The 55,093-nt window shown below is 68.8% G+C and carries 56 protein-coding genes and 1 pseudogene (1 of these 57 cut by a window edge); 32 read left to right on the plus strand and 25 right to left on the minus strand.

Annotation, left to right across the window (positions count from 1 at the left end):
- Both MCHUDSM44219_RS20750 and rraA read left to right on the plus strand, forming a co-directional pair.
- On the plus strand, positions 1-304 hold a 304-nt coding region (locus MCHUDSM44219_RS20750), incomplete at its 5' end, for an MMPL family transporter (RefSeq protein WP_048420147.1).
- Between the two features lie 19 nt (positions 305-323).
- Complete coding sequence (gene rraA / locus MCHUDSM44219_RS20755) at positions 324-809, plus strand: ribonuclease E activity regulator RraA (protein WP_048420148.1); 486 nt, start codon at positions 324-326, stop codon at positions 807-809.
- 29 nt (positions 810-838) lie between these two features.
- Here the strand turns inward: rraA and MCHUDSM44219_RS20760 are convergent, their stop codons facing one another.
- The gene (locus tag MCHUDSM44219_RS20760) at positions 839-2,314 is read right to left on the minus strand and encodes a flavin-containing monooxygenase (RefSeq protein ID WP_048420149.1); all 1,476 of its coding nucleotides are present in this window, start codon (positions 2,312-2,314) and stop codon (positions 839-841) included.
- A 76-nt stretch (positions 2,315-2,390) separates the two neighbouring features.
- Here MCHUDSM44219_RS20760 and MCHUDSM44219_RS20765 point away from each other — a divergent pair, with 76 nt between their 5' ends.
- Positions 2,391-3,047, plus strand: coding sequence for a TetR/AcrR family transcriptional regulator (locus tag MCHUDSM44219_RS20765; RefSeq protein WP_048420150.1), 657 nt, complete (start codon positions 2,391-2,393; stop codon positions 3,045-3,047).
- Positions 3,048-3,056: 9 nt separating this feature from the next.
- Positions 3,057-4,271, plus strand: a complete 1,215-nt coding sequence (gene dinB, locus MCHUDSM44219_RS20770; RefSeq protein WP_048420151.1) for a DNA polymerase IV — start codon at positions 3,057-3,059, stop codon at positions 4,269-4,271.
- Position 4,272: 1 nt separating this feature from the next.
- Here dinB and MCHUDSM44219_RS20775 read toward each other — a convergent pair whose 3' ends face one another.
- Positions 4,273-5,277 (minus strand): PHP domain-containing protein, encoded by a 1,005-nt coding sequence (locus tag MCHUDSM44219_RS20775; RefSeq protein ID WP_048420152.1) that lies wholly within the window; start codon positions 5,275-5,277, stop codon positions 4,273-4,275.
- Between the two features lie 91 nt (positions 5,278-5,368).
- On the opposite strand from MCHUDSM44219_RS20775, the gene MCHUDSM44219_RS30050 reads away from it, so the two are divergent.
- From MCHUDSM44219_RS30050 to MCHUDSM44219_RS20805, 6 genes are all read left to right on the plus strand, one after another.
- Positions 5,369-6,517 carry an EspA/EspE family type VII secretion system effector gene (locus MCHUDSM44219_RS30050; RefSeq protein WP_053081322.1) on the plus strand — a complete coding sequence of 383 codons (1,149 nt, stop codon included), beginning with the start codon at positions 5,369-5,371 and terminating at the stop codon, positions 6,515-6,517.
- Between the two features lie 23 nt (positions 6,518-6,540).
- Entirely contained in the window at positions 6,541-6,837 is a 297-nt protein-coding gene (locus MCHUDSM44219_RS31760) for a type VII secretion target (RefSeq protein ID WP_413783635.1), read from the plus strand.
- Positions 6,838-6,857: 20 nt separating this feature from the next.
- The gene (locus MCHUDSM44219_RS20790) at positions 6,858-7,307 is read left to right on the plus strand and encodes a hypothetical protein (protein ID WP_053081324.1); all 450 of its coding nucleotides are present in this window, start codon (positions 6,858-6,860) and stop codon (positions 7,305-7,307) included.
- Complete coding sequence (locus MCHUDSM44219_RS20795) at positions 7,286-8,773, plus strand: 9-bladed beta-propeller domain-containing protein (RefSeq protein ID WP_131722336.1); 1,488 nt, start codon at positions 7,286-7,288, stop codon at positions 8,771-8,773. Before MCHUDSM44219_RS20790 ends, MCHUDSM44219_RS20795 begins: the two co-directional genes overlap by 22 nt.
- Before the next feature lie 95 nt (positions 8,774-8,868).
- Positions 8,869-9,246: an ArsR/SmtB family transcription factor gene (locus MCHUDSM44219_RS20800; protein WP_048420153.1), complete on the plus strand. Its 378-nt coding sequence runs from the start codon at positions 8,869-8,871 to the stop codon at positions 9,244-9,246.
- Positions 9,243-10,868 carry a SulP family inorganic anion transporter gene (locus tag MCHUDSM44219_RS20805; RefSeq protein WP_048420154.1) on the plus strand — a complete coding sequence of 542 codons (1,626 nt, stop codon included), beginning with the start codon at positions 9,243-9,245 and terminating at the stop codon, positions 10,866-10,868. The genes MCHUDSM44219_RS20800 and MCHUDSM44219_RS20805 overlap by 4 nt, the downstream gene beginning before the upstream one ends.
- A 4-nt stretch (positions 10,869-10,872) precedes the next feature.
- Here the strand turns inward: MCHUDSM44219_RS20805 and MCHUDSM44219_RS20810 are convergent, their stop codons facing one another.
- Positions 10,873-11,442 (minus strand): TIGR03086 family metal-binding protein, encoded by a 570-nt coding sequence (locus tag MCHUDSM44219_RS20810; protein ID WP_048420155.1) that lies wholly within the window; start codon positions 11,440-11,442, stop codon positions 10,873-10,875.
- 52 nt (positions 11,443-11,494) lie between these two features.
- Here MCHUDSM44219_RS20810 and MCHUDSM44219_RS20815 point away from each other — a divergent pair, with 52 nt between their 5' ends.
- On the plus strand, positions 11,495-12,352 hold the full coding sequence (locus MCHUDSM44219_RS20815) for an LLM class F420-dependent oxidoreductase (protein WP_048420156.1): 858 nt from the start codon (positions 11,495-11,497) through the stop codon (positions 12,350-12,352).
- Between the two features lie 487 nt (positions 12,353-12,839).
- Here MCHUDSM44219_RS20815 and MCHUDSM44219_RS20820 read toward each other — a convergent pair whose 3' ends face one another.
- The 3 genes and pseudogenes from MCHUDSM44219_RS20820 to MCHUDSM44219_RS29595 form a co-directional block, all read right to left on the minus strand.
- On the minus strand, positions 12,840-14,306 hold the full coding sequence (locus MCHUDSM44219_RS20820) for a glutamate synthase subunit beta (protein WP_048420157.1): 1,467 nt from the start codon (positions 14,304-14,306) through the stop codon (positions 12,840-12,842).
- A partial coding sequence (gene gltB / locus MCHUDSM44219_RS20825) for a glutamate synthase large subunit (RefSeq protein WP_131722339.1) occupies positions 14,299-18,230 on the minus strand: 3,932 nt, incomplete at its 5' end. The genes MCHUDSM44219_RS20820 and gltB, both read right to left, overlap by 8 nt.
- Before the next feature lies 1 nt (position 18,231).
- Positions 18,232-19,029 (minus strand): annotated as a pseudogene (locus MCHUDSM44219_RS29595) (glutamate synthase subunit alpha); the annotation flags it as partial.
- A gap of 633 nt (positions 19,030-19,662) precedes the next feature.
- On the opposite strand from MCHUDSM44219_RS29595, the gene MCHUDSM44219_RS20830 reads away from it, so the two are divergent.
- Both MCHUDSM44219_RS20830 and aqpZ read left to right on the plus strand, forming a co-directional pair.
- Positions 19,663-20,463 carry a PaaI family thioesterase gene (locus MCHUDSM44219_RS20830; RefSeq protein WP_048420159.1) on the plus strand — a complete coding sequence of 267 codons (801 nt, stop codon included), beginning with the start codon at positions 19,663-19,665 and terminating at the stop codon, positions 20,461-20,463.
- Between the two features lie 109 nt (positions 20,464-20,572).
- The gene (aqpZ, locus tag MCHUDSM44219_RS20835) at positions 20,573-21,352 is read left to right on the plus strand and encodes an aquaporin Z (RefSeq protein ID WP_048420446.1); all 780 of its coding nucleotides are present in this window, start codon (positions 20,573-20,575) and stop codon (positions 21,350-21,352) included.
- Between the two features lie 10 nt (positions 21,353-21,362).
- On the opposite strand, the gene MCHUDSM44219_RS20840 is transcribed toward aqpZ, so the two are convergent.
- From MCHUDSM44219_RS20840 to MCHUDSM44219_RS20855, 4 genes are all read right to left on the minus strand, one after another.
- A complete protein-coding gene (locus tag MCHUDSM44219_RS20840; RefSeq protein ID WP_048420160.1) occupies positions 21,363-21,911 on the minus strand; it encodes a Dps family protein in 549 nt (182 codons plus the stop codon).
- A 71-nt stretch (positions 21,912-21,982) separates the two neighbouring features.
- Entirely contained in the window at positions 21,983-22,894 is a 912-nt protein-coding gene (locus tag MCHUDSM44219_RS20845) for a DNA-3-methyladenine glycosylase family protein (protein WP_048420447.1), read from the minus strand.
- Positions 22,895-22,903: 9 nt separating this feature from the next.
- A complete protein-coding gene (locus MCHUDSM44219_RS20850) occupies positions 22,904-23,281 on the minus strand; it encodes a DUF427 domain-containing protein (RefSeq protein WP_048420448.1) in 378 nt (125 codons plus the stop codon).
- A gap of 16 nt (positions 23,282-23,297) precedes the next feature.
- Positions 23,298-24,671, minus strand: a complete 1,374-nt coding sequence (locus tag MCHUDSM44219_RS20855) for an NAD(P)/FAD-dependent oxidoreductase (RefSeq protein ID WP_048420161.1) — start codon at positions 24,669-24,671, stop codon at positions 23,298-23,300.
- A gap of 47 nt (positions 24,672-24,718) precedes the next feature.
- Between MCHUDSM44219_RS20855 and MCHUDSM44219_RS20860 the strand changes: the two genes are divergently transcribed.
- The gene (locus MCHUDSM44219_RS20860; protein WP_048420449.1) at positions 24,719-25,183 is read left to right on the plus strand and encodes a DUF4262 domain-containing protein; all 465 of its coding nucleotides are present in this window, start codon (positions 24,719-24,721) and stop codon (positions 25,181-25,183) included.
- A 1-nt stretch (position 25,184) separates the two neighbouring features.
- Here MCHUDSM44219_RS20860 and MCHUDSM44219_RS20865 read toward each other — a convergent pair whose 3' ends face one another.
- A complete protein-coding gene (locus tag MCHUDSM44219_RS20865; RefSeq protein WP_236695533.1) occupies positions 25,185-26,219 on the minus strand; it encodes an NAD-dependent epimerase/dehydratase family protein in 1,035 nt (344 codons plus the stop codon).
- Complete coding sequence (locus tag MCHUDSM44219_RS20870) at positions 26,216-26,716, minus strand: nuclear transport factor 2 family protein (RefSeq protein WP_048420162.1); 501 nt, start codon at positions 26,714-26,716, stop codon at positions 26,216-26,218. The genes MCHUDSM44219_RS20865 and MCHUDSM44219_RS20870 overlap by 4 nt, the downstream gene beginning before the upstream one ends.
- Before the next feature lie 83 nt (positions 26,717-26,799).
- Between MCHUDSM44219_RS20870 and msrB the strand changes: the two genes are divergently transcribed.
- Positions 26,800-27,279 carry a peptide-methionine (R)-S-oxide reductase MsrB gene (gene msrB / locus MCHUDSM44219_RS20875; protein WP_048420163.1) on the plus strand — a complete coding sequence of 160 codons (480 nt, stop codon included), beginning with the start codon at positions 26,800-26,802 and terminating at the stop codon, positions 27,277-27,279.
- Positions 27,276-27,785, plus strand: a complete 510-nt coding sequence (gene msrA / locus MCHUDSM44219_RS20880) for a peptide-methionine (S)-S-oxide reductase MsrA (protein WP_048420164.1) — start codon at positions 27,276-27,278, stop codon at positions 27,783-27,785. The genes msrB and msrA overlap by 4 nt, the downstream gene beginning before the upstream one ends.
- 13 nt (positions 27,786-27,798) lie before the next feature.
- Here msrA and MCHUDSM44219_RS20885 read toward each other — a convergent pair whose 3' ends face one another.
- Complete coding sequence (locus MCHUDSM44219_RS20885; protein ID WP_048420165.1) at positions 27,799-29,127, minus strand: cytochrome P450; 1,329 nt, start codon at positions 29,125-29,127, stop codon at positions 27,799-27,801.
- Between the two features lie 47 nt (positions 29,128-29,174).
- On the opposite strand from MCHUDSM44219_RS20885, the gene MCHUDSM44219_RS20890 reads away from it, so the two are divergent.
- A complete protein-coding gene (locus tag MCHUDSM44219_RS20890) occupies positions 29,175-29,759 on the plus strand; it encodes a TetR/AcrR family transcriptional regulator (RefSeq protein ID WP_048420166.1) in 585 nt (194 codons plus the stop codon).
- Positions 29,760-29,904: 145 nt separating this feature from the next.
- The gene (locus MCHUDSM44219_RS20900) at positions 29,905-31,209 is read left to right on the plus strand and encodes a hypothetical protein (protein WP_131722337.1); all 1,305 of its coding nucleotides are present in this window, start codon (positions 29,905-29,907) and stop codon (positions 31,207-31,209) included.
- 64 nt (positions 31,210-31,273) lie between these two features.
- On the opposite strand, the gene MCHUDSM44219_RS20905 is transcribed toward MCHUDSM44219_RS20900, so the two are convergent.
- The 3 genes from MCHUDSM44219_RS20905 to MCHUDSM44219_RS20915 form a co-directional block, all read right to left on the minus strand.
- Entirely contained in the window at positions 31,274-31,897 is a 624-nt protein-coding gene (locus MCHUDSM44219_RS20905; RefSeq protein ID WP_048420169.1) for a hypothetical protein, read from the minus strand.
- Entirely contained in the window at positions 31,894-32,598 is a 705-nt protein-coding gene (locus MCHUDSM44219_RS20910) for an MspA family porin (RefSeq protein ID WP_048420170.1), read from the minus strand. The genes MCHUDSM44219_RS20905 and MCHUDSM44219_RS20910 overlap by 4 nt, the downstream gene beginning before the upstream one ends.
- Before the next feature lie 67 nt (positions 32,599-32,665).
- Positions 32,666-33,358, minus strand: a complete 693-nt coding sequence (locus MCHUDSM44219_RS20915; protein WP_048420171.1) for an MspA family porin — start codon at positions 33,356-33,358, stop codon at positions 32,666-32,668.
- 328 nt (positions 33,359-33,686) lie between these two features.
- On the opposite strand from MCHUDSM44219_RS20915, the gene MCHUDSM44219_RS20920 reads away from it, so the two are divergent.
- Genes MCHUDSM44219_RS20920 through MCHUDSM44219_RS20930 form a run of 3 tightly spaced genes read left to right on the plus strand, consistent with a single transcriptional unit; the run spans position 33,687 to position 35,190 of the window.
- A complete protein-coding gene (locus tag MCHUDSM44219_RS20920) occupies positions 33,687-34,226 on the plus strand; it encodes an Rv2240c family protein (RefSeq protein WP_174894753.1) in 540 nt (179 codons plus the stop codon).
- The gene (locus tag MCHUDSM44219_RS20925) at positions 34,223-34,942 is read left to right on the plus strand and encodes a sensor domain-containing protein (protein WP_236695534.1); all 720 of its coding nucleotides are present in this window, start codon (positions 34,223-34,225) and stop codon (positions 34,940-34,942) included. The genes MCHUDSM44219_RS20920 and MCHUDSM44219_RS20925 overlap by 4 nt, the downstream gene beginning before the upstream one ends.
- Positions 34,942-35,190, plus strand: coding sequence for a hypothetical protein (locus MCHUDSM44219_RS20930; protein ID WP_048420173.1), 249 nt, complete (start codon positions 34,942-34,944; stop codon positions 35,188-35,190). Before MCHUDSM44219_RS20925 ends, MCHUDSM44219_RS20930 begins: the two co-directional genes overlap by 1 nt.
- Here the strand turns inward: MCHUDSM44219_RS20930 and MCHUDSM44219_RS20935 are convergent.
- Positions 35,187-35,756, minus strand: coding sequence for a TetR/AcrR family transcriptional regulator (locus MCHUDSM44219_RS20935; RefSeq protein WP_048420174.1), 570 nt, complete (start codon positions 35,754-35,756; stop codon positions 35,187-35,189). The genes MCHUDSM44219_RS20930 and MCHUDSM44219_RS20935 overlap by 4 nt on opposite strands.
- Positions 35,757-35,809: 53 nt before the next feature.
- On the opposite strand from MCHUDSM44219_RS20935, the gene MCHUDSM44219_RS20940 reads away from it, so the two are divergent.
- Positions 35,810-36,472 carry a class I SAM-dependent methyltransferase gene (locus tag MCHUDSM44219_RS20940; RefSeq protein ID WP_048420175.1) on the plus strand — a complete coding sequence of 221 codons (663 nt, stop codon included), beginning with the start codon at positions 35,810-35,812 and terminating at the stop codon, positions 36,470-36,472.
- Here the strand turns inward: MCHUDSM44219_RS20940 and MCHUDSM44219_RS20945 are convergent.
- From MCHUDSM44219_RS20945 to MCHUDSM44219_RS20960, 4 genes are all read right to left on the minus strand, one after another.
- Complete coding sequence (locus MCHUDSM44219_RS20945) at positions 36,469-37,533, minus strand: MMP endo-(1,4)-3-O-methyl-alpha-D-mannosidase (RefSeq protein ID WP_048420176.1); 1,065 nt, start codon at positions 37,531-37,533, stop codon at positions 36,469-36,471. The two genes, MCHUDSM44219_RS20940 and MCHUDSM44219_RS20945, sit on opposite strands and share 4 nt — an antisense overlap.
- Positions 37,526-38,251, minus strand: coding sequence for a class I SAM-dependent methyltransferase (locus MCHUDSM44219_RS20950; RefSeq protein WP_048420177.1), 726 nt, complete (start codon positions 38,249-38,251; stop codon positions 37,526-37,528). The genes MCHUDSM44219_RS20945 and MCHUDSM44219_RS20950 overlap by 8 nt, the downstream gene beginning before the upstream one ends.
- Complete coding sequence (locus tag MCHUDSM44219_RS20955; protein ID WP_048420178.1) at positions 38,245-39,480, minus strand: MMP alpha-(1->4)-mannosyltransferase; 1,236 nt, start codon at positions 39,478-39,480, stop codon at positions 38,245-38,247. Before MCHUDSM44219_RS20955 ends, MCHUDSM44219_RS20950 begins: the two co-directional genes overlap by 7 nt.
- A gap of 162 nt (positions 39,481-39,642) precedes the next feature.
- A complete protein-coding gene (locus MCHUDSM44219_RS20960) occupies positions 39,643-40,098 on the minus strand; it encodes a PPOX class F420-dependent oxidoreductase (protein ID WP_048420179.1) in 456 nt (151 codons plus the stop codon).
- Positions 40,099-40,145: 47 nt separating this feature from the next.
- Between MCHUDSM44219_RS20960 and MCHUDSM44219_RS20965 the strand changes: the two genes are divergently transcribed.
- The gene (locus MCHUDSM44219_RS20965; protein ID WP_048420180.1) at positions 40,146-40,454 is read left to right on the plus strand and encodes a hypothetical protein; all 309 of its coding nucleotides are present in this window, start codon (positions 40,146-40,148) and stop codon (positions 40,452-40,454) included.
- Between the two features lie 28 nt (positions 40,455-40,482).
- Here the strand turns inward: MCHUDSM44219_RS20965 and MCHUDSM44219_RS20970 are convergent, their stop codons facing one another.
- Positions 40,483-41,010: a hypothetical protein gene (locus MCHUDSM44219_RS20970; protein ID WP_048420181.1), complete on the minus strand. Its 528-nt coding sequence runs from the start codon at positions 41,008-41,010 to the stop codon at positions 40,483-40,485.
- A gap of 118 nt (positions 41,011-41,128) precedes the next feature.
- On the opposite strand from MCHUDSM44219_RS20970, the gene MCHUDSM44219_RS20975 reads away from it, so the two are divergent.
- Positions 41,129-42,523, plus strand: coding sequence for an acyl-CoA dehydrogenase family protein (locus tag MCHUDSM44219_RS20975; protein WP_048420452.1), 1,395 nt, complete (start codon positions 41,129-41,131; stop codon positions 42,521-42,523).
- Between the two features lies 1 nt (position 42,524).
- Here MCHUDSM44219_RS20975 and MCHUDSM44219_RS20980 read toward each other — a convergent pair whose 3' ends face one another.
- Positions 42,525-44,960, minus strand: coding sequence for a hypothetical protein (locus tag MCHUDSM44219_RS20980; RefSeq protein WP_048420182.1), 2,436 nt, complete (start codon positions 44,958-44,960; stop codon positions 42,525-42,527).
- Between the two features lie 127 nt (positions 44,961-45,087).
- On the opposite strand from MCHUDSM44219_RS20980, the gene MCHUDSM44219_RS20985 reads away from it, so the two are divergent.
- From MCHUDSM44219_RS20985 to glgX, 8 genes are all read left to right on the plus strand, one after another.
- Positions 45,088-46,932 (plus strand): hypothetical protein, encoded by a 1,845-nt coding sequence (locus tag MCHUDSM44219_RS20985; protein WP_048420183.1) that lies wholly within the window; start codon positions 45,088-45,090, stop codon positions 46,930-46,932.
- Positions 46,929-47,078: a hypothetical protein gene (locus MCHUDSM44219_RS30390; RefSeq protein WP_165762025.1), complete on the plus strand. Its 150-nt coding sequence runs from the start codon at positions 46,929-46,931 to the stop codon at positions 47,076-47,078. Before MCHUDSM44219_RS20985 ends, MCHUDSM44219_RS30390 begins: the two co-directional genes overlap by 4 nt.
- Positions 47,075-47,470, plus strand: a complete 396-nt coding sequence (locus MCHUDSM44219_RS20990) for a hypothetical protein (RefSeq protein ID WP_048420184.1) — start codon at positions 47,075-47,077, stop codon at positions 47,468-47,470. Before MCHUDSM44219_RS30390 ends, MCHUDSM44219_RS20990 begins: the two co-directional genes overlap by 4 nt.
- Positions 47,471-47,477: 7 nt before the next feature.
- Positions 47,478-48,794, plus strand: a complete 1,317-nt coding sequence (locus tag MCHUDSM44219_RS20995) for a hypothetical protein (protein WP_048420185.1) — start codon at positions 47,478-47,480, stop codon at positions 48,792-48,794.
- Between the two features lie 31 nt (positions 48,795-48,825).
- Positions 48,826-49,503 (plus strand): PAS and ANTAR domain-containing protein, encoded by a 678-nt coding sequence (locus tag MCHUDSM44219_RS21000; RefSeq protein ID WP_048420453.1) that lies wholly within the window; start codon positions 48,826-48,828, stop codon positions 49,501-49,503.
- Positions 49,500-50,051, plus strand: coding sequence for an isochorismatase family protein (locus MCHUDSM44219_RS21005; protein WP_048420186.1), 552 nt, complete (start codon positions 49,500-49,502; stop codon positions 50,049-50,051). The genes MCHUDSM44219_RS21000 and MCHUDSM44219_RS21005 overlap by 4 nt, the downstream gene beginning before the upstream one ends.
- 14 nt (positions 50,052-50,065) lie before the next feature.
- Positions 50,066-50,494, plus strand: a complete 429-nt coding sequence (locus MCHUDSM44219_RS21010; protein WP_048420187.1) for a Clp protease N-terminal domain-containing protein — start codon at positions 50,066-50,068, stop codon at positions 50,492-50,494.
- A gap of 109 nt (positions 50,495-50,603) precedes the next feature.
- Complete coding sequence (gene glgX, locus MCHUDSM44219_RS21015; RefSeq protein WP_048420454.1) at positions 50,604-52,727, plus strand: glycogen debranching protein GlgX; 2,124 nt, start codon at positions 50,604-50,606, stop codon at positions 52,725-52,727.
- Positions 52,728-52,953: 226 nt separating this feature from the next.
- Here the strand turns inward: glgX and MCHUDSM44219_RS21020 are convergent, their stop codons facing one another.
- On the minus strand, positions 52,954-54,234 hold the full coding sequence (locus MCHUDSM44219_RS21020) for a maltokinase N-terminal cap-like domain-containing protein (RefSeq protein ID WP_048420188.1): 1,281 nt from the start codon (positions 54,232-54,234) through the stop codon (positions 52,954-52,956).
- Positions 54,235-54,305: 71 nt separating this feature from the next.
- Positions 54,306-55,093, minus strand: the 3' portion of a protein-coding gene (locus MCHUDSM44219_RS21025; protein ID WP_048420189.1) for a hypothetical protein. It continues 235 nt past the right edge of the window; the window shows 788 of its 1,023 coding nt (coding positions 236-1,023); its start codon lies beyond the right edge, outside the window; it ends in the stop codon at positions 54,306-54,308.

Below are 55,093 nucleotides of genomic sequence, written 5' to 3' on the forward strand. Positions count from 1 at the left end.
ACCCGCCAAGAAGGCTGCTGCGCCTGCGAAGAAGGCCCCGGCCAAGAAGGCGCCGCCCACGAAGGCCCCAGCCACCCGGGTGGCACCGCCGCAGGACGCCGATGCAGTGGCGACCGCCGCCAAAGAGGCTGCGGCGCAGGCGAAGTCCACTGTCGCCACCGCGAGCACCGCCGTCACCGGCCCGCCCCCGGTACCGCGTGACACCCCGGCGTCGTCGCGGCTGCCCGTCGCCGCCGCCGTGATCACCGGTGTGCTGGCGGTCATCGTGGTGCTGCTTGCTGCGCGGCGCAACCACGACGACTGACGGACGGCATAATGGCGCGGTGACTCTCACCCCTCGCCCCACCGCTGACCTGGTCGACGAGATCGGACCCGACGTCCGCAGTTGTGATCTGCAGATGCGCCAGTTCGGCGGACGCGCCGAGTTCGCCGGCCCGATCACCACGGTGCGCTGCTTCGAGGACAATGCGCTGCTGAAGTCGGTGCTCTCCGAGCCGGGTGATGGCGGCGTGCTGGTGATCGACGGCGACGGCTCGGTGCACACCGCGTTGGTGGGTGACGTCATCGCCGAGCTCGGCCGGTCCAACGGCTGGTCGGGGTTGATCATCAACGGAGCGGTGCGGGACGCTTCGACCTTGCGGACGCTCGACATCGGCATCAAGGCGCTGGGCACGAATCCGCGCAAGAGCACCAAGACCGGTGAGGGGGTGCGCGACGCCGCCGTCGAATTCGGCGGTGTGGTGTTCACCCCCGGCGACATCGCCTACAGCGACGACGACGGGATCGTGGTCGTCGGAGACGACAAATAGACAGTGGTCGTCGGAGGCTGACGGGCCCTCTAGGCCGAAGTCCTTACCGGCGCTGAGTGTCTGGTGAACCGTAGTGCAGCGTCGTCGACCTTGCCGCGCCGGATCAGTTGGAGGTCGAGCAGGTAGTTCTGCTTGAGACGCCACGGCGTCCGCGAGCCCGCCTTGGGCAGGTAGTCCAGCGCGCGCAGCACATAACCCGGGGTGAAGTCCATCATCGGCCGCTCGTCCACGGTGGCGCCGGGGTGCTGCGGCTCGACGGCGTCGAAGCCGCCGGCGTCCATGTGATTGATGACGCGGCAGAAGAACTCCGACACCAGGTCGGCCTTCAGGGTCCAGCTGGCGTTGGTGTAGCCGATCGTGAACGCCATGTTCGGCATGTTCGTCAGCATCATGCCCTTGTAGGCCATGGAGTCGTTGAGCACCAGCGGCTCGCCGTTGCGGGAGATCGATGCACCGCCGAACAGCTGCAGATTCAAACCCGTTGCGGTCACGATGATGTCGGCGTCCAAGTGCTTGCCGGAGGCCAGCTGGATGCCGGTCGCGGTGAACCGCTCGATCGTGTCGGTGACGACGTCGGCCTTGCCGGCGCGGATCGTCTTGAACAGATCGCCGTTGGGGGCCAGGCACACTCGCTCGTCCCACGGGTTGTAGCGCGGGTTGAAATGCTTCTCGACGTCGTAGCCCTCGGGCAGCCGGTGCTTGGCCATGGTCAGCAGTTGCTTTCGGAAGAAGTCCGGGAAACGGCGCGCGATCTGGTACTGCGCGGATTGGGCCAGGATGCTCTTCCACCGGTTCAGCACGTAGGCGGCCTTGGCGGGCAGCCGCTTGTTGGTCGCGACGGTGAACGGATCGACGTCGGGCAGCGCCGCGATGAACGTCGGGGAGCGCTGCAGCATGGTCAGGTGGCCGGCTCCCGAATTAGCAAGCGCCGGAATGAGAGTCACGGCAGTGGCACCACTGCCGATGACGACGATTCGCTTACCGGCGTAGTCGAGGTCCGCGGGCCAGTGCTGCGGATGGACAATCGGGCCGGTGAAGTCCTGCGCTCCGGGGAATTCCGGGGCGTAGCCCTGGTCGTAGTTGTAGTAGCCGCTGCACGCCATCAGGTAGCGCGCGGAGATCTCGACCTGCTCGCCCTCGCGCTCGACGGTCACCGTCCAGCGGTTGTCCGCGTCGGACCAGTCGGCGTGGGTGACGTTCTGGCCGTAACGGATGTGCTTGTCGATGCCGGATTCGGCGACGGTCTCCTTGAGGTAGGCCATGATCGCCGGCCCGTCGGCGATGGCTTTGTTCGACGTCCACGGCTTGAAGCGGAAGCCGAGCGTGAACATGTCGGAGTCGGAGCGGATACCGGGGTACTGGAACAGGTCCCACGTGCCACCGAGGTTGGCGCGGCGTTCCAGGATGACATAGCTCTTGCCCGGGCAGCGGTCCTGCAGGTGCCAGGCGGCGCTGATGCCGGAGATGCCGGCCCCCACGATGACGACGTCGACGAACTCGGTCATCGCGCCACGCTATCAACGGCGCGTCGACGCAGTCAACAGTGCGTCGAAAATATCGACAGGGTGTAAAGTCGGGAAGGTGACGACCACCGGCCACCCCCGATCGACCCGGAGTAGGCGCGCGACGCGCCCGTCCGGCGACGATCGGGAGATCGCGATCCTCGAGACCGCCGAACGGCTGCTGGAAGACCGCCCGCTGGCCGAGATCTCCGTCGACGACCTGGCCAAGGGCGCCGGGATCTCACGGCCCACGTTCTACTTCTACTTCCCGTCCAAGGACGCGGTGCTGTTGACGCTGCTGGAGCGCGTCATCGCCGAGGCGGACGCCGCGCTGGAGGATCTGATCGCCAACCGGCCCGCGGATCGGCGGGCGATCTGGCGTCGGGGCATCGACGTCTTCGTCAGCACCTTCGGCGCACACCGCGCGGTGTGCGCGGCGACGGTCGGGGTCAGGGACACGCATTCGGAGGCCCGTGAGCTGTGGGCCCGGTCGATGCAGCGCTGGATCGAGCACATCGCCGCGGTCATCGAGGCCGAACGGGCCGACGGCGCCGCGCCGGTGACGGTGCCCGCCCTCGAGTTGTCGACCGCCCTGAACCTGATGAACGAGTCGGTGATGGCGGCGGCCTTCATCGGTCACCAGCCCTCGATCCCCGATCACCGCGTGCTGGACAACCTCGTGCACATCTGGACATCGGCCATCTACGGCGATCCGGCGGGAGATGTCAGCCCCTGATGCGAACATATGTTCGTGTCCGGGGAAGCGAGCATCCTCCACGCTGATCTCGATTCGTTCTACGCATCGGTGGAGCAGCGGGACAACCCGGCGCTGCGCGGCCAACCGGTGATCGTCGGCGCCGGTGTGGTGCTGGCGGCCAGCTACGAGGCCAAGGCGTTCGGCGTGCGCACCGCGATGGGCGGTCGGCAGGCCCGCGCGCTGTGTCCGCAGGCCGTCGTCGTGCCGCCCCGCATGTCGGCGTACTCGAAGGCCAGCGAGGGTGTGTTCGAGGTGTTCCGGGACACAACACCGCTCGTGGAGCCGCTGTCGGTCGACGAGGCGTTCCTCGACGTCTCGGGCCTGCGCCGGGTGTCGGGCACCCCGGTGCAGATCGGCGCACGCCTACGCGAACGGGTCCGCGACGAGGTCGGGTTGCCGATCACCGTGGGGATCGCCCGCACCAAGTTCCTCGCCAAGGTCGCCAGCCAGGAGGCCAAGCCCGACGGACTCCTGCTGGTGCCGCCGGACCGCGAACTCGCGTTCCTGCACCCGCTGCCGGTGCGGCGGCTGTGGGGTGTCGGCGCGAAAACCGCGGGCAAGCTCCGCGAGCACGGCATCGACACGGTCGCCGACGTGGCCGAACTCAACGAGGCGACCCTGAGCTCGATGGTGGGCGGGGCGATGGGCCGGCAGTTGTTCGCATTGGCCCACAACATCGATCGTCGGCGCGTCGTCACCGGGCAGCGCCGCCGCTCGGTCGGCGCCCAGCGCGCGCTGGGCCGGGCCGGCAACACGATGTCGGCGTCGGAGGTCGACGCGGTCGTGGTCAACCTGGTCGATCGGATCACGAGGCGGATGCGCGCGGCCGAGCGCACCGGGCGCACCGTGGTGCTGCGCCTGCGGTTCGACGACTTCGCCCGGGTGACCCGGTCACACACGCTGCCGAGGGCCACCGCGTCGACCGACGTGATCCTCGGGGCGGCGCGGGCTCTGGTCACGGCGGCGGGTCCGTTGATCGCCGAGCGCGGTCTGACGTTGATCGGGTTCGCGGTCTGCAACATCGACCGCGACGGGGCCCAGCAGATGGAGCTGCCGTTCACCCATTCCGCGCTGACGGCCGACACCACGAGCATCGACTCGGCGGTCGACCGGGTTCGTGGGCGCTACGGCAACGCGGCGGTGATGCGGGGCGTGCTGGTCGGTCGCGACCCGGGATGGGAGATGCCGATGCTGCCGGACTGATTCAGGACCTGGTCCACTCGAGCAGGGTGTCGGCGTCCCAGGTGTTGACGATGCGCTCGGGGGCGAGCCCGGCATCGAGGGCGCGCTGAGCGCCATAGCCGAGGAAGTCCAGCTGCCCCGGTGCGTGCGAGTCGGTGTCGATCGAGAACACACAGCCGATGTCCATCGCGAGGGTCAGTAGCCGGGTCGGCGGGTCACGCCGTTCGGGCCGGGAGTTGATCTCGACGGCTGTGCCGGCGTCGCGGCACGCGGTGAACACGGCTTCGGCGTCGAAGCGGGACTCCGGGCGCATGCCCCGCCCGCCGGTGACCAAGCGGCCGGTGCAGTGGCCGAGGACATCGGTGTGCGGGTTCTCGACGGCTTTGATCATGCGCCGGGTCATCGCCGGCGCATCCATCGCGAGCTTGGAGTGCACGCTGGCGACCACCACGTCGAGACGGTCGAGGAGCTCGGGCTCCTGGTCGAGCGAGCCGTCGTCGAGGATGTCGACCTCGATCCCGGTGAGAATCCGCATGGGAGCGACAGTTTCGCGGATCTCGTCGATGACGTCGAGCTGCTCGCGCAGACGGTCGGGCGACAGTCCGTTGGCGATCCTCAGCCGCGGCGAGTGATCGGTCAGCGCGCAGTACTCGTGGCCGAGATCGCGGGCGGCCAGCATCATCTCCTCGATGGGGGCCGACCCGTCTGACCAGTTCGAGTGCACATGCAGGTCGCCGCGCAGGGCCGCGCGGATCTCGCCACCACCGAGATCCTGCGCAGACTCCCGCAACTCGACCAGCACGTCCGGCTCCCGGCCGGCCCAGGCCTGCGCGATCACCGTCGCGGTCTTGGGTCCGATCCTGGGCAGCGACTGCCAGCTGTTGGCGGCGCCGTGTTTCTCGCGCTGGGCATCGGTGAGCGCTTCGACGACGTCAGCGGCGTTGCGGTAGGCCATCACCCGCCGCGAATCCTCGCGCGCGCGGTCCTTGTAGTAGGCGATCTGGCGCAGTGCGGTGACCGGATCCATGCCCCCAGTGTGCCCCTAGAACGGTGCACACATTCGTGTCAAGACCCCTCTACGGAGGTTGTTAGGCTTTCGCTGACGGGAGGCGGGGGTAGTGGGTCTGCTGGAGGATCTCTTCCAGATCGGCGACGGCGTGCGTAGCGGTATCGAAGACGCGCCGAGTTTTATCGTCAACATTCTCAGCGGGGACGTGCACGGCGCGGTGACCGACGGCCGCAATCTCATCGGCGACGTGACAGGCATCCTCGACGGCGTCCAGGGGCTGGGCGTCAGTCTCGGTGAGGTGCCGAGGAGATACCTCGGCTCAGCCGCGAAGCTCGCTGATTCGAAGATCCTGGCGGCCGCCCAGCTGGCCATCGAAGGTCAGAAAGCGCTGACCGGCTCGGGTGATCCCGACGAGGGCAACGGGTATCGCGAATCCGGCCGCCGACTGGAGGACACCGTCGAGACGCTCATCGACGCCGCGCCACACGACGACCGGTGGGACGGAGCGGCTGCGAAGGCGTACAGGACGGCGAATGACGTGCACAGACGCAGGGCATCAAACGTCCAGACAGCAGACACGGAGATTGCGCGAATCATCGGCCTTGAAGCGGCCCAAGTGCGCCGTACGCGGGAGACCCTGGACGACGTCTCACAGAACCTCTACGACTTCGGACTCGCCACCTCGTGGATGAACTTCGTCCCCGGCATGGCGGCTGCCAAGGCCGCAGCGGACATCGCCACGGCGGCAGCCGCGATGGCGACAACCAATGGCACGGTGGCGATCCTGGTCAAGAATTCTGCGGAGAATGCCTTGGGTATTCGACGAGCAGAGCGCGCTTACCTCGAGGCAATCGCCGCTGTTGCCGACGAAGATCGTGCAGCGGAAGCAACGCCAGAACTGGCTGGCCCGTGCGGTGCCCTGATCAAACAGTCCGATGATCTCGCTCAGCTACCTCAACGGATCGCCGAACAAGACACTTACAAAGTTCCGGACGCAGATCCTCCGTGGGGCCCTCCTGCGACGCCTTACAGTGCCGCCCCGTCGCACCCCTCGGCAGGCGCTCCACCGCGTACCGGGACTTCACCCCCGCAACCAAAGGCTCCGCGAATATCAGTGCCGGCGACGCCGAAACCGACCGCGGCGCCACCCGGTGCAGCTGCGGCTCCCGCGGACCGCGCCGGATTCACGGGCCAGAGCACAGGGCGCGCGCCCGAACCGATCGATCGGAAGAACGTCAAGAAAGCCGAAAACCGTTGACCAATGCCGAAGTCAACCTCAGAGTGTTGACAGACCATATCGATGAGTTGGCTGAGCAGCAGTCGCGAGCCGCCGATCAGTTCACAGGCGCGAACCGTGCCGTTGCCGGCGCGTCCTCCAGGATCACAGCGACCCATGGAGTCATCTGTGCACTCACAAGCGAAGCGTTGGCGACTGCCGACGAGGCGCGACAGTCACTCGGACTCAGCCTCTTTCGAAGGTCGGAGGACCTGTCCGCGAAGCTGACCACAGCGGCTTCAAACTACAAGAACGCCGATTACCTCGCGGGACAGTCCATTGGCCAGCAGTGCCGATCGTGACAAGGAAGGCCGGCTGACCCATGAACGTCTCCTGGGATGACACGCCAGGTGAACCGGTCCTCGACCACTGCACCGACACATCCGTTCTTTCCGCGCTCGACATGTACAGACCATCTACCTTTCCCGACGAGGACTTGGTGCAAACGGCACTGTTCACTGCAGCCAATCCGTCTGGCTCGGTCGCCGTGACCGTTCTGCTGAACGGCCAGATCCTGCGAGTCGAGCTCGCGCCCGACATTTCCATGACTGAGGCCGAACTCGGCGCAGAGGTTGTCCTCATCGCCTCACTGGCGCAAATGCAGGCTCGCGCCGGTATCCATACGATCGTCGCTGCGCTCATGCGACTAAAAGGACACGATCCCGCGCACACCGCCAGCATTCTCGAACGCAATCTGGGTTTCCCCTCACCCAGCACGCTTGCCACCGAGCGGGTGAAGGTGCTCGCGTCGTGTCACGTCAGCGACGAATGATGGCACATCCATCCGGTCGACGAATACCCCCTCGTTGGGCTACGTGGGAGAGAATGACTGACGAGGAGCCAAACCTCCGCAAGCGATCGCGCTGGCCGTTCGCCATCGCAGCCCTTATCACCATCGGAGTGGTCATCACCGTGATCGGGGTGATCTACTGGCGAGATTCGAAGAGTGACAGTTCATTCGGTCCACGTGTCAGCTGGCAGCCCTCGAACCAGATCGTCCTGAAGTCGTCGATGTCCGTGCGTCCGGTGTCAGGTTGGCGTCTTGGCGCCGCCGATCTGAGCCTGCCCGAGGGCATCCGATTCTCCACCGACGACATGCCGATTCACTCCCGTCCGCTCATCGGGAACATCGGCGATCGAGCGTTCCTCCTCGCGAGAACCTTGGGTAGCCCCACCGAGTGGTGGCTCGCCGGGGTCGACGTGTCCGACGGACAGCGCTTGTTCCCCGCAATACAACTCAACACCGGATCCAGACCCGAATGCTTCCTCAACGGCCCAGACGCTGTTCTCTGCCTGACAAGTGAACTCGCGAACCGGACGGCATGGGTCATCGACTCCCATACCGGGGTGGTGACGTACACCGGTCCGACCGATCTCGACGTCCAACCGAACGACCTCAACGTCGAACAGGTCGGTATCTACGCTGTCGCCCAGACCGTTGACCAAGGTGTCTACGGTGTCGGACCGAGGGCGAATACCACCTGGTTCGTCCCCGGGGCAGGCGATGCGTCACCGAAGTATCTCAACACTCTGGATACCGATCCCCCTGGTCTGGGATTTCAGACCACCTCCGGCAGAGGATCTTTCGGCAAGATCGTGTTCTCGCTGTCCGACGGTCGTGTCATCAGACCGCACGTGCCCGCCGGCGCCGAGCAGCAGGACACCCTCCTCTATCCCGGAGGCTTCGGTGCGCGCATCGCATCGAATGGCGACGACGAGATCCAACTCTTCGACGACAACGGCAATCGGAGCGCCCCACGACCCGTTGTCGGTCAATTCCCCACCACCAAGGGCTTCTTCGACCTGCCCATCATCTCTGTCCACGACGTCAGTCACGGCTGGGTGGCCATCACTCCACGCGGTGAGCTGGTCTTCGCCGCACCCAAGGATTCTGGTGGGCCGGTCAGGTTCATCGGATCCCGACTGATCATCAATGCCAGTGAGTTCTCCACCCGAGGTTGGGCTCAGTACGACACCCGCTCCGGCTCGTGGGGCAAGAGATGCACCAACCTCGACCTGGACTTCGGGTACCTAGGGTACGACGGTCGCGTAGCGGTGACTCGGGACGGCAACCAGACGATCGGACTCGACACCGAGGCCACGGATCTGGACACCTGCGAACGGCTGTGGGTGATCAGCTCCGCGCCAGGGGTGTGGCGCGATGTCTGGCGCATCAACACCACGCTCGTTCAATTGTCCGACGACGGGACCGAATTGACGTCGCTCGTCGCGCCCTGACGCGTCACCGTCAGAGAGCGCGATCCCGGGCGGCCAACGGATGCCGTACCATGCACTTGAGAATTCATTCAATCCATCAATCCGCTAGGTTCACCATGCCCGACCGCTTCCCCACCGGCGAGCAGCGCCCGCTGTACGAGACCAAGGCCAATCTCTTCAAGGCACTGGCCCACCCCGCCCGCATCCGTGTGCTCGAGATCCTCTCGGCCAGCGGTCGGCCCACGCCGGTGAGCGAGATCCTCGCCCAGGCCGACATCGAGCCCACCCTGCTCTCCCAGCACCTCGCGGTTCTCAAACGCCACCACGTCGTCACGGGACACCGCGTCGGCAACGCGGTGATCTACGAATTGGCCCACCCCAAGATCGCCGAACTGCTGGTGATCGCCCGTACCTTCCTCGCCGATACCCTTGGCGGACAACGCCATCAGCTCGACGCGCTCGACTCGTTGCCTCCACTCGGCGAACCCCGATGATCGCCCGCCTACTCCCGGGTCGCGGCGACTACGCGGACCTGCCGCGCTCATGGCGGCGCGACATCCTGGCCGGCATCACCGTGGGCGTCGTCGCCCTCCCGCTGGCGCTGGCGTTCGGGATCAGCTCCGGGGTCGGCGCGGCCGCGGGGCTCATCACCGCCGTCGTCGCCGGGCTGGTCGCCGCCGTGTTCGGCGGATCGAACGTTCAGGTGTCAGGCCCCACCGGCGCGATGGCCGTCGTGCTGGCGCCGATCGTCGTCGCGCACGGGCTCGGCAGCGTCGCACTGGTCACCGTGCTGGCCGGACTGCTGGTCCTCGCCGCCGGAGTCACGGGCCTGGGACGTGCGGTGACGTTCATCCCGTGGCCGGTGATCGAGGGATTCACCCTTGGCATCGCCGCCATCATCTTCCTGCAGCAGGTTCCCGCGGCGTTCGGCGCCACCGGCACCGCCGGCGAACGCACGCTGACCACCGCATGGAACGTCGTCTCCCATGTCGACTGGAGCCACGCGACGCGAACGCTGGGCGTGGTGGCGTTCGTCGCCCTCCTGATGACGATCCTGCCGCGGCTGCACCGCGGTGTTCCCGCATCGCTCGCGGCGGTCGTGACCGCGACGGTGCTCGTCGTCGCACTGGGACTACCGGTCGCCACCATCGGAGAACTCCCCGCCCAGCTGCCCGCCCCGGTTCTCCCCCACGCCGACGCCGGTGCCCTGCGTGACCTCCTGGGCGCGGCGCTGGCCATCGCCGCGCTGGCGGCCATCGAGTCACTGCTGTCCGCGCGGGTCGCCGCGACGATGTCACCGACCGGTCCGTACGACCCCGACCGCGAGCTGGTCGGGCAGGGGCTGGCGTCGGTGGCCTCGGGCCTCTTCGGCGGAATGCCCGCGACCGGAGCGATCGCCCGCACCGCGGTGAATGTCAGGTCGGGCGCCCGCACCCGCGTGTCGGCGATCGTGCACTCGCTGGTGCTGCTGGGCGTCGTCTACCTGGCCACCGGGCCGGTGTCGGCGATCCCGCTGTCCGCGCTGGCCGGCGTGCTGATGGTCACCTCGTTCCGGATGATCTCCGCGTCGACGATACGAAAGATTCTGTGCTCCACACGATCTGATGCCCTGACGTTCATTCTGACCGCGGCGGTCACCGTCTGCTTCGATCTGATCAACGCGGTCGAGATCGGCATCGTCGTCGCCGCGTTCTTCGCGCTCCGCAGCGTGGCGCGGCGCAGCAGCGTGGTGCGCGAGGACCTGCCCGGCCCGGCTGAGCCCGGTGACGAGGAGATCGCGTTGCTGCGGCTGGACGGCGCGATGTTCTTCGGGGTGGCCGACCGCATCTCGACGGCGATCGTGGACGCCGACCATCCGCATACGTCGGTGGTCATCATCCGGATGTCTCAACTGGGCATGCTCGACGCCACGGGCGCGAACACGCTGGCCCAGATCTGCGCCGAGCTGGAATCCCGCGGCATCACGGTCATCATCAAGGGGGTACGGGAGGAACACTCGGCGCTGCTGGAGAACGTCGGTGTCTTCGAATCTCTGCGCCACGAAAACCATCTCGTGGACACCCTCGACGAGGCGGTCGAACACGCCCGCACCCATGTGAGCAGCCGGCCGCACTGAGCCCCTATCGCGTCCAGCCCGGGTCCCGGCCGGTGAGCGCGACCACCCGGTCCAGCAGCGGCGCCTCATCGGCGACCGGCACCGGCGCGTCGAACAACCCCTCGACCGGTGGCCCCTCGGCGAACGTCGTGACGTGCGGCAGCACCGCCTCCAAGACGGTGTCGTCGACGGAGTACGGCTGCCCCGTCGCCCGGGCGAGGTCCCAGCCGTGGACGACCACCTCGGTCAGCGCGATCAGCCCGCCGACGTCCGCGGGGAAGTCGACGCCGCCCGCACGGGACATGCCCTCCCATGCCGACGGTTCACGCCACGCGGCGGCCATCGCCTGAAGCCGGTCGGGGTAGGCAGCGCGCCAATCCGTCTCGAGATCCTCACTGACCTCCGGCGGGTTGTCGGTCAGCTCGCCGTACCGCTTGTCCGCCGCCGCGGTGAAGGCCGCCGCCAGGCCGCCGAGGTGCGACACCAGGGCCGCCACGCTCATGTCGGCGCAGGGGGTTCGCCCCGTCAGGTGCTCGTCGCGGACGTTGTGCAGAAGGTCGGCGGTGCCCGCACACGCCGAGGTCATGTCGATCATGTCCGTACCGACCAATCGGCGGCCGCGAAGTCATCGTTCTAGAGTCGAAGAAGTGAGATTCGCATTCAAGACTTCGCCGCAGAACACCACCTGGTCCGACATGCTGGCGGTCTGGAAGGCCGCCGACGACATCGACGTCTTCGAGTCCGGCTGGACCTTCGACCACTTCTATCCGATCTTCTCCGACTCGACCGGCCCCTGCCTGGAGGGGTGGGTGACGCTCACCGCGCTGGCCCAGGCCACCACCCGGCTGCGGGTCGGGGTGCTCGTCACCGGTATCCACTACCGGCACCCCGCCGTCCTCGCGAACATGGCCTCGGCGCTGGACATCGTCTCTGACGGCCGGCTGGAACTGGGGATCGGCGCCGGCTGGAACGAAGAGGAGTCCGGCGCGTACGGCATCGAGCTCGGCAGCATCAAGGAGCGCTTCGACCGCTTCGAGGAGGCCTGCCAGGTGCTCAAGGGCCTGCTCTCGCAGGAGACCACCACCTTTGACGGCCACTACTACCAGCTCAAGGACGCACGCAACGAGCCGAAGGGACCGCAGCAGCCCCATCCGCCCATCTGCATCGGCGGGAACGGCGAGAAGCGCACGCTGCGGATCACCGCCCAGTACGCCGACCACTGGAACTTCGTCGGCGGCACCCCCGAGGAGTTCGCCCGCAAGCGCGACGTGCTCGCCCGGCACTGCGCCGACGTGGGTCGCGACCCGAAGGAGATCCTGCTGTCGGCGCACGTCCGCCTCGGCGAGGACCGCAACTACCGCCGCGTCATCGAGGATTGCATCGCGCTGGGCGCCGAGGGCCTCGATCTCGCGATCGTCTACCTGCCGCCGCCCTACGATCCCGCGGTGCTCGAGCCGCTGGCCGAGACCATCCGCGATTCGGGGCTGCTCAGCAAAGACCGCTGACGGTCACGGAACGATAACGGCCGGCAAAAGTGAGCTCTGACAGCGTCCGGAGGGCGCCTACGGGAGCGACAGAATTCGCTAGTAGCCGTATCGCACGAGCTCGTCGGCGGTGATCAGCCGTTCCGCCTTGGCGGGAAAAGTGCGGCTCTTGACGGGGTGGCGGAACAATGACCAGGCCATTCGCCCCATCCGCGTCCGGGTAATCGGGTTGATGTACACGGTGAAACTCCTGCGGTATGTCAATAGCTGAACCGGGGAGCCACCTTACCGCAGCGCCCTCACCGAGTCATTAGATACCTGACTGCTGGCAAACAGTTGGAGGCACGCCGAATAAAAATATGCTGTTTCTGGTGTGACTGGAGTGACGTGTGTTAACGCGCCGAAACCGTGCTGCGACCGTCTCGTGCACCGAGCGTGCCGTCACGGTTGTGAAATCGATGCGATCGCAACCGCCTGTGCGCGCTCGGTGATCGAGCGTCGAATGTGCCTAGCGCTGAGGGACGGCCGTCGGCTTGATCGGCGCCGGCAGCGCCGTGTGTCCCATCAGGTACTTATCGACTGCCGACGCGGCCGCGCGGCCCTCCGCGATCGCCCAGACGATCAGCGACTGCCCGCGCCCCATGTCGCCGGCGACGTAGACGCCGGGCACCGAGGTGGCGAACACCGAGTCACGCCCCACGTTGCCGCGCTCGTTCATCTCGACACCGAGGTCGGTCAGCAGGCCTTCCCGCTCGGGGCCGGTGAATCCCATCGCGAGCAGTACCAGGTCGGCGTCCATGTCGAAGTCGGTGCCCTCGACCTTCTCGAACTTGCCGGCCTTCATCTCGACCTCGTAGCCGCGCAGCCCCGTCACGCGGCCGTCCTCGCCGTAGAACTCCTCGGTGTTCACCGAGTAGACCCGTTCGCCACCCTCCTCGTGCGCGGAGGTCACGCGGTACATCAGCGGGTACGTCGGCCACGGGGTGGAATCGGCACGGGTCTCCGGCGGGCGCGGCATGATCTCGAACTGGTGCACGTGCTCGGCACCCTGACGGTGCGCGGTGCCCAGACAGTCGGCGCCGGTGTCACCGCCGCCGATGATGATGACCTTCTTGCCCTTGGCCGTGATCGGCGGCTGGCCGTCGTCGTCGACGACCGGGTCGCCGAGCTGGACGCGGTTGGCCCACGGCAGGTACTCCATCGCCTGGTGGATGCCCGCCAGGTCGCGGCCGGGGATCGGCAGGTCGCGACGGGCGGTGGCGCCTCCGGCCAGCACGACGGCATCGAACTCGGAGCGCAGCTGCGCGGCCGTGATGTCGACCCCGACGTTGACGCCGGTGCGGAACTGCGTGCCCTCGGCCCGCATCTGCTCCAGGCGCCGGTCGATGTGGCGCTTCTCCATCTTGAACTCGGGGATGCCGTACCGCAGCAGCCCGCCGATGCGGTCGTCGCGCTCGAACACCGTGACGTCGTGGCCGGCCCGGGTGAGCTGTTGGGCCGCAGCAAGTCCCGCGGGTCCCGATCCGACGACGGCCACCTTCTTGCCCGTCAGCCGGTCCGGAGGCAGCGGCACGACCCAGCCTTCGGCGAAGGCCCTGTCGATGATCTCGACCTCGACCTGCTTGATGGTCACGGGATCCTGATTGATGCCCAGCACACACGACCCCTCGCACGGCGCCGGGCACAGCCGCCCGGTGAACTCCGGGAAGTTGTTGGTCGCGTGCAACCGCTCGATGGCGTCGCGCCAGCGGTCGGTCCGAACCAGGTCGTTCCACTCCGGGATCAGGTTCCCCAACGGGCAGCCGTTGTGGCAGAAAGGAATTCCGCAGTCCATGCACCGCGACGCCTGGACCTGCAGGTGATCCTCGGGGAAGTCCTCGTAGACCTCTTTCCAGTCCCGCAACCGGAGATCGACGGGCCGCCGCGGCGGGGTCTCGCGGTGGGTGTACTTCATGAAACCGCGCGGATCAGCCACTTGCGGCCGCCATGATCGCCTCGTTCACATCGTCTCCGTTGCGTTCCGCATCGGCGATGGCCTGCAACACACGCTTGTAGTCGCGCGGCATCACCTTGGTGAAGTGACCGAGCTGGGTGTCCCAGTCGGCCAGGATCCGTTGTGCCACCGCAGAATCGGTGGCGTCGACGTGCGCGGTGATCATGCCGCGCAGGAACTCGACGTCGTCGTCGTCGAGGCTCTCGAGCGCGACCATCTCGGCGTTGAGGTTGTCGGGTAGCGCGCCGTCGGGGTCGTACACGTAGCCGATGCCGCCGGACATGCCCGCGGCGAAGTTACGCCCGGTGGGGCCCAGGATGACCACCCGTCCGCCGGTCATGTACTCGCACCCGTGGTCACCGACGCCCTCGACGACGGCGTGGGCGCCGGAGTTGCGGACCGCGAACCGTTCGCCGACCTGACCGCGCAGGAACAGCTCGCCGCTGGTCGCGCCGAACAGCACGACGTTGCCGGCGATGATGTTGTCCTCGGCGACGTACTCGGCCGGCGCACCGTCCGGCGGGCGCACCACGATGCGTCCACCCGACAGGCCCTTGCCGACGTAGTCGTTGGCGTCGCCGTAGACGCGCAGCGTGATGCCCTTGGGCACGAACGCGCCGAAGCTGTTGCCGGCCGAGCCCTCGAAGGTGATGTCGATCGTTCCGTCCGGGAGACCCTGGCCGCCATAGGCTTTGGTGACCTCGTGGCCGAGCATCGTGCCCACGGTGCGATTGACGTTGGCGATCTTCGTCGAGAAACGCACCGGGGAGCCGGAGTCCAGCGCCTCGCGGCACTGCACGATCAGCTGCTGGTCGAGCGCCTTGTCTAGACCGTGATCCTGACGGGAACTGCAGTACAGGTCCTGGTTCATGAACGCCGAGTCCGGCTCGTGCAGCACCGGTGCGAGGTCCAGCTTGTGGGCCTTCCAGTGCTCGGCGGCCCGCGCGGTGTCGAGCGCGCCCACCTGGCCCACCATCTCGTTGACGGTGCGGAAGCCCAACTGCGCCATCAGTTCGCGGACTTCCTCGGCGATGAACAGGAAGAAGTTCTCGACGAACTCCGGCTTGCCGTTGAAGCGCTGGCGCAGCACGGGGTTCTGGGTGGCCACGCCGACGGGGCAGGTGTCGAGGTGGCAGACGCGCATCATGATGCAGCCGGACACCACCAGCGGTGCGGTGGCGAACCCGAACTCCTCGGCGCCCAGCAGCGCGGCGACGACGACGTCGCGGCCCGTCTTGAGCTGTCCGTCGACCTGCACCACGATGCGGTCGCGAAGTCCGTTGAGCAGCAACGTCTGCTGGGTCTCGGCCAGGCCGAGCTCCCACGGCGCGCCCGCGTGCTTCATCGACGTCAGCGGGGTGGCGCCGGTGCCGCCGTCGTGCCCGGAGATCAGCACGACGTCGGCGTGCGCCTTGGACACACCGGCCGCGACCGTTCCCACGCCGTTCTCGGAGACCAGCTTCACGTGCACCCGTGCCTGCGGGTTGGCGTTCTTCAGGTCGTGGATCAGCTGTGCGAGATCCTCGATCGAGTAGATGTCGTGGTGCGGCGGCGGGGAGATCAGCCCGACGCCGGGCGTGGAGTGCCGCACCTCGGCCACCCACGGGTACACCTTGTGCCCCGGGAGTTGGCCACCCTCACCGGGTTTGGCGCCCTGGGCCATCTTGATCTGGATGTCGGTGCAGTTGGTCAGGTAGTGGCTGGTGACGCCGAACCGGCCGGAGGCGACCTGCTTGATCGCGCTGCGCCGCCAGTCACCGTTCTCGTCACGGTCGAAACGGGAGACCGCCTCGCCGCCCTCACCCGAATTCGACCGTCCGCCAAGACGGTTCATCGCGATCGCCAGCGTCTCGTGCGCCTCGGCGGAGATCGAGCCGTAGCTCATCGCGCCGGTGGAGAACCGCTTGACGATCTCGGTGGCCGGTTCGACCTCGTCGATCGGCACCGGCGGGCGCTCGCCCTCACGGAACTTGAGCAGCCCGCGCAGCGAGGCCATCCGTTCGCTCTGGTCGTCGACGAGCTTCGTGTACTCCTTGAACACCTCGTACTGACCGGTGCGGGTGGAGTGCTGCAGCTTGAACACGGTGTCGGGGTTGAACAGGTGGTATTCGCCCTCGCGACGCCACTGGTACTCACCGCCGACCTCGAGTTCGCGGTGCGCCCACTCGTCGGGACGGTCGAGGTAGGCCAGCGTATGGCGGGCCGAGACGTCGGCGGCGATGTCATCGAGATCGATACCGCCGACCGGACAGGACAGCCCGGTGAAGTACTCGTCAAGCAGCTTCTGGCTGATGCCGATGGCCTGGAACAGTTGCGCGCCGGTGTAGGACGCCAGCGTGGAGATGCCCATCTTCGACATCACCTTGAGCACGCCCTTGCCGGCGGCCTTGACGTAGTTGGCCTTGGCCTGGTCGCTGCTGATGCCGGTGATGACGCCGCGGTCGACCATGTCCTCGATCGACTCGAAGGCCATGTACGGGTTGATCGCGGCGGCGCCGAAGCCGACCAGGCACGCCATGTGGTGCACCTCGCGGGCGTCACCGGCCTCCACGACGAGGCCGACCTTGGTGCGGGTCCGGTCCCGGACCAGATGGTGGTGCACCGCGGCGACGGACAGCAGCGACGGGATCGGCGCCATCTGCTCGTTGGACTCGCGGTCGGAGAGCACGATGATGCGGGCGCCGTCGCGGATGGCGGCCGAGACCTTCGCGCGCACGTTGTCCAAGGCTTCCTTGAGGCCCTGGCCGCCGCGGTTGACGGGGTACAGGCAGCGGATCACCGCGGCCCGCATGCCGTGCTTGTGTCCGCGGATCTCGTGGTCGGGGTCGACGCAGATCAGCTTCGACAGCTCCGCGTTGCGCAGGATCGGCTGCGACAGCGCGATCTGGCGGCAGGACTCGGCGTCGGGGTTGAGCAGGTCGCCCTCCGGGCCGACGGTGCCGGCCAGGCTGGTGACCACCTCTTCCCGGATCGCGTCCAGCGGCGGGTTGGTGACCTGCGCGAACAGCTGCTGGAAGTAGTCGTAGAGCACCCGGGGCCGCGACGAGAGCACGGCGATCGGGGTGTCGGTGCCCATCGAGCCCAGCGCCTCGGCGCCGGTGCGCGCCATCGGCGCGACCAGCAGGTTGAGCTCCTCGTAGGTGTAGCCGAAGATCTGCTGCCGCAGCACGACGCGGTGGTGCGGCATCCGCACGTAGTCGCCGGGCGGCAGCTCCTCGAGCTGGAACAGCCCGGCGTCGAGCCACTCCTGGTACGGATGCTCGGCGGCCAGCTCGGCCTTGATCTCCTCGTCGGAGACGATCCGGCCCTGCGCGGTGTCGACCAGGAACATCCGGCCGGGCTGCAGCCGCATCTTCTGCACGACCTTGGCCGGGTCGACGTCGAGGACGCCGGCCTCCGACGCCATCACGACCAGTCCGTCGCTGGTGACCCAGATGCGTGACGGGCGCAGCCCGTTGCGGTCCAGCACCGCGCCGATGACGGTGCCGTCGGTGAAGCACACCGACGCCGGGCCGTCCCAGGGCTCCATCAGGGACGCGTGGTACTGGTAGAACGCCCGGCGCGCCGGGTCCATCGACTCGTGGCGCTCCCAGGCCTCCGGGATCATCATCAGCACGGCGTGGGGCAGGCTGCGGCCACCGAGGTGGAGCAGCTCGAGCACCTCGTCGAAGCGGGCGGTGTCCGAGGCCCCGGGGGTACACACCGGCACGATCTTGTCGAGATCCTGGCCCGACCCGAACACGTCGGTGTTGATCAGTGCCTCGCGGGCGCGCATCCAGTTCTCGTTGCCGGTGACGGTGTTGATCTCACCGTTGTGGGCCACCCGGCGGAACGGGTGGGCCAGCGGCCAGGACGGGAACGTGTTCGTCGAGAAGCGGCTGTGCACGATGGCGATCGCGCTCAGGCNCTCGCGGGCGCGCATCCAGTTCTCGTTGCCGGTGACGGTGTTGATCTCACCGTTGTGGGCCACCCGGCGGAACGGGTGGGCCAGCGGCCAGGACGGGAATGTGTTGGTGGAGAACCGGGAGTGCACGATGCCGAGCGCGCTGGTGAGCCGCTGGTCCTGCAGGTCGAGGTAGAACGCCTTGAGCTGCGGCGTGGTCAGCATGCCCTTGTAGACGAACGTCTGACCGGAAAGGCTTGGGAAGTACACCGTCTCGCGGCCGGGGCCGTCCTGACCGGGCCCCTTGGTGCCGAGTTCGTGTTCGGCGCGCTTGCGCACGACGTAGGCGCGCCGCTCGAGGTCCATGCCGGAGGCGCCGGCGAGGAAGACCTGCCGGAACGTGGGCATCGCGTCGCGGGCCAGAGCGCCCAGCGAGGATTCGTCGGTGGGCACCTCGCGCCAGCCGAGCACCCGCAGACCCTCGGCTTCGGCGATCTTGCCGACCGACTCGCACGCCGTCGCGGCGTCCTTCGAGGACTGCGGCAGGAAAGCGATGCCGGTGGCGTAGCTACCCGGTTCGGGAAGGTCGAAGTCCACGACCGAACGGAAGTACTCGTCCGGCACCTGGAGCAGGATGCCCGCACCGTCGCCGGTGTTCGGCTCGGCGCCCTGTGCGCCTCGGTGCTCCAGGTTGAGCAGCGCGGTGATGGCCTTCTCGACGATGTCGCGGCTGCGGCGTCCGTGCATGTCGGCCACCATCGCCACGCCGCACGCGTCGTGCTCGAACGCGGGGTTGTACAGGCCCTGTGGACTGGGCGCCATTCCCACCTACCTTATTTCTTCACAGACCTCGGCGGAGCGTTCACGAACGGCAACCGTTGACGAGAGCGTTAGCCGGGGCGGCGGCGGAGGGACCTTCGTGCAGCACTGAACGACGGCCCTTTTTCCACGCGCCACAAGTGGTGAAAACGATATGACAAAGGGCCCCTGACATGCCAACTTAGTGCACCCTAAGCCAGTTCGCCGGACGAATGGGGCGTCGACGCGGGCCGCCGTCAGATCACAGTCGAATAACGTTGCCGTGAGCGATCTTTCACCCCGGCAACAACTCCGGGGTCCGGATGAGAGGCAGATCACAGACAGCCCACCCCTCGGGTAGGAATTTGCTACTCACCGGAGAAATGGCCGTGTAGTGCGCTAAAGGACCGTCTGGCATTTGCAGAAAGCCTCGTCGGATTCTTAGAATTCCCCTGCCGCCCGCTGAGAGCGGCCATGTCGGGGCCGAGCAAACCGCAGCGCCGGAGGTGCCGGTGATCCGTCGGCGGTATGCGTGCCCGATAGCGTTGATGCACAGCTCAATTCGTGCTCGCGGAGCGAGCCGGCCCCGATCGGCCTCCCGTGTGGGCATACCCCCAAGGGGTACCGACGTGGGGGCGGGGCCGTCAGGCTGCAGGGGTGCCCCATCCGTTGAACACCCCGCTGGGCCGCTTCGGCATCGACACCACCCGCGAAGGCGCGGACCGCTGTGTGGCGTCGATCCCGGTGGCCGGTCTGACCAACCCGTGCACCGGTGAGGCCACCGTCGCTCCGCTGGCCATGCTGGTCGACCACATCGGCGGCGTCGTCAACCATCTGCGGCGCGGCACCGGGGAATGGACGGTGTCCAGCGAGCTGGCCGTGGAGTTCGCCCCCGGCGCCGCGGAGGCCATCGCGGCCGCACCCGATGTGCCGGTGGTCGGTGTCGCACGCCCCTTCGGGCAGAAGAGCGGCACCGCTCTCGCGCTCTGCGACCTGAGCGTTCGGGACGTCGTCGTGGCCACCGCGACGGTGCGCTCGTTCTACATCGCCGCCCCCGCGGATCTCGTCACCTGGCCTGACGCCGCGTCGGGACCACGGCCCGGCCATCGGCTGGCCGACCTGATGGCCGTCGATATCGCTGAAACAGGCAGTGCTGGAAGCGCTTTGACACAGAACGACGATCCCGTGCTGAACAACGCGGTGGGCGCCGTGCACGGCGGGGTGTCGTCGACCGGGCTCGAGCTGGTCGGGGCCGCGGCGCTGCACCGGGCCGCGGGCGCCGCGTTCCACACCGCGTCGCTGCGGGTGAACTTCCTGCGTCCCTTCCACGGAGGCGGGGAGGCCCACTACCTCGCCAGGGCATTGCACGCCGGCCGCGGCAGCGGGGTGGCCGAGGCTACGGCGGTGGGCGCCGACGGCCGGACCGCGCTGCTGGCGCGGCTGACCGGTTACCGCTGACCTGCGGTGGAGCCGCCGTTGCGCTAACGCATCAGTTCGGACACGCCGAACCCGGTGCGCACCGCGGGATGTCACCGTGGATCCCACCACCGAGCGGAAGGGGCCCACGATGCGTCCACCGACGATGCTGCACCGGCTCGCAGCGGAATTCATCGGAACGTTCTGGCTGGTGTTCGGCGGGTGTGGCAGCGCCGTCTTCGCCGCCAAGTTCCTGTCCGACGACGGCGTCTCCCTGGGGATCGGCTTCGTCGGCGTCTCTCTCGCGTTCGGGCTGACGGTGCTCACCGGGGTCTACGCCTTCGGCACGATCTCCGGCGGCCACTTCAACCCCGCGGTGACATTGGGCGCGGCGCTGGCCAAGCGGGTCGAATGGAAGGCGTTGCCCGGCTACTGGATCACGCAGGTGGTCGCCGGACTGGCCGCAGGCGCGGCAATCTATGCGATCGCCCGCGGGCGCGCGGGCTTCTCAGCGACGGGCAACATGGCGGCCAACGGGTACGGCGCCCACTCGCCCGGCGGCTACTCGCTGGTGGCGGTGCTCATCGCCGAAGTGTTGCTGACCTTCGTGTTCCTGCTGGTCATCCTCGGCTCTACCGACGATCGCGCACCCAAGGGTTTCGCGGGGCTGTCGATCGGGTTGACGCTGACGCTGATCCACCTGATCTCGATCCCGATCTCCAACACCTCGGTGAACCCGGCCCGCTCCACCGGCGTCGCCTTCTTCAACGCCGACGGCGCTCCGGCGCAGCTGTGGGTGTTCTGGGTGGCGCCGTTGGTCGGTGCGGCGATCGCGGGCGTCGCCTACCCATACCTGTTCGGCACCGCCGAGGAACTCGCCGAACGCCCTGTGCGTGACGACGCGCTCCCCGGCGGAACCCCGGAGCACTGACGACGCGGCGTCAGGAGTTCTTCTTGGCCTTACTGGCCGCGCTCTTCTCGGTGCTGGCGCCCTCGTTGGCGAGCTGACCGCCCGCGTTCTCCAGGTGCGCGCGCACGAACCACTGGAACTTCTCCAGTTCGCCCGCGTGCCCGATGAGCATGTCCTCGGTGACCGGGTCGAGCTCCCCGAGCCTGTCGATGCTCTTACGGGTGTCCTCGATGACCCCGATGTAGACGAGATCCAGCGCGGCCAGATGCGCCTGGACCGTGTCGCGGCCGACGGAGTAGTCGTCCCAGGTGCGATCCTTCTGGATGGCGCCCGGCGTGCCCTGCGGTGACGCGCCGAGGGCCGCGATGCGCTCCGCGACCTCGTCGGCGTACCCACGCACCAGCTCCACCTGCGGATCGATCATCTCGTGGACGCCGATGAAGTTGGGCCCCACCACATTCCAATGCACATGCTTGAGGGTGAGGTGCAGATCGTTGTAGCGGCTCAGCGCCTTCTGCAGAAGTTCGGCCACCTCGGCGCCCTGCTTGTCGGACAGTCCGGGCACGGTGAATGCACTCATGTTGAGCTCCTTCGCGTTGTTCCCGCGAGGTGTACCCGGGCACTGGACGCGATAATCCCCTTTGGCGGACGTCACATTTCGGCCAGATTCGGTATCGCGGTGCGTGGCCCGAAACGCGGATTCACCGCGAGCCCACTGGCTTCCAGCAACCGGACCGCGCGGTGCCGGTGCGGCGCGAGGGGCGCCAGCAGCGCCACCATCGCGTCGTCGTCGATGGGGTGACCGAGCAGGCTCCAGCCCACCATCGTGGACAGGTGGTAATCCCCCACCGAGAGCGCGTCGGCGTCGCCGAAGGCGCGCTGGGCGGTCTCGGCGGCCGTCCACACCCCGACACCGGGCAGCGTCATCAGCGCCGCCCGGGCCGCCTCGGGAGACCGGCGCACCAGACGTTCGAGCGCGTCGGACCGCTGCGCGCAGCCGACGATGGTGCGGGCCCGGCCCGGGTCCACATTGGCGAGGTGGAACTCCCAGGACGGCACGCGCCGCCACGCCTCGGCCGTCGGGGGCACCCGCATGTGGGCCGGAGCGGGCCCCGGCGCCGGGGCCCCGTACTTCCCGACCAGCCGGCGCCAGGCGCGCCGGGCGTCCTTGCCGTGCACCCGCTGTTCGAGTACGGCCGGCACCAGCGCCTCCAGCACGCGCCCGGTGCGGCCCAGTCGGAGGTGCGGCACCCGCTGGTAGGCACGCGCGATCGTCGGTTCCTGCGGGTCGAACCCGGCGGTGTCGTCGTCGGCGCCGAGCAGCGCCGGCAGGGTGTCGGTGAACTCGGCGGCGCCGGGACCCCAGGCTTCGCAGCTCACGGTGTCGACGGCGTCCCGGGTGAGGCGGGCGGTGACGGGACCGCTCGCGAGCAGGCTGGTGCGCCAGATCGCGCCGTCGGCGGCGTCGTGATGGCAGGGGTCGGCGCGGCCCCGGCGCAGCGGCGCGAGCGTCAGCCCCGGGCTCGCCGGGCCGGCGAACACGACGCTGGCCGTACTGTGCACGCGCACAGCCTAGGGCTGCACCCGGACATCGGCCTTGTCCGGATAGAACGCCACGTGACCGGCGATGGCGGCCACCGCGGGATAGGGCTGCTCGTAGGTCCAGACCGCGTCGGTGACCGTGCCGCCGCCGGTGGTGCGCAGGTGGTAGTAGGCGGCGTCGCCCTTGAACGGGCAGTAGGTCGTGGTGTCGCTGCGGACCAGCCGGTCCGGCGCGACGTCCGCGATCGGGATGTACTGCACCGCCGGGTAACTCCCCTCCTCCAGGGTCAGCGCGGCGTCGGTCTCGGCGACGACGTCACCGTCGATCAGGACGGCGACGTGTCGGCCGGTGGGCCCGACGGTGATCGGATGGGTGCTGGACGGTTGGAGCACAGGTCGGTCGGTCATACCCACCATTGAACGCTCAGTGCGGGCGCCCGGCGATCTTGTCGGCGACCACCGCGATGGGCGAGGTCCGGGCACGGCCCCGGCCCTCGTGCCAGTCGGCGGCCTTGTAGGCCAGATACATGCCGCGCACACCGAGCCAGCGCAGCGGCTCGGGCTCCCAGTTCTTCGACCGGTGCCCCACCCACGGCAGTTCTGTCAGCGGCGTCGCCCGGCCCAGCACCAGGTCGGCGAGCGTGCGGGCGGCGAGGTTGGTGGCGGTGACGCCGTGCCCGACGTAGCCGCCGGCCCAGCCGAGCCCGCTGCCCCGGTCGAAGTCGACGGTCGCCTCCCAGTCGCGCGGCACGGCGAGCACCCCGCACCAGCCGTGCGCGATCCCGATGCCGGCCACCTGCGGGAGCACCGTGCGCAGCGTGGCGGTCAGCGCCGCGATCGTGCGCGCGGGCACCTGGCCGTCGCGGTCGGTGCGGGAGCCGAACCGGTACGGGACGCTGCGCCCGCCGATCGCGATGCGGTCGTCGACCGTGCGCTGCGCGTAGAAGAAGCCGTGGGCGGTGTCGCCGAGCGTCTCCCGGCCCTGCCAGCCGATCTCGTCCCACACCTCGGCCGGGATCGGGTCGGTGGCGATCATCGAACTGTTCATCGGCAGCCAGCGGCGTTTGAGCCCGGGCAGGCCTGCGGTGAATCCCTCGGTGGCGCGCAGCACCACGGGCGCGCTGACGGTGCCGCGCGGCGTGACCGCCCGTCCCGCCGCGATCTCGAGGACCGGCGAGCGTTCGTAGATGTCCACGCCCAGCGCGGCGACGGTGTCGGCCAGCCCGCGGACCAGCGCGGCGGGTTGGATCCGGGCGCAGTGCGGGTTGTGGTAGGCCGCCACCACGTCGCTCAGCCGAATACGTTGCGCCGCTTCGTCTCTGGACAACTCTTCGATACCGTCGACCTGCCAGCTGCGCTCGGCCGCCGCCGCGGCGGCCAGTCGGCCGGCCTGGGCGCGGTTGCGGGCCACCTCCAGCGTCCCGCCCTTGACGATGCCTGCCTCGATGCCTTCCCGGGCGGCCACGTCGATGACCTCGTCGACGGCCTCGTTGAGGGCACGCTGCCACGCCACCACCCCGTCGCGGCCGTACTGACGGGCCATCCGCTCGCGGTCCCCGGGCACGAGCCCCGACAGCCAGCCGCCGTTGCGCCCCGATGCGCCGAACCCGGCGAAGCGCGCCTCCAGCACGATGATGCGCAGGCTCGGGTCGGCCTCCTTCAGGTAGTACGCCGTCCACAGTCCGGTGTAGCCGGCGCCGACGATGCACACGTCGGCGTCGCGACTGCCCGGCAGGGGCGCCCTCGGCGTCGGCAGGCCGTCGAACCAATGGGAGATCTCACCGTTGCGCACCGACAGATTGTGGCAGCACCGGCGATGTCGGTGTGCGGGTGCAGGCTGTGCGCATGTGTTGGCTCTGCGATCACCCCACCGCGACCCGGCAGGACTATCTGGAGGTCGTCCGGGGCAAGGTGCGCCGCAACGGGTGGATGGTGCAGTACGTCGAGGCCCGGATGCCGTTCGCCTACACCGTGGGCCTCTCCGCTCAGAACCTGCCCGAACTGCTGGTGACCAGCGTGTCTGCGCCGCGGTCGCTGCGTCTTCTGGGGGCGCTGGCCGTCGGGATCCGGAAGGGCGTGCGGTGGAATCCCGGCGACCTCGTGACGATCCAGGACGGCCCGCTCGTCGAGTTGGTCGAGGTGGACCACCCGGACGTGCACTGTGGCTGGGCGGTGAGACATGCCGAGCGACCCATCCGGGTGCTGCAGGCGGTTTGGGCCGACGGGCGGGGACGGTGGCCGTGGTCGGCGACGTTCTGCGACGGGCGACGGCGGCAGCCGGTGCTCGGAGTACGGGCGCGGGCCGCCTGACCTACCGGCGGGCGGCGCGCAGGTTCACCCAGAACGTCGCCGCTTCCCGGATCGATTCCTCGACCGGTCGCGGCTGCCAGCCCAGCTCGCGCTTGGCCTTGGCACAGTCGACAGGCGCCTCGGCGCGCATCAGGCGCAGCGAGCCCAGCGACAACCGTTGGTCGGTTCGGGTCAGCCGGCCCTTCAGGCTGCCCATCGCCGCCATGGCGTACGACACCGCGAGCGGAATCGTCGTCGTCGGCGCCGGCACTCCCGCGGCCTCGGCCGCGATCCGCACCACCTCGGCATTGGAGATCATCTTCTCCGAAATCAGATACCGCTCACCGACGCGGCCCTTCTCGGCGGCCAGCAGCAGCGCCTGCGCGGCGTTGTCGATGCCCACCGCCTCGAGCTCGATGCCGCCCATCACGAACGGCAGCTTGCCGAACGCGGCGCCGGCGATGATCGCGCCGTGCGGCGTGCGGCCCCAGTCCCCCGCGCCGTAGGTGGTCGACACGCACATCGCCACCGCGGGCAGGCCCCGGTTCCGGGCGTAGTCCAGCACCAGCCTCTCCGCCTGCAGGCGGGACCGCACATACGGTGTGAGCCCGCGCTCGTCGGTGATCACGTCGTCCTCGGTGGCGATGCGGCCGCGCCGGCGGCCGACCGTCACATAGCTGCTGGTGAACACGAACTTCGTCAGCCCGGCGGCGATGGCCGGCTCGGTGGCGATGTCGACGACGTGGCGGGTGCCGTCGACGTTGGTGCGGAACAGCGGGGCCGGGTCGCGCAGCCAGCCGCGGGTGTCGACGACGCAGTAGTAGACGACGTCGCAGCCGGTCATCGCCTTCCGGAGCACCGCGTCGTTCCAGATGTCCCCGGTGAACCGGGTGACCGGAAGGTCGTCGATGCCGACGGTCTTGCTGCCCTCGCGCACCATCACCCGCACGTCCCGCCCCGCCTCGACCAGCTGGCGGGTGACGTGGCTGCCCAGGTAGCCGTTGGCGCCGATCACCAGCACCGGGGCCAGCGGAGCGACGGGAGAAGATCCCGTCACTTGCCCACCCGGGCCATCCACTCAGCCGCCTCGTCGGGCAGGGTGCCGAGCTCGTGGGCCTTCGCGCACCACTTCAGGGTCGCCTTGACGAAGCGCAGCGGGTTGTAGACGTCCTCCTGGCGGCGCCATTTCCCGTCACCGGCGTAGGTGACGATCGAGATGTTGGTGGCACTGATGATGGTCCCGTCGCCCGGGTCGCGCATCGGGTTGTCCAGTTCGCAGATGACGCGGCCGGTGTCGGGGTCGAACACCTTCCACAGCGACGGGAACGCCGTCATGTGGTTACCGGGGAACGTCTCCATCGTGTTCCAGATCCACGGTCGCACCTCCTCGCGTCCGCGCATCGTGCCCGCCGCGTGCTCGATGTAGAGGACGTCGTCGGTGTACTGCTCGACCCAGGGGTCCCAGTCGCGCGTCGTCGCCGCGCGGTCGACCGTCCGCTCGAACTCGGCGAACGCGTCCGCGAGTTCCTCCCGCGAGAATGCACTGCCCGTCACGACAAGAACTAGAACACGTTCTACCCGCTGTTGTCGAGGGCCGGCGGGATTAAATGCGCAGACCAGACCGTTACAGAAGCACTATGTCGAAGGTGTACAACAAGAACCCGAAAGCGGTCGACGCCCTGTCGCCCGAGCAGTATCACGTCACCCAGCGCAACGGCACCGAGCGGCCGTTCACCGGGGAGTACTGGGACAACCACGAACCCGGCATCTACGTCGACGTCGTCTCCGGCGAACCGCTGTTCGCCTCGGTCGACAAGTTCGACAGCGGCACCGGCTGGCCGAGTTTCACCCGGCCGATCGAGAAGGCCAACGTCCGCGAGAAGCGCGACTTCTCGCATCTGATGATCCGCACCGAGGTGCGCTCCGCGCACGGCGACAGCCACCTCGGGCATCTGTTCACCGACGGCCCCCGCGCCGACGGCGGACTGCGCTACTGCATCAACTCCGCGGCGCTGCGCTTCGTCCACCTCGACGAACTCTCCGAGCAGGGATACGGGCAGTACCGTGGATTGTTCACCGACACTGACAACTCGACCGCCGATGAGGAGCAAGCGTGAGCGAATACAAGCGGGCCGTGCTGGCCGGTGGCTGCTTCTGGGGCATGCAGGATCTGATCCGCAGGCAGCCCGGCGTGGTGTCCACCCGCGTCGGCTACACGGGCGGCCAGAACGACCACCCCACCTATCGCAACCACCCGGGTCACGCCGAGGCCGTCGAGATCGTCTACGACCCGGCGCAAACCGACTACCGCGCGCTGCTGGAGTTCTTCTTCCAGATCCACGATCCGACGACGAAGAACCGTCAGGGCAACGACGTCGGGAGCAGCTACCGATCCGAGATCTTCTACGTCGACGACGAGCAGCGCGAGGTCGCACTCGACACGATCGCCGACGTCGACGCCTCGGGACTGTGGCCCGGCAAGGTGGTCACCGAGGTCAGCCCGGCACCCGACTTCTGGGAGGCCGAGCCGGAGCATCAGGACTACCTGCTGCACTACCCGAACGGCTACACCTGCCATTTCCCGCGGCCGGGCTGGAAACTGCCCAAGCGCACCCAGGTCTGACGCGATCGGACGTCTAGGGGCGGCGGCGCACCACGATGCGTCCGCCGTCCTTTGGCGTGTGCGCGACACCGCGGAAGTGCGACTTCTCCGCAGCAGCGGTCGTCGGCTCGATCACGAAGTGCCGCAGCACCGTTCGCAGCACGACATCCATCTCGACGTTGGCGAAGGTGGCGCCGACGCATCGCCGCGTGCCGCCGCCGAACGGGATGTGGGCGAAGGTCGGCGGCCGCTGCCCGACGAAGCGCTGCGGGTCGAAGCGGTCCGGGTCCGGGAACTCGTCGGTCCGGCGGTGCATCTGCGCGATGGCCACCAGGATCGAGTAGCCCTGCGGGATCACCCAGTCGCCCAGCTCGAAGGCCGGCGCCTGCACGTGCCGGCCGGCGAAGTCGATGATCGTGCGGGTGCGCTGGATCTCGAGGAGCGTCGCCTGCCGGTATTCGTTGTCGTCGGTGTCGGCCTCGGCGGCCAGCCGCGACAGCACCTCGGGGTGACGCGTGATGCGTTCGAAGGCCCATCCCAGCGTGGCGGCGGTGGTCTCGTGGCCGGCGGCCAGCAGCGTGAGCAGCTCGTCGCCGACGTCCTGGCGCGACATCGTCGAACCGTCCTCGTAGGTGCTGCGCAGCAGCAGGGAGAGGACGTCGTCGCGGGTGTCCAGGTTCGGGTCGGCCAGCACGGCGTCGATGAGTCGGCCGATGATCTCGTCGTAACGCTTGCGGTACTGCGCGAGCCGGCCCCACGGGGTGAAGCGGCCATAGGTCCGCGACGGCATCGGGAGCACCGCCAGCCGCGACCCGAGCGTCACCCACGGCGGGATGCTGCGGCGCAGTTCGTCCAGATGCGCGCCGTCCGCGCCGAAGACCGCACGCAGGATGACGTTCAGCGTGATCCGCATCATCGGCTCGAGTGTCTCGAAAGGCTCACCGTCGGGCCAACTCTCGGCTTCGCGTCGGGTTTCCTCTTCGAAGATGCGCTCGTAGTTCTTGATGCTCTTGCCGTGCAGCGGAGGCGTCAGCAGTTTGCGGCGCAGCCGGTGGTCGGTGCCGTCGAGGGCGAACACCGAACCCGGCCCGAGGACCCGCGACAGGTTCGGCTGGATGTTGACGACCTCGTCGGGGTTGGCCATGAACACCTGTTTGGCCAGGCCGGGATCGGCGACGATCACGGTGCGGCCGAAGACGGGGATGGTCATGGTGAACACGTCGCCGCAGCGGCGCGCGATCTGGCGCACCGTCCATTTGCGCGAGACGGAGAAGGCGAGGCCCTGCAGGGAACGGGGGATGGCGGGACTCGGTGGCAGCCGCGCCGCGGACAGCGGCGTGGTACTGCGGTGTACCACAGTCATGTCCGGTACGGTACCGGTTGGTACCAGGGGAACGCAAGGGTGAGAACATGACCGAGACGCCGGTGCTGACAGTGGACCGTCTGCTCGACGGGCTGACCGCCTCCATCGTCGAGCGCGGCTACCGGGACACCACGGTGGCCGACATCGTTCGGCATGCGCGCACGTCGAAGCGCACGTTCTACGAGCAGTTCGCCGGTAAGGAGCAGTGCCTCATCGAACTGCTGCGCCGCAACAACAGTGACCTCATCGCCGGCATCCGCGCCGCCGTCGTCCCCGACGACGACTGGCACACCCAGATCCGCTCGGCCGTCGACGCCTACGTCGCGCACATCCGGGCCCGGCCCGCGATCACCCTGTGCTGGATCCGCGAGGCCCCGGCCCTGGGTGCGGTGGCGCGGCCCCTCAACCGGCAGGTGATGAGCGATCTCACCGAACTGCTCGTGCTAGTGACCGAGAACCCGGGCTTCCAGCGTGCCGGCCTGACACCGGTATCGCCGCCGATCGCGCTGATCCTGCTCGGCGGCCTCCGGGAACTGACGGCGTTCTTCGTCGAGGAAGGACGCGACGTCGCGGGCATCACCGAACCGGCGGTTGCCGCGGCCACCGCGCTGGTCGCACCGCCACCGGACTGACAGGTCGACGACGGACACGGTCGTTGCCAGGAAAGTCACCGTCCGTTCAACTGGCCAGAACCTTTGTGCCGCTGAGCGTTCCGGCTGACCATGTGCGCGCCCCGTACATTTCCACCGTCCTCACACCCCTTTCGAAGGCGACCGTATGCATTCGTCCATTGGCAAACCTCTCGTGGCGCTCGTCTCGGCAGCCTGCCTGGCGGCCCCGGCCATGACCCCGACTCCCCACCACTCCGTCATCACGCAATCCTCGATGCCCGTGGAGCTCTCGGCATCGGTGACGTCCTTCGACCCGCTTCCAACCTCGGCGCGGGCTCTCGTCACCTCCGTAGCCCCCACGGACCCGGCCACGCTGGCCGGCGCGGTCGACACGATGGCGTCACTCTCGGGTGAGGACTCCGGGTTGCTGCTGCTGAAGCTGCTCTCGGCTCCGTACCACAACTTCGCAAGCATCTCGATCGCGGTGGGCAAGGCCGTCAACGCCGGAATCCAATTCGTGTCGCTGCCGTTCTCGATCCTCACCTACATCATCGCGAACAAGCCCGACGACATCCCTGGCTACATCACGCAGGTCCAGAACAACCTCAAGGGCGCGCTCCCCGGGATCAGCGCCGCCATCAAATCCGAGATCGCCTACGACAGGGATCTGATCCAGCAGATCTTCGGAGGGAACGCGCAGAACACGGCGACAGCGGCGGTGGACAACGTCTCGGCGCCTCCCGCGGTCGCGGCGGACGCCACCGACTCGGGCCTGGCAGTTCTCAAGCTGCTCACCGCCCCGTATCACAACTTCGCGAGCATCTCGATCGCGGTCGGCAGGGCCGTCAACGCCGGAATCCAGCTGGTGTCGCTGCCGTTCTCGATCCTCACCTACGTCACCGCGAACAAGCCCGACGACATCCCGGCCTACATCACGCAGGTCCAGAACAACCTCAAGGTCGCCCTCCCCGGGATCGGTGCCGCCATCAAGTCCGAGATCGCCTACGACAAGGACCTGATCCAGCAGGTCTTCGGCGGCGGCGCGACGGCCATGGTCACCAATGCGAAGGAGACACCCAATCTCCTTGCAGTCGAGTCGTCTTCGACGAACGTCCTCGGGGGAACCCCCAACCTGTTGACCGCCGCCCAGGATCAGGGCGACACAGCCAGCGACGCCACCCCCCACAGGGAGACGTGGAAGGAAAGGATCGCCGCGAAGAAGGCCGCCAAGGACGAGTCGGTGAGCACGGACTCGGCCAAGGGCACGGACACCACACCCGCGCAGGAGTCGGCGCCGACGCCTGCGCCGACGTCCGAGGCGGAGACCGGCGCCGAGACCGGCACCGGTGAGGCACCGACTCCGCCGAAGCACCGACTGGGCAAGCCGGCCGGCGACAAGGCGGGTGCGAGCGAGAGCACGGGCGGCAAGCATCGCAAGCCCGAGACCGACAGCGGCGCCGACGCCGCCTGACCATCGACGACATCGGCCCCTACCCGTACGGGTAGGGGCCGATCTCGTTGCGGTGGAGCGGAACTCAAGACGGTGGCGGCGGCAGGTACTGCACGAGCCCTGGGGGGATGTTGGTTCCCGGCGGAGGCGCTGTCCCCGGAAGGGGCTGCCCCAGCTGCTCCTGCGGCAACTGGTTGAGCAGGGCCCCGTGCAGGCGTCCGTCGACCGCCAGATCGTAGAAGCGGCCCAGCCAGGTCCGGCCGTTCACGTCCGCGTTCTCGTCCCCCGGCGCTACGTCGAACTGCTGTCCCTGTCCGGGTGCGGCAGGAACCACGTTCTGCGGCACCCCGTACGCGTTGTTGAACGCACGGAGGTTCGGCGCCACTCCCGGTCCGGCGCCCGGCGCTGAGGGCACCGCGTTCTGCCCCAGGGCCGTGGTGCGGTCGATGCCGGAAATCGCTGGGGCGCCGAGCATTCCCGGAGCAGCGGGTTGCCCTGCCTGGGCGAGCATGTTCCAGCCTTCGGGGCCCAGGGGCGCGCCGATCACCGGAATGACGGGGCCCTGCGGAGGCGGCGGAGGCGCCGGCGCAGGGGCGGGCGGGAGTGGCTCCGGCGACGCCGGCGGCTGTGCGTGGGCAACAGCGGCGAAGACGACAGCGGCACCGGCGGCGAGAAGCGCCGCCGGTGCCTGCCGGATCACACGTGTCATACGGACTTCGTGACGCCGTAGTACGCCACGATGTCGTCGGTGTCGGTCGTCGAGCTCGTGAGAGTCGCGTAGGACCGCAGGAACGACTGTCCCGCGCAGCCGTCCACCTTGATGTGCACGTCCTTGAGCGTCACCCGGGCCGGAGCGGCCTTGAACGACTTCTTGTCCACCGACACCTGATTCACCGTGCCCGGCTTGAGGTGGATCTCGAGCGTGCCGGAGATCGGGAAGTTCACGCCGGTCGGGATCAGACCGCCGGTGATCGTCGAGCCCGAGGTGCCGACGCCGACGGAACCGATCAGGCGAACCTGACCGAGCTCGATACCGCAACCGATCTGGTAACCGGCCTCGAGCACACCGCCGTTGAGCTTGGTCTTGCCCGATCCGGTGACCGTCCCCACGAAGGTGCCACCCACCAGGTACTCGCGCGAGGACACCGCGGTGGTCAGCGGGGCGATGGGCAGCTGCGTTTCATTGGTGGCGGCGACAGTGAGCTGCCATCCGTCGGGGGACATGACCGTTCCGGGCGGCGCGGACGCGACGATGCCGTTGTCCGGCGGCGGTCCGGCGTCCGGCGGCGGCGCTCCGTCGACCGGAGGCGGAAGTGGAGCGGGCGGAGCGGGCTGGGCGAGCGCGGTGGGCACCGCGAAGGCCGGGAGGACGAGGCCGGCGGCGGCCAGCGCGAGCAACTTCTTCTTCATGAATGCAGAGGCCTCTCAGAGTCTTTCGGTGAGCGAAGTCTGTGGTGACGAACGGATCCGGGTGGGCCTACACCGCCTTCGTCACGCCGAGATAGGTGACGACGTCGTCGGTGTTGTCGGTGGAGCTGGTCAGGGTCGCGTACGACCGGATGAAGGACTGACCCGCGCACTGATCGGTCTTGACCCGCACGCCCGTGAGCGTGATGCGGGTCGAGGTGCCCTTGAAAGACTTCTTGTCGAGTGCCACGGTGGTCACGGTGCCGGGCTTGAGGTAGACCTTGCCCTGGAGGCTGAGCGAGGCGCCGAATGCCGGGTTGCCCGTGAACGGGATGCCGATGCTGGGCGTGATGCTCGCGCCCGGGTTGATCTCGGTCTCGTCGGAGATGATGCCGCAGCCGATCTGTTCGCCGGCCTCCATCGACCCGCCGGCCAGCGTGGTCTTGCCCTGACCGGTGATCTTGCCGGTGAAGGTGCCGCTCACCAGGTACTCGCGCGACGAGATCGCCGTGGTCAAGGGCGCGACAGGAAGCTGAGTCTCGTTGCTGCCCACGACTTCCAGGTGCCAGCCGTCGGGCGTGTCGAGAATTCCGGGAGGGCCTGAAGGGACCGCCCCGTCGGGCGGCGGGGGCGGCGCCGGCGCCGCATCCGCGACGGGCTGTACACCTGGATTGGCGGGTGCCGGTTGCGCCGCAACGATCGGCGCGGCCCATACCGGCGCCGCCAGGCATGCAGCGGCGAGCGTGACATAGCGGTTCAACATTGGTCTGACGACGCCTCTCGTGGTGTGTGGAACGGGTTCTTATCGCCTTTGACCCGCAGAGCGTCCATGGGTCGGGTGTCTTTTCGGTGAACGCACGGTAGCCCATCTCGATCTGACTCCTATCGAGTGCAGACCTTTGCTGGCAGTACACTGTGAGCACCGCTGTGAGATGTGCGACAACCTATGAATAGACCATCGCCGGCCACCTCGACGTCGCGTTCCGTTCACCTTCAACGCATTGAGTCCACCGATCGAGTACACGAAAGACATTGGCAACAATGCCTTTCACTGGCGATCATCACGCTGCGATATCGATTGGAGAACGGACATGACAACCGGATATGGCGCGGGCCGCATGCTGGTGGCAGGGTGCGTGTCGACAGTCGCAGCCTTTTTGCTGATTCCGCACGCCTCGGCACAACCCGCTGATACGGTCGCCGATCCGTCGTCGCCCCCGGTCCAGGTCGCCACCCCGGGGAGCAACAACGCCGACCCGGCCGCGGTCGCGGCGTGCGGTCGGTTCGCCGAGGTGCTCGACTCGACCGCGACGTACTACGGCGACTTCGCCGACTCCCTCGAGGCCTTCGCCGCGGTCGACTATTCCGACCCCGCCGTCGAGAGCAGTAACGTTCTGGGGCGCACAGCTTTACGGCAGGGAGCCGGGGTCGCGATGGCGGCCGCCAACGGCCCCGGTGTGCCGCCGGCGGTGGCCGACCCGATGCGTCAGTGGTCCGTCGACGCCACCAAACTCCTGATCAAAATGGGTCTCCGCGGCGGGCGGGACTCATTGAACGCGACCGCCGACGAGCTCAACAACGACGCCGTTGCCACCCAGCAGGCCTGCGCCGCGGCGGGTACCCACGCATGACGCGTGCCCGTCGCCGGCGCGTGGCCGCGCTGTGCGCCGGGTCGGTGTCACTGGCGCTTGTCGCCGCCGGCTGCAGCCAGCCTTCGGCCCCGCAGCCGGCCGCGGCGCACCTCGTCCCGGACTCGGCATTGAACGGACTTCTGTTGGATCCCCGCGATATTCAGTCGGTGATGAGCGGTGCGCCACTGATCGCCGATCCGGTGAACTCGGCGATGGACGACAACCGCAATCTGCTGCCGAACCTCAACTGTCTGGGTGTCTGGCACCCGGGCGAGACGGCCATCTACGGCGCGCCGGACACTCCGGGGGCCTGGAGTTCGGTGCGTCGTCAACTGCTCCGCGCCCCCGGCAACGACCAGTGGCGCTCGTCGGTCGTGCAGTCCGTCACGTCCTACCCGACACAGGACGCAGCGCGCGACTTCCTCGCCCAGTCCGCAGATCGGTGGGCCAGGTGCACCAACCACACGGTCAACATCACGCTCAACGATCAGCGGCTGCCCCGTTGGCGCAGCGGTGAACTCGATGCTGCGCCTGATCGTCTGAGAATGCCGATCAGCCGTACGGCCGGGACGGCGAGCTCGTCGTGCGAGCATGTTGTCTCCCTGCGCACGAATGTGGTCATCGACGTCCTGGCGTGCGCGCCCCGCACCACCGACGTCACCCAGGCGAGCGAGATCGCCGACCGCATCGCGTCGCACGTCCCGACTGCCGAGTAGTGCAGACGACACGCGACGGCGCGGACCACGCCCAGGCCGCGTACTACCTCACGATGCTCGCGATGCGCTGGCAGACACTCGAGACAGAGATCGTCGAACGGTGCAACGAGTTGCGACGGCTCACCCCCGCTGCCCGAAAGGCGGAGCGGGGACGCAACATCCGCCGCCTGATCCGGGTCAAACAGAGCGAGGTGGCCAGGCTGCGAGAGATGTGCGCCGCGCTCGCCCAACGACTGGACGAACGCTAGCCGAGCATCAGGCGCGCCGCCTTCTCGAGTTTCTGCGCGATCTCCTCGTACGTGGCGTACCCCATCCCGGCGCGCACGAGCGCGCCCGAGTACAGCATCTCCAGCGTGTCCACGACCGCCGGATCGGCGTCCGGACCCACGGCGGCCGACAGGCGCTCGCGGATGTCGCGGCCGATGCGCAGCCGCAGCACCTCGACATCCGGATCCTTGCCCAGCAGTGCGGTGGTCACCGCGCCGGCAAACTCCGGCTCATCGGCGACCAGCAGTGAGATGTGGCCGAGCACTTCGATGACCCGGACCGCGGGGTCGCCGGATTGATGCTCGGCGCAGGGCGATCCGGCGAGACGACGCCAGAAGACCTCGGCGACCAGATGCTCCTTGGACGAAAAATAGGTGTACGCCGTCGCGGCGCCCACGCCGGCCTCGGCAGCCACCCGGCGCACGGTCAGTCCCGCGAATCCCTCACGGCTGAGCACGTCGACGGCGGCGCGTCCCAGGCGGTCCACGGTGTCGGCCTGTTTGGCCGTCAGCCTCCGCCGCGTCGACTCCAAGGCCGGATCGGACACATGTCCGGACGCTACTACAACCCGATGCCACCAGCAACGGTAAGTTGGGGGCCATGAACCTTCCGTCGACCGCCGCGGCCCTGTTCGAGCTCGCGGATCGCGTCACCGGCTTCATGCCCGCGGACGAGGGCCGCACCCTCTACGACACCGCGGTGCGCTACCTGGGCGACGGAGTCGCCGTCGAAATCGGTACCTACTGCGGCAAATCCACGGTCATGTTGGGCGCGGCCGCCCAGCAGACCGGCGGACTGCTGTTCACCGTCGATCATCACCACGGCTCGGAGGAACACCAGCCCGGCTGGGAATACCACGACACATCGCTGGTCGATCCCGTCACCGGATTTTTCGACACGCTGCCCACCTTGCGTCACACGCTGGACGCCGCAGGCCTCGACGACCATGTGGTCGCGATCGTCGGCCGGTCGCCGGTCGTGGCGCGTGGGTGGCGAACACCGTTGCGGTTCTTGTTCATCGACGGCGGCCACACCGAGGAGGCGGCCCAACGCGATTTCGCCGGTTGGGCCCCGTGGGTCGAGGTCGGCGGCGCACTGGTGATCCACGATGTGTTCCCCGACCCGGCCGACGGCGGGCAGGCGCCGTTCCACATCTACCAGCGCGCGCTCGAATGCGGCGACTTCCGCGAGGTGCTGTCGACCGGTTCGATGCGGGTGCTCGAAAGGGTCAGCGGGCAGCCGGGAACGCTGGGCGCGTCTTAACGCTCGCTGGTCGCGCACTCACAGTCGTACTCGGCTTCCAGGCCGCGCGGCAGGTCCGCGCCCCGGAAGATCCCGCTGGCCGCCGTGGTCGATGACAGCGCGTCCGCGGCCAGGATCACCGCCGCACCCGTCCACGTGGTGCGTTCCACCGGCCAGCGTTTGTCGTCGGCGTACACCAGGCCCGTCCAATAGGAGCCGTCCTCCTCGCGCAGGTGGTGCATGGCCGCGAACTGTTCGTGGGCACGGGCGCGGTCTCCGATCGCGTCCAACGCCAGCACCAGCTCACAGGTTTCGGCTCCAGTCACCCAGGGACGGTCGTCGACGCACCGGATCCCGAGTCCGGGCACCACGAAGTGGTCCCAGCGCTCGCTGATCCGGGCGTGCGCGCGGGGGCCGCGCAGCGCGCCGCCGAGAACCGGGTAGTACCACTCCATCGACCAACGGTCCTTGGCCACGAAGGCCTCGGGGTGGTCGGCGATGGCATGGCCGAGCCGGCCGACGGCCACCTCCCATTCGGGTTGCGGGTCGCCGACGTGGTCGGCGAGCGCCAGCGCACACCGGATGCTGTGGTAAATGCTCGCACACCCGGTCAGCAGCGCTTCCCCGGTACTTCCGTGTGGGCTTGCGCCCCAGGCGATCTCGCCGGTATTCGACTGCAGGCCGAGGACGAAGTCGATGGCCCGGGAGACGACGGGCCACATCGTGGTCGCGAACGCCCGGTCTCCGGTGACCAGCACGTGATGCCAGACACCGGTGGCGATATAGGCGCAGAAGTTGCTGTCGCTGTTGGCGTCCTCGACGACGCCGTCGCGCAGCTGGATCGGCCACGTGCCGTCCGGTCGCTGCGTGGTGCGCGACCACTCGAACGCCGCCCGCGCCGGCTCGAGCAGGCCGGCCGCCGTCAGCGCCATCGCGTTCTCGACGTGATCCCACGGATCCGTGTGCCCGCCCGCAGACCACGGAATGGCGCCCGAGGATTCCTGCGTTGCGGCAATGGATTCCGCAGTTTGCAGGCACTGCTCGGCCGTGAAGACGCCGGGTACGTGGGGGACCTCAGGCATCGGCCGCGGCGGGCTTCCTGAAGTAGAGCGCCACACTCTTGCCGATCAGCGGGTTGAGCGCCGACTCCGCGGTGCGGGTCAGCCATGGCCGGCTCATCATGTCCCACACCAGCAGCTTGTGGTACGCCGTCACCGCTGGATGACCGTCCTTGTCGGTCCCGACCGCGCACTTGAGCCACCAGTACGGTGCATGCAGTGCGTGGGCATGATGGGTGTGGGTCAACGAAAGACCGTGCGCGAGCACTTTGTCGCGCAGTTCGTCAGCCCGGTAGATCCGGATGTGGCCGCCCTCGTTGGCGTGATACTCGTCCGACAGTGCCCAGCAGATCCTCTCCGGGAGCCAGCGCGGCACCGTGATCGCCAGCGCGCCACCCGGTTTGAGTACCCGCACCAGTTCGGCGATCGCGCGCTCGTCCTCGGGCACGTGCTCGAGGATCTCCGAAGCGATCACGCAGTCGAAAGTGGCGTCGGGGTAGGGCAGATCGAGCGCGTCGCCCTTGACCGCTTCGCCCTTCGCCGAAGACGGCGCCTCACCCTGCTCGGCCATCGCCTGCAGTATCGCGTCGACGTCGTTGAGATCCGCTGCGTTCTGGTCGAATCCGACGACGTCGGCGCCGCGGCGGAACGCCTCGAAGGTGTGCCGGCCGGCTCCGCAGCCGACATCGATGACCTTCGTGCCCGCTCCCACACCGAGACGGTCGAAGTCCACGGTCAGCATGTGGCGACCCTCTTCCGAGCTCGTTCGTACACCGCAACCGTCTGTGCGGCAACAGATTCCCAGCTGAACACCTCGAGTGCGCGTCGCCGCCCGGCCTCCCCGAGCCTGCGCAGCTCCCGCGGTGAGTCGAGCAGCTCACCCAGCACGGCGGTGAGCTCGTCGACGTCGGCCGGGGTGACCAGCCGCGCACATTCGCCGTCGGCGCCCACCACCTCCGGCAGCGCGCCCGCCCGACTGGCCACGATCGGTGTTCCACTGGCCATGGCCTCGACCGCGGGCAACGAGAATCCCTCGTAGAGCGAGGGAATGCAGGCGACATCGGCGGAGGCGAGGAGTTCGGCGAGTTCGGTGTCCGACAGTCCGCTGGAGCTGTGCACGATGTCGGAGATCCCCAGTTCGGCGATGAGCTTCTCGGTCGGGCCGTTGGGTTCCAGCTTGGCGACGAGCTGGAGTTCGAGATCGCGCTCCACACGCAGACGTGCCACCGCGTGGAGGAGATGACTGACTCCCTTGAGGGGCACGTCGGCACTCGCGATCGCGATGATGCGATTGCGCACGCGGTGCTCGGACGGCCCGAACAGCTGGGTGTCCACCCCGAGCGGCACGACGTGGAGCTGGCTCGGGTCGACGGCGAAGTCCTCGGCGATGTCGGCGGCGGACGTGGACGACACGGTCACCAACTCGGGGATCTGCCGGGCCACCTCCTTCTGCATCTCGGCGAACGCGTACCACCGGCGGACCAGGGGCTTGCGCCACCACGTCGCGGCGGCGACGTCGAGCACCCGGTCACGGGTGATCGGGTGGTGCACCGTGGCGACCACCGGGAGGCCCGACGCGGCGATCGTCAGCAGCCCGGTGCCCAGGCACTGGTTGTCGTGGACGACGTCGAAGTCGTCGCGCCTCTCGGCCAGCAGCCGCGCGACGCGCAGGCTGAACGTCTTGGGCTCGGGGAAGCCGGCAGTCCAGGTGGTCAACAGCTCCTGGAGATCGATCGTCGTCTTGATCTCGCTGGGCCGCGGGATCCGGAAGGGATCCGGCTCGCGGTAGAGATCGAGGCTGGGCACCTTCGTCAGCCGTACGCGGGGATCGAGACCGCCGGGATAGGGCTGGCCGGAGAAGACCTCGACGTCGTGGCCCAGTTCGACCAGGCCGCGGCTCAGGTGTCGGACGTAGACGCCCTGCCCTCCGCAGTGGGTCTTGCTCCGATAGGACAGCAAGGCGATACGCATGGTCAGCTCACCTGTCCTGAGCTGGTCGAATCGAGTGACGCACGGAATCCGAACCCCTCCTGGACATGTGTCCAGACTATAGTTTGACGTGCTAGCTGATGCAACGCGTCCGCTAGCTCTGACTACCACAAACGGCGTGGGCCGTCCTGTCCGCCCTCGCGATCAGGGCGGCGGGAAACCGCCGGTGGCGACCGGTCCCCAACGCTGCGGGGTGACCCTGATCAGGCACTTCCCCTGGTCGACCATCGCCTGCCGGTACTCGTCCCAGTTCGGGTGCTCGCCGGCCACCGAGCGGAAGTACTCCACCAGCGGCTCGACCGCGTCGGGCAGATCGATGACCTCGGCGGCGCCGTCGACCTGGACATACGGACCGTTGAACTCGTCGCTGAGCACCACGACGCTGGCGCGGGGCCGGCGCCGGATGTTGGCGGCCTTGGCGCGTTGCGGATAACTGGCCACCACGATGCGCCCCTCGGTGTCCAGACCGCCGGTGACCGGTGAACTCTGCAGCGATCCGTCCGACCGGAACGTCGTCAGCACCATCCGGTGCCGCGGGCGGATGAAGTCGAGCAGTTCCGATGCGGCGACGGCCTCTGCCGTCGCGTACTTGGGGGCCATAGCGCCAGCGTATCGACGTGTCGGTGCCCCCGCGTACGCTCTCGAACATGAGTTCGAATGATGTGTTCGCGGCGCTCGACGCCGCCGACGAGGCCTACCGTGCGCTCGCCGCCCTTCCTGTTCACCGCCTCCGTCCCGTCGATCAGCGCGCCCTGCTGGTGCGGCTCGACACGATGGACAAACACCTGGCCGCCCTGCAGCGCCGCCTGCTGGGCAGCGTGGTCGCCGGACCGCCCCCGGTCGAATTCGCCGGCGCACCGTGGGCGCAGGTGCTGGCCCGCAGGCTGCGCATCTCGGTCGGCGAAGCTCAGCGGCGCATCGCCGAAGCAGGCGGCGAGGAGGCGAGGTCGGCATGACGCTTTGAAGCACTCCTGCGCCGCGGCCTCACAGCAGCGGACCCGGCACCACGAACGCGAACGGCCGCGGGTAGCCGAGGCCGGTCAACCGCGCGCGGCGCACCGCATCGAGTCCGACGGTGCGCACCTCGCCGGAGGTCGGCTCGTAGCTCGCCACGGCATCGCCGCGCACGTCGACGATCAGCACCCAGTGCCGCGGGATGACGGTGCCGATGAGCATGGCCACCGGCCACCCCGCCGACACCGCCGCCAGCACGTCGTCGAGCCGGTCGCGTCGGCCCCGCCACGGCCGCCACCGGTAGCGCCGTCCGCGCGCGGCCGAGTGCACGCTGATCGCGGCGGCCATGCCGGCCGGTGTGGTGCCGAGCGCGCGCGGCCAGGCGCGGTTCGTCATCGCGTGCACCCGGGCCTGTTCGGCGGCGAACCAGGCCCGCCCCTCCGGGCGCGCCAGCGCCGAACCGTAGTCGCGGTCCAGTAGCGCACCCGCCATCACCGCGACGGACGGGCCGCACGTCACGCCGTCCCGCTGGGTCAGCGCCAGCGCCGAGATCTTCATGCGCGGTCGTCGCCTCCTCGGTGGATTTCGGTGCGACGTTGGGTACTCGGGACTCTAGGCCGAACGAAGGAGTGGTGGTGCGCATGTGCGGGATGCCGACGCCGACGGAGGATCCGACATGAGCTTCGACATCACACCCACCGCCGCGCAGCACGACCTGGCAAGGCGCACACACGAGTTCGCCGAGCAGGCTATCCGGCCGGTGGCCGCGGATTACGACCAGCGCCAGGAGTTCCCCTGGCCGGTGCTCGAGGAGGCCGCCGAGCGCGGCTTCTACAGCCCGCTGTTCTACCGCGATCTGATCGGCGATCCGACGGGACTGTCCCTGCCGATGTTCATGGAGGAACTGTTCTGGGGCTGCGCCGGGATCGGGCTGGCGGTGGTGATGCCGGCGCTCGCGCTCTCGGCGATCGGGCAGGCCGCCTCCCCCGAGCAGATGCTGCAGTGGGCGCCGGAATGCTTCGGCACGCCGGGCGATCTCAAGCTCGCCGCCCTGGCGATCTCCGAACCGGAGGGCGGCAGCGACGTCCGCAACCTGCGCACCACCGCGCGCCGCGACGGCTCGGGACCCGACGCCGACTGGATCATCGACGGCCACAAGATGTGGATCGGCAACGGCGGCATCGCCAACGTGCACGTGGTCAACGCCGTCGTCGACCAGGAACTGGGCCACAAGGGCCAGGCATTGTTCATCGTGCCGGGCGGCACGCCCGGCCTCGACATGGTGCGCAAGCTCGACAAGATGGGCTGCCGTGCCTCCCATACCGCCGAACTGAAGTTCACCGGAGTCCGCGTGCCGGCGGAGAACCTGCTCGGCGGACAGGAGAAGCTGGAGTACAAGCTGGCCCGCGCCCGTGAAGCCGTCGAGGGCGCCCGGCACTCCGGCTCGGCCACGCTGGGCACGTTCGAGCAGACCCGGCCGATGGTCGCTGCCCAGGCCCTCGGAATCGCCAGAGCCGCACTGGAATACGCCACCGAGTACGCCAACCGCCGCGAAGCGTTCGGTGCGCCGATCATCGACAACCAGGGCATCGCGTTCCCCCTGGCCGACCTCGCCACCGGACTGGACGCCGCACGCCTGCTGACGTGGCGGGCGTCGTGGATGGCCGCCACCGGGGTGCCGTTCGAGCGGGGCGAAGGCTCGATGTCCAAGCTCGCCGCCAGTGAACTCGCGGTCCGCACCACCGAGCGCGCCATCCAGACGATGGGCGGCTGGGGCTACGTCAAAGACCATCCGGTCGAGAAGTGGTACCGAGATGCCAAGCTGTACACCATCTTCGAGGGCACCAGCGAGATCCAGCGGATCGTCATCTCCAACGCGCTGGGCGCCGCCGACGGCAAGCCGCCGCTGCACGTCGACCTCGAACCGACCGGCGGCCCGCTCAACCGGATGTTCGGTCGGGGCACCCCGGCACGCACCCAGGTCGGAAACACCGCACTGGCGATGAAGGACCGGGTGCCCGCACCGGTGATGCAGATGGCGATGAAGGTGCTCCGCCCGCCGAGGAAGTGAGTCACATCGCCTGGTTCACCGGCGGGGCGACAGCGCCCGCGTCCACAGCCTCGTCGACGACGACGGACTGCAACACCGCGACGGCCAACCGGTATTCGACGCGGTCCCAGAACCCCGAGTGGCCGCACACCGCGCCGTCCGGATCGACGGCGAAATCACCGTGCTCCGGGTCTCGCTGCCCCACGTCGAGGATCCGGCAGTCCACCGTCGTCAATGCCACGCTCAGGTCCGGTGAGGACGGCCCCTGCACGAACACCGGGCCGGGGTCGAACACCCAGCTGCCGATCGGATCGGTCAGCGCCCACAGGTTGATCCACCGCGGCTCCGGGCTGGCGAGCTGGCGCCGCAGCTCGCCCATCGCCATGGCGCCGAAATACGCCGGGAAGTTGCGCGCATAGAGGCGGCGCAGCGGCGCGCCGAACGTCAGCAGCGGATAGCGCTCGTCGTCGCGGGTGCACTGCATCAAGGTCGCCGCGGCGATCACGGTGCCCTGACTGTGCGCGACGAGCACCACCCGGGTGGGCTCCGGCTGATGCACCAGCGCGGCCATCCGGGTGCGCAGGTCCCAGACCGTGCGGCCGCCGTAGGACGGCGGCGTCAGCGGATGCGTGGCCCGCGGCCAGAACGTGATGACGTCCCACAGGATCGCGACCGCGCGGCGGATCTGCCGGTTCCGGGAGGCCTGCACCACCAGCACCGCCAACCCGACCACCAGGGCGATCGGCACGAACATCGCGATGAACGAGACCCCGCCGGAGAGATACCTGGCCCCGGTGAAGCGGTGCAGATCGGGAAAGAACAGGACCGCCATCACGACGAGGATCACGAAGGCGAGTGTCACCAGCCCGGCGATCAGCGCCGGGCCCGCGTCGGTCAACGACGCCGCCGCCCGAGCACGCCTGACGGCCTCCAGGACCCGCCGTGGCGCCGCCGCCTCCACCGGCGTCTGCGGAGGCGTCCCCGTCGCCGCGCGCCAAGCCCGCACCACGGCGACGACCGCCGCGAGAAGCACCAACAGCGTCGCCACCGATGCCCACACATAGGGCGGCGGGACGATCAGCGGTGCCCGCATGGTCACCGCGTGCACCTTCTCCGCGAAGTTCTCGGCGGCGTTGGCCAGCGTCGCCGTCCGCTTCACCATCGCCTCGGCCGCGTCCGCGGTCGAGATCCGCACCGTGCCGAGCGCCAGCGCCGTCGACAGCCCGACACCGACGCTGACCCCGCCGCCGATCAACCAGCCGAGCAGCGCCACGAACGCAGCGGTGAAGCCCCGCAGCGTCATGCCGTAACCCGGTGCCGGCGCCGATCGGTCGCCCCCGCGCATCGACAGCGCGCACCCGACGAACACCCCGGCCAGCAGGACCACCTGCACGGCGAGCAGCGCGTAGATCGACCCCCGCAGCCCGGGCAGGAAGTCGGGCAGCCGGTGCGCCGGGACGTCGCTGCCCAGCCCGAGCCAGGCCAGCGACAGGGCGAGCAGGATCAGCGCGACCCACCGCAGTCGCATCAGCACGGCGTGCAGCCGGCCGCCGATGCCGTCACCGCCGCGGCCGGTGGCCCGGTTCCACGCGGTCGCCGCCACGGCCATGGCCAGCACCCCGAGGTTGACGCCCAGCAGCACCGCGCTGACGTCGCGGGCACGGCTCGGATCCCCGTCGGCGACCGGGGCCGCCAGCACCAGCGCCGCCAGCGCCGCCGCCCACGCGGTCACATGGCACGCGCGCATCCGCGCCACCGAGTCGTCGTGGTTCCAGAAGGTGGTGTGGGCCAGGGGTGAGCGTTCGCCGACCGACACCACCGCGGCGGGCGGCGGACACGCTGCGGTGAACTCGGCGTCGCAGTCCGGGCCGTCGTACGGCATCGCCTGCCCGGCCTCCTGCCGGCCGAGCAGCCACAGCGCCACGATCACCGCCGCCAGTGGCAGCGCCCCCACCGCGAGCCGGCCCCCTGGCGGTAGGCCGCCCAGCCACTCGAGGGGCAGCCATCCGGAACGGCAGTAGTCGACGCTCGCGCACTGCCACAGCGCGATGTCCAGGACAGCGACGGCCATTGCCAGCAACAACGTCAGGGTGAACGACAGGGCGAGCAGGCGCAGCAGCGCCACCACCACCGTTGCGGGCCGGCGGTGCCGCGCGGGCGGCAGCATCCAGTGCGCGAGGTTGATCAGGGAGAAGGGTAGGAACAGCAGCCACAGCGCCCGGCTCGCGCGCCGCGACGTCAGCCCGCCCCACGAGTAGGCCTCCATCCGCCGGCGCCAGCCGTCGGCCGACGGTGGGCTGATCGCATCATCGATCCAGGTCGCGCGGCGGAAGAAGGCGGCGTCGGAGTCTCCGCTGACCTGGTCGAGGAACTCGGTGGGACAGTTCAGCATCACCTCGGGCGGGGTGCCGGACACCCCGTGCACCCGCAGTTCGACGACGGTCTTGCCCCCGGTCATCCCCCCATCGTGACGCCCGCGGGGCCGAAATGCGGGCGTCGCCGAAAAAACCCGGTACCCCTGGTTTCACCTTGAACGGTTCTGGCAACATTACTGGCGAGTCAGGTAGCGGCCCGGATGGACAGGAATGACGATGACGCATTCTCGACAGGACATGACGCTGCTCGCTCAGGGCAGCGAAGGCGGCGGCGCGGAGATCAGCCAGGTGATCGGTCTGTCCGCGGTCGCGATGGCAGTGACGGCGGTGCTGCTGTGGATCGGTTACCTGCACCGTCAGCGCAAGATCTCCTGGCTGGAGAATCTCGCCGAATGGCTGGGCCGCCGGTTCAAACGACCGCCGTGGGTGGCCCTGCCGATCGCGATCTTCGTCAGCGCGATCATCTGCGCGCTGTTCGGTTTCATCTGGGACGTCAGCCTGCACATCGGTAAGGGCCGCGACCCGGGGCCGCTGGCCAACCCGGCGCACTACTTCATCATCGTGGGCCTGTTCTTCGTGTTCATCGCCGGATGCACCGCGATCGTGCTGCCGTTCGACAAGCCCGGCCCGGCGGCCGTGCGCATCACCGACCACTGGTACGCCCCGGTCGGCGGCATCGTGATGGCCGGCTGCGGTATGTACGCGCTGATCGGCTTCCCCCTCGACGACGTCTGGCACCGCATCTTCGGCCAGGACGTCACGCTGTGGGGGCCCACCCACCTGATGATGATCGGCGGCGCCGGGTTCTCCACGATCGCCGCGGCCTACCTCGAGTTCGAAGGCAAACGCGCAGTCGGGTCCGACGCGCCGAGGGACGGCATCGGCCTGAAGTTCATCCAGTACCTGGCGTTCGCCGGGGTGCTGATCGGGTTGTCGGTCTACCAGATCGAGTTCGACTTCGGCGTCCCGCAGTTCCGGCAGGTGTTCCAGCCCATGCTGATCGCCGCCGCCGCGTCGGTGGCGCTGGTCGCCGCGCGGATCTATCTGGGCCGCGGCGCTGCGCTCATCTCGGCGATCGTGGCCATCGGCCTGCGCGGCATCATCGCGTTCCTAGTGGCGCCCCTGCTCGAGGCGCCGGTGAACTGGTTCGCGCTGTACCTCGGCCCCGCGCTCGTCGTCGAACTGGTGGCCCTGACGCCGCTGTTCAAGCGACCGGTGTTGTTCGGCCTGGTCAGCGGACTCGGTGTCGCCACCGTCGGCCTGTGGCTGGAGTCGTTCTGGATCGACGCGGTGTACTTCTACCCGTGGCCGACCAGCATCTGGCCGGAAGCGCTGTCGATGGCCGTGCCCGTCGCCATCCTGGCCGGCGGCTGCGGCGCGATGATCGGCATGGTGCTGACCGGCCAGCGGCTGCCCCGCCGCGCGATCTCCGTCGGTCTGGTGGTGCTGACCGTGCTGGCGATCGGCGGGGCGACGGCGAACGGCCTGCGGTATTCGGTGCCGCAGAACGAGACCGCGACCTTCGCGCTGACCGAGACGCAGGGCCCCGGCCCGGGTCGGTTCGTCACCGCCGACGTGCGGTTCAATCCGCCGAACGCGATCAGTGACGACCCCAACTGGGTGTCGGTGCTGGCGTGGCAGGGCGGCCTGGCCAATGAGCGTGGCCAGTTCATCGATCACCTCGACAGGGTCGGCCCGGGGCATTACGTCTCGACCAAGCCGATGCCGGTGTCCGGCCAGTGGAAGACGCTGCTGCGCGTGCACGACGGCACGACGCTGACCGCGGTGCCGATCTACCTGGCCGGCGACCCGGGGATCGGCGCCGAGGAAGTACCGGCCGAGGCGCAGTTCACCCGTCCGTTCGTCTCCGAGATCACGATCCTGCAGCGGGAGCGCAGCCCCGACATCCCGGCTTCGCTGTGGCTCATCGGCTGCCTGATCGTGCTGGTCTGCACGCTGGCGATGATCGCCGGGATCAGCTGGGGCGGTGGTCGCATCAACCAGAGCGAATCCAGCGGCAGCGAAGCGGAGTTCGAGCCCTCGGGCCAGTCATGACGGCGTCGCCCGACGTGGTGATCCTCGCCGATCACTCGATCTGGCTGGCGCTGCCCGCCTTCGCTCCCGCCTTCGTGGTGGCCGGCGTCGTGTTCTACATCGCCAGGAAGAACCGGCAGAAGACCGACGAGACAGGAGAACCATGAGCAGAGTCCTCGTCCTGGCCGCTGCGGTGGCGGTCCTGCTCGCCGGCTGCGGCGGCGACAAGAGTGCCGAGGAGACGACGTCGAACGCCGCCCAGCCCTCGATGACCGACGCCCAGGCCGCGCCACAGCGCCTCGTGCTGGACGTGACGATCAAGGGCGGCACCGTCACCCCCACCAACGAGCAGTTGCAGGCGGCGGTCAAGCAGCCGATCGTGATCCGGGTCGACAGCGACGCGGCCGACGAGTTGCACGTGCACTCCACGCCGGAGCATTCGTTCCCGATCGCCGTCGGTCCCGGGCAGTCGTTCCAGTTCACCGTCGACATGCCCGGCCGGGTCGACGTCGAACTGCACGCGCTGAACAAGACCGTCGCCACCATCGCTGTGCAGTGACGGGCCGGTGACGACCCAGCTCCTGGCGCACGGTCTGGGCGGCTCGACCGATCTGCCGATCCCGGTCACCTACGCGCTCATCGGCGCGGCATGGGCGTTGACGTTCACCTTCGCCGTCGTCGCGTTGGCGTGGCGCTCCCCTCGATTCGATCCGGAGCGGCCCGGCCGGGCGCTGCCGCGCCGAGTGACCGCCGTGGTCGACGCACCCGCGACGCGCTGGGTGCTGGCTGTCGTCTCGCTGCTGCTGACCGGCTGGGTGGCGATGGCGGCGTTCCTCGGCCCGCAGACCGCGGACAACCCGCTTCCCGGGGTGTTCTACGTGCTGCTGTGGGTCGGTCTGGTGGCGGTGTCGCTGCTGTTCGGACCGGTGTGGCGGGTGATCTCGCCGGTGCGCGCCCTGCACCGCGTCCTGGGCCGACGGTCGTTCGGTGTCACGTACCCGCAGGCCTTCGGGTACTGGCCGGCTGCCGCGGGGCTGTTCGCCTTCGTGTGGCTGGAACTGGCCAGCCCCGATCCCGGTTCGGTACCGGCGATCCGGATCTGGCTGCTGGTGTATGTCGTCGTCACGCTGGCCGGCGCGCTGTGCTGCGGCACCCGGTGGTGCGCGCGGGCCGATCCGTTCGAGGTGTACAGCACCGTCGCCTCCCGGTTGTCGCCGATGCGCCGCAACGCCGACGGCCGGATCGCCGTCGGCAACCCGTTCGACCATCTGGTGGCGCTGCCGGTGCGGCCGGGCATCGTGGCCGTACTGTCGGTGCTGCTCGGCTCGACGGCGTTCGACAGCTTCTCGGCCACCCCGCAGTGGCGGTCGTTCACCGACCGCGTCACCGACTCGGCCGACGGCGCCACCCTGCTGCGGACCGCGGGGCTGCTGCTGTTCGCCGTTGTCGTCGCCGTGTCCTTCACCCTGGCCGCGCGGTGCACCGGCGGGGTCGACGCCCAGCGCCGCCGGGAACTGCCCGGGCTGCTGGCGCACTCCCTGATCCCGATCGTCGTCGGCTATGTGTTCGCGCACTACCTCACCTATCTGGTCGAGCGCGGGCAGCAGACGATCGTCCGACTGGCCGATCCGCTGGGCCGCGGATGGAACGTGCTGGGCCTGGCCGACAACGACGTCAGCTATGTGCTGTCGATGCACCCGGCGGTGGTGGCCACGCTGAAGGTCGGCTTCGTCGTGGCCGGCCACATCGCCGGTGTGATCGCTGCGCACGACCGCGCGCTGGCCCTGCTACCGCGGGCCCACCAGGTGACCGGGCAGCTCGCCATGATGTTGGTGATGGTCGGGTACACGTTCACCGGACTGTATTTGCTGTTCGGGGGGTGAACGCGGGGCCGGTGGGGCTATCGTGCTCGATGTGCCCGACGAGGAGTCACTCGAGCAGGCGCTCGCCGGAGGCGCCCCCCAGCGCGTCGGCTGGTTCAAGTTCTTCTTCGCCGACGAACGCTGGGAGTGGTCCGAGCAGGTGCAGATCCTGCATGGCTACCAACCCGGCACGGTGACCCCGACCACCGAACTCGTGCTGTCCCACAAACATCCGGCCGACCGTCAACAGGTCGCCGCCACCCTCGAGGAGATGCGGCGCACCCACCGCACCTTCTCGACCCGGCACCGCATCATCGACACCCGCGGCGAGGTCCACGAGGTCGTCGTGATCGGTGACCGGCTGACCGACGACGCGGGCCGGCTGATCGGCACCCACGGCTTCTACGTCGACGTCACCCCGACCGCGGCGATGACAAAAGCGATGGTCACCGCCGCGCTGACCGAGATCACGGAGAACCGGGCGGTCATCGAGCAGGCCAAGGGCATGCTGATGCTGATCTACCGACTCGACGCCGAGGCCGCGTTCGAGTTGCTGCGCTGGCGGTCCCAGGAGTCCAACATCAAGCTCCGGGTGCTGGCCGAGCAGGTGCTCGCCGATTACGCGGCGCTGGTCTACGAGGAGTCGCTGCCGTCGCGCGAGACGTTCGACCATCTGCTTCTCACCGCTCACCAGCGTGTCGAGCGCAGCGGCGATACCGTGAGCGGATGAGAGCGCTCATCATCGTCGACGTGCAGAACGACTTCTGCGAGGGCGGCTCGCTGGCGGTCACCGGCGGCGCCGCCGTGGCCCGCGGCATCAACGACCTGCTCGCCGGGACCCACGGCTACGACCACGTGGTGGCCACCAAGGACTTCCACATCGATCCCGGCGACCACTTCTCCGACCGGCCCGACTACGTCGACTCCTGGCCGCCGCACTGCGTGGTGGGCTCCGACGGGGTCCAGTTCCACCCCGATCTCGACGTCACCCCGATCGAGGCCGTCTTTCGCAAGGGCCAGTACTCGGCGGCCTACAGCGGCTTCGAAGGCGCCGACGACGACGGCACCACCCTCGCGGACTGGCTGGGCGAGCGGGGGGTGGACACCGTGGACGTGGTGGGCATCGCCACCGACTACTGCGTCAAGGCGACGGCGGCCGACGCCGCGGCCGCCGGTCTGACGACGCGGGTCCTGCTGGACCTCACCGCCGGTGTCGCGCCCGCGAGCACCGACGAGGCGATCGACGCGCTGCGCGCCGCCGGCGTGACCGTCGGCTGATCCGGGTCGGCGTCATGTTCGAGCGGTACACCGAGGAAGCCAAGGAGCTGATCGGGCACGCGCAGCTGGAGGCGCGTCACCTCGGACACAACATGCTCGGTCCGGAGCATCTGCTGCTCGGCGCGCTGCGCACCGACGGCCCGGTGGCCGCGGTCCTCACCGAGGCGGGCCTGTCCCACCCGCGTGCCGTCGAGACGCTGCGCCACTTCTGCGGCGCCGAGGTCCCGCCGCCGGAGGGCCACGTCCCGTTCAGCGACGGCGGCCGGGCCGCGCTGGGCGACGCGATGACGATCGCCGACGAGCGGGGTGACCGGCACATCGGGGCCGAACACCTCATGCTCGCCGTGACCAGCGCGGAGGTCGATCTGACCGCCAGGCTGCTGGCCGACATGAACGTCGACGTCGCCGCGCTGCGCGCCCGGCTGACTGCTGAAAAGCTGTGATGGATCGAACGGTTGCACCGCCCTTCATGTGGGCATCCCCTATCGCCAGAGCCGATCGCTACGCCAGGAGAGTTACTTGACCCAGATCGCCCCCACATCGGACAGCTCGATGACTCTCGAGTTGTGGCCGGGTAAGGCCTATCCCCTTGGGGCCACCTACGACGGCTCCGGCACCAACTTCGCGCTCTTCAGCGAAGCGGCCGAGAAGGTCGAGCTGTGCCTGTTCGACGCCGCCGGCGAACAGACCGCCTGCATCACCCTGCCCGAGGTGGACGGCTTCGTGTGGCACGGGTTCATCCCGAACATCGAGCCCGGCCAGCGCTACGGCTACCGCGTGCACGGACCCTACGATCCGGCCAACGGGATGCGCTGCAACCCCAACAAGCTGTTGCTCGACCCGTACGCGAAGGCCATCGACGGCAGCTTCGAATGGGACCAGTCGCTGTTCAGCTACACCTTCGGTGACCCGGACAGCCGCAACGACGACGACTCGGCGGCCAACATGCCCAAGTGCGTCGTCATCAACCCCTACTTCGACTGGGGCGTGGACCGCCCGCCCAACCACGAGTACGCCGACTCGGTGATCTACGAGGCCCACGTCAAGGGACTCACCCAGACGCATCCGGACATCCCGGAGCAGATCCGCGGCACCTACGCCGCGGTCGCGCACCCGGCGATCATCGAGCACCTCAAGTCGCTCGGCATCACCGCGATCGAGCTGATGCCCGTGCACCACTTCGCCAACGACTCGACGCTCGTCGACAAGGGCCTGTCGAACTACTGGGGTTACAACACGATCGGTTTCTTCGCCCCGGACTTCAAGTACAGCTCGAACCCGAACCCGGGCGGGCAGGTGCAGGAGTTCAAGGCGATGGTGCGGGCGCTGCACGAGGCCGACATCGAGGTGATCCTCGACGTGGTCTACAACCACACCGCCGAGGGCAACCACATGGGCCCGACGCTGTCCATGCGGGGCATCGACAACGCCGCGTACTACCACCTCGTCGACGACGACAAGCGGTTCTACATGGACTACACCGGGACCGGCAACAGCCTCAACGTCAGCCATCCGCACACGCTGCAGCTGCTGATGGATTCGCTGCGGTACTGGGTCACCGAGATGCACGTCGACGGCTTCCGCTTCGACCTGGCCTCCACGCTGGCCCGCGAGTTCTACGAGGTCGACCGCCTGGCGACGTTCTTCGAGCTCGTGCAGCAGGATCCGACGGTCAGCCAGGTCAAGCTGATCGCCGAGCCGTGGGACGTCGGCCCGGGCGGGTACCAGGTCGGCAACTTCCCGCCGCAGTGGACGGAGTGGAACGGCAAGTACCGCGACACGGTGCGCGACTTCTGGCGCGGCGAGGACGCCAGCCTCGACGAGTTCGCCTACCGGCTGACCGGATCGTCGGATCTCTATGAGCACACGGCCCGCCGGCCCGTCGCGTCGATCAACTTCGTCATCGCCCACGACGGGTTCACGCTGCGCGACCTGGTGTCGTACAACGAGAAGCACAACGAGGCCAACGGCGAGGACAACAACGACGGCGAGAGCCACAACCGGTCGTGGAACTGCGGCGTCGAGGGGCGCACTGACGACCCGGAGATCAACGCGCTGCGGGCCCAGCAGGAACGCAACTTCCTGACCACGTTGCTGCTGTCCCAAGGCGTGCCGATGATCTGTCACGGCGACGAGTTGGGCCGCACCCAGGGCGGCAACAACAACGGCTACTGCCAGGACAACGAGATCACCTGGATCGACTGGTCGTCGGTCGACACCGGGCTGCTGGAGTTCACCCGCACGGTCTCGCAGCTGCGGGCCAATCATCCGGTCTTCCGGCGGCGGCGGTTCTTCTCCGGCAAGCCCGTCGGCAGGCGCGGCGTTGCCGGCCTGCCCGACATCTCGTGGTTCAGCCCGGACGGCACCGAGATGACAGGCGAGGACTGGGGCGCGGGCTTCGCGAAGTCGCTGACCGTGTTCCTCAACGGACACGGCATCCCCGACATGGACGCCCGCGGACAACGGGTGACCGACGACTCGTTCCTGCTGTGCTTCAACGCCCATTACGAGCCCATCGATTTCACGATGCCGCCCCAGGAGTTCGCGGCGTCGTGGGTGCCGGTGGTCAACACCGCCGAGCTCACGCCGGACGGGCAGGAGGCCGACGCGCTGCCTGCCGGGGCCACGCTGACGGTGCCGGCCCGGGCCACGATCGTGCTCCGTGCGAACAGCTGACGAGCCGCTGTGAAAGGCGTTGCGCGCCACCACGCTTAGTGTCGCGGTTCAGCGCTTTTCACCGATCGGTGTGTTAGCTTGAAGAAGCTGTTGCAGCCGTGGCCGCCACGTTGGCACTCGTCGTGACGAGGCGCCACCGGTCGGGCGGGCCGGAGTAGGAGCCGTTGAGCGGCGGTGACCTACCGGGTGGCCACGGTTGCCAGCTTTTCTGGTCTCCCGGCGCCGCTCAGGCGCTGAGGATGCGCTCGATCGATCGCATCGGAATGGGCAGCCACGACGGCCGGAAGCGTGCCTCGTAGGCCGCCTCGTACACCGCCTTGTCGAGTTCGTAGGCCGCGAGCACCTGACCCGACGCGCGCGGATCCTCCCCCGCGACGGCGGCGTACCCGTCGCAGAACGCGGTGCTGTTGCGGTCCACCCACTGGCGCGCCCGCTCGGCGAGCGCCCCGTCGCCGCTGTGGTCGACCAGCCGCTGGTAGGCGGCGTACTCGTACGAGCGCAGCACGCCGGCGACGTCGCGCCACGGCGAATCGGGCCGGCGCCGTTCGTCGAGCGGCTGTCCCGGCTCGCCCTCGAAGTCGATGAGCAGCCACGCCGCAGGGGTCCGCAGCACCTGACCGAGGTGCAGGTCACCGTGCACCCGCTGCACGGTCAGCGTCTCGTCGGCCAGCTTGCGGTAGCGCTCCTCGATCAGCGGCGCGTGCGGCGCCAGGGCCGGCGCCGCGGCGACCGCGGTCTGTAGCCGCGCGAGCGCGGTGTCGACCGGGAAGGTGACCGTCGACGTGCCGAGCGTCTGGGCCAGGGCGGCGTGCACGGATGCGACCGCTTCGCCGAGCAGGCGCGACTCCTCGGTGAAGTCGGTGAAGTCGTCGCGGGCGCTGGCCGTGGCCATGTCCCAACCCTCGGAGCTGTCGGCGGCGAACGCCGTCACCATCCCCAGCGCGCACGGCTGCGAGCCCCACTGGGTGTCGAAGGAGCCGAACAGCACGGCCACGTGGGGGTTCTGCACGCGGGCCAGTTCGCGGTTGAGTTCGATGTCGGGATTGATACCGGGAGTGACGCGGCGGAACACCTTGAGGATCGCGTCCCGGCCGAAGATCACGCTGGTGTTGCTCTGCTCGGCACCCGACACCCGCGGTGCGGCGTCGAGCGGCAGATCGATGCCGGGCTCCTTGACGAACGTCAGCGGGCCGACGGTCGCGGACCGGTCGATCAGCGCCAGGAGGTGCCGGGCGGCCTGCGGGTCGTACATCGCGTCGTAGGCCAGCCGGTCTCCGTCGGAGCCGATCCGCGCGACGTCGCCGAACCCGTCGATCGGGGCATCGGCCCAGCGGACCAGCACCTGGTAGCGCTCGGCGGCGCCGTCGGTGTACGAGACGTCGAGCAGCACGTGGTCGAGGTCGGGCTGCAGCGGCGTGACCGCCGCCGGCGCGGCATCGGCCAGCACGCGGGTGCGGCCGGCGTACCAGCGCTGGCGGACGATCCAGTCACCGAAGGGCAGCGTCATGACGGTTCTCCTGCGTCGGGATGGGACACGTCCTCACCTACCCGGCAGGGCGGGAGACGAATCACGCGCCCTCAGGGCAGGAAGCGCTCGGCGCCGGCCGTCCGCACGAAGCGCACGCTGTTGGCCTGGCGGTATCCGATCACGCCGCCGCCGAAGGTCAGCAGTGCCAGGCCCGCCACTCCGGGCAGAGCCACCGCCGCGATCTGTGCCAGCGTGGGATTGAGCACCGCCCGCCGCATGCCCTCGGGGCGCGGTGCGCCCTCGCGGGCCATGGGCCGGGCGGTGGTGCCCGGCGTCGGGGCGACCGAGCCGCGGATCACCGGGGTGTTGGCCCCGGCCACGCCGGGCGCGGTGAACCCGGGCTCGGCGGGAACGCCGCCCGGCGCACGCACCGCCGGCTTGGGTCCGGCTCCGGCGACGGTGATGGCCCGCGGAACCGTGACGACCAGCGGGGCGCGGAACACGGTGGGATCGGCTCCCGCGCCACTGCCGCCGCCGACCGCGGTGCCGGTGCCGGCGTCGACGACGGGCGCCTCCTCCTGGGTGCGGAACGACGGCCCGGGCGGCGGAGGAGGCGGCAGGATCTGCAGAGCGGACAGGAACTCGGTGAGCGTCGGCACCGGAATCTGCACGGTGGTGTAGAAGGTCGACGGCGCAGGCAGCTTGCCGAACGGGATCTCGCCGGGCGCCGGCAGACGCAGCATCGGCAGGGTGATGGAGTTGCTGGTCCTCTGCGGTGCTTTCGTCGGGGGCGCGACGTCCGGCTCGGTGGAGCCCCCCGAGCCCCCGCTGCGGGTTTCCTCGTCGACGCTCGTGTCGACGGACACCGACGGGCTGTCGGTGTCGTCGGGAGTCTGCG

Source organism: Mycolicibacterium chubuense (genome assembly GCF_001044255.1).
Classification (GTDB): domain Bacteria; phylum Actinomycetota; class Actinomycetes; order Mycobacteriales; family Mycobacteriaceae; genus Mycobacterium; species Mycobacterium chubuense.

Coding starts and splice junctions, on each gene's coding strand:
- MCHUDSM44219_RS20970 (WP_048420181.1), bottom strand. CDS start 41,010: ATGAAGATCTCGGCGCTGGCGCTGACCCAGCGGGACGGCGTGACGTGC.
- MCHUDSM44219_RS20975 (WP_048420452.1), top strand. CDS start 41,129: ATGAGCTTCGACATCACACCCACCGCCGCGCAGCACGACCTGGCAAGG.
- MCHUDSM44219_RS20915 (WP_048420171.1), bottom strand. CDS start 33,358: ATGTTGAACCGCTATGTCACGCTCGCCGCTGCATGCCTGGCGGCGCCG.
- MCHUDSM44219_RS30390 (WP_165762025.1), top strand. CDS start 46,929: ATGACGGCGTCGCCCGACGTGGTGATCCTCGCCGATCACTCGATCTGG.
- MCHUDSM44219_RS21020 (WP_048420188.1), bottom strand. CDS start 54,234: ATGACGCTGCCCTTCGGTGACTGGATCGTCCGCCAGCGCTGGTACGCC.
- MCHUDSM44219_RS20840 (WP_048420160.1), bottom strand. CDS start 21,911: ATGAGTGCATTCACCGTGCCCGGACTGTCCGACAAGCAGGGCGCCGAG.
- MCHUDSM44219_RS20885 (WP_048420165.1), bottom strand. CDS start 29,127: ATGACTGTGGTACACCGCAGTACCACGCCGCTGTCCGCGGCGCGGCTG.
- MCHUDSM44219_RS20850 (WP_048420448.1), bottom strand. CDS start 23,281: ATGACCGACCGACCTGTGCTCCAACCGTCCAGCACCCATCCGATCACC.
- MCHUDSM44219_RS20920 (WP_174894753.1), top strand. CDS start 33,687: ATGACAACCGGATATGGCGCGGGCCGCATGCTGGTGGCAGGGTGCGTG.
- MCHUDSM44219_RS20925 (WP_236695534.1), top strand. CDS start 34,223: ATGACGCGTGCCCGTCGCCGGCGCGTGGCCGCGCTGTGCGCCGGGTCG.
- MCHUDSM44219_RS20800 (WP_048420153.1), top strand. CDS start 8,869: ATGCCCGACCGCTTCCCCACCGGCGAGCAGCGCCCGCTGTACGAGACC.
- MCHUDSM44219_RS20810 (WP_048420155.1), bottom strand. CDS start 11,442: ATGATCGACATGACCTCGGCGTGTGCGGGCACCGCCGACCTTCTGCAC.
- MCHUDSM44219_RS20860 (WP_048420449.1), top strand. CDS start 24,719: ATGTGTTGGCTCTGCGATCACCCCACCGCGACCCGGCAGGACTATCTG.
- MCHUDSM44219_RS20985 (WP_048420183.1), top strand. CDS start 45,088: ATGACGATGACGCATTCTCGACAGGACATGACGCTGCTCGCTCAGGGC.
- MCHUDSM44219_RS20955 (WP_048420178.1), bottom strand. CDS start 39,480: ATGCGTATCGCCTTGCTGTCCTATCGGAGCAAGACCCACTGCGGAGGG.
- MCHUDSM44219_RS20775 (WP_048420152.1), bottom strand. CDS start 5,277: ATGGATCCGGTCACCGCACTGCGCCAGATCGCCTACTACAAGGACCGC.
- MCHUDSM44219_RS20910 (WP_048420170.1), bottom strand. CDS start 32,598: ATGAAGAAGAAGTTGCTCGCGCTGGCCGCCGCCGGCCTCGTCCTCCCG.
- MCHUDSM44219_RS20790 (WP_053081324.1), top strand. CDS start 6,858: ATGAACGTCTCCTGGGATGACACGCCAGGTGAACCGGTCCTCGACCAC.
- MCHUDSM44219_RS20900 (WP_131722337.1), top strand. CDS start 29,905: ATGCATTCGTCCATTGGCAAACCTCTCGTGGCGCTCGTCTCGGCAGCC.
- dinB (WP_048420151.1), top strand. CDS start 3,057: ATGTTCGTGTCCGGGGAAGCGAGCATCCTCCACGCTGATCTCGATTCG.
- MCHUDSM44219_RS20805 (WP_048420154.1), top strand. CDS start 9,243: ATGATCGCCCGCCTACTCCCGGGTCGCGGCGACTACGCGGACCTGCCG.
- MCHUDSM44219_RS20945 (WP_048420176.1), bottom strand. CDS start 37,533: ATGCCTGAGGTCCCCCACGTACCCGGCGTCTTCACGGCCGAGCAGTGC.
- MCHUDSM44219_RS20760 (WP_048420149.1), bottom strand. CDS start 2,314: ATGACCGAGTTCGTCGACGTCGTCATCGTGGGGGCCGGCATCTCCGGC.
- MCHUDSM44219_RS20890 (WP_048420166.1), top strand. CDS start 29,175: ATGACCGAGACGCCGGTGCTGACAGTGGACCGTCTGCTCGACGGGCTG.
- MCHUDSM44219_RS20950 (WP_048420177.1), bottom strand. CDS start 38,251: ATGCTGACCGTGGACTTCGACCGTCTCGGTGTGGGAGCGGGCACGAAG.
- aqpZ (WP_048420446.1), top strand. CDS start 20,573: ATGCGTCCACCGACGATGCTGCACCGGCTCGCAGCGGAATTCATCGGA.
- MCHUDSM44219_RS21005 (WP_048420186.1), top strand. CDS start 49,500: ATGAGAGCGCTCATCATCGTCGACGTGCAGAACGACTTCTGCGAGGGC.
- MCHUDSM44219_RS20990 (WP_048420184.1), top strand. CDS start 47,075: ATGAGCAGAGTCCTCGTCCTGGCCGCTGCGGTGGCGGTCCTGCTCGCC.
- msrB (WP_048420163.1), top strand. CDS start 26,800: ATGTCGAAGGTGTACAACAAGAACCCGAAAGCGGTCGACGCCCTGTCG.
- MCHUDSM44219_RS20980 (WP_048420182.1), bottom strand. CDS start 44,960: ATGACCGGGGGCAAGACCGTCGTCGAACTGCGGGTGCACGGGGTGTCC.
- glgX (WP_048420454.1), top strand. CDS start 50,604: ATGACTCTCGAGTTGTGGCCGGGTAAGGCCTATCCCCTTGGGGCCACC.
- MCHUDSM44219_RS20905 (WP_048420169.1), bottom strand. CDS start 31,897: ATGACACGTGTGATCCGGCAGGCACCGGCGGCGCTTCTCGCCGCCGGT.
- MCHUDSM44219_RS20940 (WP_048420175.1), top strand. CDS start 35,810: ATGAACCTTCCGTCGACCGCCGCGGCCCTGTTCGAGCTCGCGGATCGC.
- MCHUDSM44219_RS21010 (WP_048420187.1), top strand. CDS start 50,066: ATGTTCGAGCGGTACACCGAGGAAGCCAAGGAGCTGATCGGGCACGCG.
- MCHUDSM44219_RS20960 (WP_048420179.1), bottom strand. CDS start 40,098: ATGGCCCCCAAGTACGCGACGGCAGAGGCCGTCGCCGCATCGGAACTG.
- MCHUDSM44219_RS20965 (WP_048420180.1), top strand. CDS start 40,146: ATGAGTTCGAATGATGTGTTCGCGGCGCTCGACGCCGCCGACGAGGCC.